The 57,671-nt window shown below is 45.6% G+C and carries 32 protein-coding genes (2 of these 32 only partly in view); 3 read left to right on the forward strand and 29 right to left on the reverse strand.

Annotated features, from left to right (window positions below; all coding sequences use genetic code 11):
- The 4 genes from ACOJUN_RS24100 to ACOJUN_RS24115 all read right to left on the reverse strand — a co-directional run.
- Positions 1-835, reverse strand: the start of a protein-coding gene (locus ACOJUN_RS24100; protein ID WP_422134380.1) for an F-box-like domain-containing protein. The gene continues 1,004 nt to the left of window position 1, outside the view; 835 of the gene's 1,839 nt are visible here — the first part of the coding sequence; it begins with the start codon at positions 833-835; its stop codon lies beyond the left edge, outside the window.
- Between the two features lie 178 nt (positions 836-1,013).
- Entirely contained in the window at positions 1,014-2,819 is a 1,806-nt protein-coding gene (locus ACOJUN_RS24105) for an F-box protein (protein ID WP_422134381.1), read from the reverse strand.
- Complete coding sequence (locus tag ACOJUN_RS24110) at positions 2,809-4,653, reverse strand: F-box/WD repeat-containing protein (RefSeq protein WP_422134382.1); 1,845 nt, start codon at positions 4,651-4,653, stop codon at positions 2,809-2,811. Before ACOJUN_RS24110 ends, ACOJUN_RS24105 begins: the two co-directional genes overlap by 11 nt.
- Positions 4,654-4,833: 180 nt before the next feature.
- Complete coding sequence (locus ACOJUN_RS24115) at positions 4,834-6,642, reverse strand: F-box/WD repeat-containing protein (RefSeq protein ID WP_422134383.1); 1,809 nt, start codon at positions 6,640-6,642, stop codon at positions 4,834-4,836.
- 140 nt (positions 6,643-6,782) lie between these two features.
- Between ACOJUN_RS24115 and ACOJUN_RS24120 the strand changes: the two genes are divergently transcribed.
- The gene (locus ACOJUN_RS24120; RefSeq protein WP_422134384.1) at positions 6,783-7,100 is read left to right on the forward strand and encodes a hypothetical protein; all 318 of its coding nucleotides are present in this window, start codon (positions 6,783-6,785) and stop codon (positions 7,098-7,100) included.
- Positions 7,101-7,279: 179 nt separating this feature from the next.
- On the opposite strand, the gene ACOJUN_RS24125 is transcribed toward ACOJUN_RS24120, so the two are convergent.
- From ACOJUN_RS24125 to ACOJUN_RS24190, 14 genes are all read right to left on the reverse strand, one after another.
- Positions 7,280-9,079 (reverse strand): F-box/WD repeat-containing protein, encoded by a 1,800-nt coding sequence (locus tag ACOJUN_RS24125; RefSeq protein ID WP_422134385.1) that lies wholly within the window; start codon positions 9,077-9,079, stop codon positions 7,280-7,282.
- Between the two features lie 176 nt (positions 9,080-9,255).
- Positions 9,256-11,055: an F-box/WD repeat-containing protein gene (locus ACOJUN_RS24130; RefSeq protein ID WP_422134386.1), complete on the reverse strand. Its 1,800-nt coding sequence runs from the start codon at positions 11,053-11,055 to the stop codon at positions 9,256-9,258.
- Between the two features lie 384 nt (positions 11,056-11,439).
- Positions 11,440-13,113: an F-box/WD repeat-containing protein gene (locus tag ACOJUN_RS24135; protein WP_422134387.1), complete on the reverse strand. Its 1,674-nt coding sequence runs from the start codon at positions 13,111-13,113 to the stop codon at positions 11,440-11,442.
- A 382-nt stretch (positions 13,114-13,495) separates the two neighbouring features.
- Entirely contained in the window at positions 13,496-15,298 is a 1,803-nt protein-coding gene (locus ACOJUN_RS24140) for an F-box/WD repeat-containing protein (protein ID WP_422134388.1), read from the reverse strand.
- A gap of 473 nt (positions 15,299-15,771) precedes the next feature.
- A complete protein-coding gene (locus tag ACOJUN_RS24145) occupies positions 15,772-17,574 on the reverse strand; it encodes an F-box/WD repeat-containing protein (RefSeq protein WP_422134389.1) in 1,803 nt (600 codons plus the stop codon).
- A gap of 178 nt (positions 17,575-17,752) precedes the next feature.
- Positions 17,753-19,555: an F-box/WD repeat-containing protein gene (locus ACOJUN_RS24150; RefSeq protein WP_422134390.1), complete on the reverse strand. Its 1,803-nt coding sequence runs from the start codon at positions 19,553-19,555 to the stop codon at positions 17,753-17,755.
- A 178-nt stretch (positions 19,556-19,733) separates the two neighbouring features.
- Complete coding sequence (locus ACOJUN_RS24155) at positions 19,734-21,539, reverse strand: F-box/WD repeat-containing protein (RefSeq protein WP_422134391.1); 1,806 nt, start codon at positions 21,537-21,539, stop codon at positions 19,734-19,736.
- A gap of 177 nt (positions 21,540-21,716) precedes the next feature.
- Positions 21,717-23,519, reverse strand: a complete 1,803-nt coding sequence (locus tag ACOJUN_RS24160; RefSeq protein ID WP_422134392.1) for an F-box/WD repeat-containing protein — start codon at positions 23,517-23,519, stop codon at positions 21,717-21,719.
- Between the two features lie 340 nt (positions 23,520-23,859).
- Positions 23,860-25,659, reverse strand: coding sequence for an F-box/WD repeat-containing protein (locus tag ACOJUN_RS24165; RefSeq protein WP_422134393.1), 1,800 nt, complete (start codon positions 25,657-25,659; stop codon positions 23,860-23,862).
- Between the two features lie 340 nt (positions 25,660-25,999).
- Positions 26,000-27,799 (reverse strand): F-box/WD repeat-containing protein, encoded by a 1,800-nt coding sequence (locus tag ACOJUN_RS24170; protein ID WP_422134394.1) that lies wholly within the window; start codon positions 27,797-27,799, stop codon positions 26,000-26,002.
- Positions 27,789-29,621, reverse strand: coding sequence for an F-box/WD repeat-containing protein (locus ACOJUN_RS24175; RefSeq protein ID WP_422134395.1), 1,833 nt, complete (start codon positions 29,619-29,621; stop codon positions 27,789-27,791). The genes ACOJUN_RS24170 and ACOJUN_RS24175 overlap by 11 nt, the downstream gene beginning before the upstream one ends.
- Positions 29,622-29,935: 314 nt before the next feature.
- The gene (locus ACOJUN_RS24180) at positions 29,936-31,744 is read right to left on the reverse strand and encodes an F-box/WD repeat-containing protein (protein ID WP_422134396.1); all 1,809 of its coding nucleotides are present in this window, start codon (positions 31,742-31,744) and stop codon (positions 29,936-29,938) included.
- Positions 31,745-31,876: 132 nt separating this feature from the next.
- Positions 31,877-33,721 (reverse strand): F-box/WD repeat-containing protein, encoded by a 1,845-nt coding sequence (locus tag ACOJUN_RS24185; RefSeq protein ID WP_422134397.1) that lies wholly within the window; start codon positions 33,719-33,721, stop codon positions 31,877-31,879.
- Positions 33,722-33,887: 166 nt separating this feature from the next.
- Positions 33,888-35,681 carry an F-box/WD repeat-containing protein gene (locus tag ACOJUN_RS24190; RefSeq protein WP_422134398.1) on the reverse strand — a complete coding sequence of 598 codons (1,794 nt, stop codon included), beginning with the start codon at positions 35,679-35,681 and terminating at the stop codon, positions 33,888-33,890.
- 321 nt (positions 35,682-36,002) lie between these two features.
- Here ACOJUN_RS24190 and ACOJUN_RS24195 point away from each other — a divergent pair, with 321 nt between their 5' ends.
- Complete coding sequence (locus ACOJUN_RS24195; protein WP_422134399.1) at positions 36,003-36,614, forward strand: hypothetical protein; 612 nt, start codon at positions 36,003-36,005, stop codon at positions 36,612-36,614.
- Positions 36,615-36,747: 133 nt separating this feature from the next.
- On the opposite strand, the gene ACOJUN_RS24200 is transcribed toward ACOJUN_RS24195, so the two are convergent.
- The 10 genes from ACOJUN_RS24200 to ACOJUN_RS24245 form a co-directional block, all read right to left on the reverse strand.
- Positions 36,748-38,592: an F-box/WD repeat-containing protein gene (locus ACOJUN_RS24200; RefSeq protein WP_422134400.1), complete on the reverse strand. Its 1,845-nt coding sequence runs from the start codon at positions 38,590-38,592 to the stop codon at positions 36,748-36,750.
- 167 nt (positions 38,593-38,759) lie between these two features.
- Positions 38,760-40,556, reverse strand: a complete 1,797-nt coding sequence (locus ACOJUN_RS24205) for a WD40 repeat domain-containing protein (protein ID WP_422134401.1) — start codon at positions 40,554-40,556, stop codon at positions 38,760-38,762.
- A gap of 103 nt (positions 40,557-40,659) precedes the next feature.
- Positions 40,660-42,480 carry an F-box/WD repeat-containing protein gene (locus ACOJUN_RS24210; RefSeq protein WP_422134402.1) on the reverse strand — a complete coding sequence of 607 codons (1,821 nt, stop codon included), beginning with the start codon at positions 42,478-42,480 and terminating at the stop codon, positions 40,660-40,662.
- 262 nt (positions 42,481-42,742) lie between these two features.
- Positions 42,743-44,557, reverse strand: coding sequence for an F-box/WD repeat-containing protein (locus tag ACOJUN_RS24215; protein ID WP_422134403.1), 1,815 nt, complete (start codon positions 44,555-44,557; stop codon positions 42,743-42,745).
- Between the two features lie 178 nt (positions 44,558-44,735).
- The gene (locus tag ACOJUN_RS24220; protein ID WP_422134404.1) at positions 44,736-46,556 is read right to left on the reverse strand and encodes an F-box/WD repeat-containing protein; all 1,821 of its coding nucleotides are present in this window, start codon (positions 46,554-46,556) and stop codon (positions 44,736-44,738) included.
- A gap of 188 nt (positions 46,557-46,744) precedes the next feature.
- A complete protein-coding gene (locus ACOJUN_RS24225; RefSeq protein ID WP_422134405.1) occupies positions 46,745-47,044 on the reverse strand; it encodes a hypothetical protein in 300 nt (99 codons plus the stop codon).
- 56 nt (positions 47,045-47,100) lie between these two features.
- On the reverse strand, positions 47,101-48,909 hold the full coding sequence (locus ACOJUN_RS24230) for an F-box/WD repeat-containing protein (protein WP_422134406.1): 1,809 nt from the start codon (positions 48,907-48,909) through the stop codon (positions 47,101-47,103).
- 166 nt (positions 48,910-49,075) lie between these two features.
- Positions 49,076-50,878: an F-box/WD repeat-containing protein gene (locus tag ACOJUN_RS24235; protein WP_422134407.1), complete on the reverse strand. Its 1,803-nt coding sequence runs from the start codon at positions 50,876-50,878 to the stop codon at positions 49,076-49,078.
- Between the two features lie 146 nt (positions 50,879-51,024).
- A complete protein-coding gene (locus ACOJUN_RS24240; protein ID WP_422134408.1) occupies positions 51,025-52,836 on the reverse strand; it encodes an F-box/WD repeat-containing protein in 1,812 nt (603 codons plus the stop codon).
- A 165-nt stretch (positions 52,837-53,001) separates the two neighbouring features.
- On the reverse strand, positions 53,002-54,801 hold the full coding sequence (locus ACOJUN_RS24245; protein WP_422137125.1) for an F-box/WD repeat-containing protein: 1,800 nt from the start codon (positions 54,799-54,801) through the stop codon (positions 53,002-53,004).
- Positions 54,802-55,890: 1,089 nt separating this feature from the next.
- Here ACOJUN_RS24245 and ACOJUN_RS24250 point away from each other — a divergent pair.
- Positions 55,891-56,454 carry a hypothetical protein gene (locus ACOJUN_RS24250; protein WP_422134409.1) on the forward strand — a complete coding sequence of 188 codons (564 nt, stop codon included), beginning with the start codon at positions 55,891-55,893 and terminating at the stop codon, positions 56,452-56,454.
- Positions 56,455-56,578: 124 nt separating this feature from the next.
- Here the strand turns inward: ACOJUN_RS24250 and ACOJUN_RS24255 are convergent, their stop codons facing one another.
- A protein-coding gene (locus tag ACOJUN_RS24255; RefSeq protein ID WP_422134410.1) for an F-box/WD repeat-containing protein crosses the window boundary here: on the reverse strand, positions 56,579-57,671 show its 3' portion. 719 nt of this gene lie beyond the right edge of the window; only the last 1,093 of its 1,812 coding nucleotides appear in the window; the start codon falls outside the window, past its right edge; its stop codon occupies positions 56,579-56,581.

Raw genomic sequence — 57,671 nt, forward strand, 5'->3', positions numbered from 1 at the left:
CACCGAATGTCAACACATGGCACCCATCGGGACTAAATATGGCTGAGTCAACCTGATCATCATGGGTTATGGTGATCGTTTCTTCCCATAATCCATTGTCCTTCTGGACATAGATTTTCGCTGTGCCATCATTGCTGGCGGTCACTACATGGCTACCCTCAGGGCTGAATCTCGCTGACTCGACTGAACCTTCATGTTCAATGATGGCTTTCCGATCCCATGATCCATCATCCTTCTGGCCAAAGATTTTTGCCGTGTGATCAGAACTGCTGGTCACCATATAGCGTCCATCGGTGCTGAATCTGGCTGAACTGAGAAAGTAATCATGATCAATAACGAGTTCTGTATCTACGTTAAATATTTTGCATTGAGACATCAGTCGAGCTTTGGTGAAATAGAATAGAGCAGCAAAGTAATGCCTATCCCGGCGCTCTATGATTGCTTCGACTAACGCTTTATCCTTCGTAAACGGTCGCAGCCAATGACGAAGTTGTTCTTTATCTTCAGCAGGAAGAATTTTCTCTAGTTGATTTTGATGTGATAAAGAAAAGCGTTGATACCAGGCCTTCGCCAGAGCATGATCGCTTTTGATAACCCCGTGTAAATGAGTAGATACCTGCTGTAAACGGACAATATCCCGAAACGCCAACAAGCGAATAATTTTGATGGTTATTTCCTCGGGCAAATCCTGCAATAAAGCTGTCTTCCCGGCTTCTTTGTCAGGTATGGTGATGGACCTGCCGGCACTGGCACCCGATGGTTCTCTCTCCAATGGAGTGCTCACAGGTGGCCGTAAGGGTGAATCAATTACTCCGAGGTTATTACTGGAATGCACGTCTGGCTGCTCCTGAGTTAGTCCATTTTAATTAACAGAGAAGTTGGAAAATTGATGTGACCAGTTAGAGTCGGTTTGGAAATAAAAGTTCATTACAGGGTGTTAATTGCAGTTATCGAAACTTCTGTCTTTCAGACCATGCAGAATGGTCTCTCTTTTATTTGTCACAACAAGGCAGTCAATGATGCATCTGAAGTTTATTAACAATCACGTGTTTGCTAAAGCTCGTCACCACATAGAGGCCATTAGTACTAAAGGTGGCTGATATGATCGGATCATCATGGCAAATGAAGACTTTTTCGACCCATGATCCATCAAGCTCCAGACCATGGATTTTTGCCGTTCCATCTTTACAGGTGGTCAGCAGATAGCGACCATCGGCACTGAAAGTGGCTGGCATGAGCCAATCTTTATGGGAAATGATGGCTTTTTCAGTCCATGATCCATCAGCCTTCCTGCTACAGATTTTCTCCGTGCCATCTTTACTGGAGGTTAACACGTGGCAGCCATCGGGGCTGAAGCTGGCTGAGATGACATCGCCATCATGGAAAATAATGAGTTTTTCTTCCCATACCCCACCGCCCTTCTGGCCATAAATTTTTGCCGTGTTATCGTCACTGGCCGTCAGCACATGGTAGCCGTTGGCGCTGAAGGTGGCTGAGGTGACCCAGTGATCGTGGTAAATGGTGGCTTCTTCTTCCCATGAGCCATTAGTCTTCTGACCATAAATTTTCGCTGTACCATCTTTACTGGCGGTCACCACATGGCGACCATCGGAGACGCTGAAGGTGGCTGAGTTGACTCCCCCCTTATGGCAAATAGTGGCTTTTTGCTGCCATGATCCATCGTCCTCCTGGCCGTGGATTTTTGCCTTGTAATCATCATCGACGGTCAACACATGGCGATCATCGGGGCTAAAGATGGCTGACTTGACAAAGCGATTATGGAAAATGGTGGTTTCTTCTTGCCATGATCCATCGGTCTTCTGCCCATAGATTATTGCCGTGCTATCGTAACTGGTGGTCACTACATGGCGGCTATCGGCGCTGAAGGCGGCTGAGATGACCGAGTTATTATGGGAAATGCTGAGTTTTTCTTTCCATGACCCATCGACACCCTGACCATAGACTTTTGCCTTGTTATCCCTGGTAGCGGTCACCAGATAGCAGCTATCCAGGCTGAAGGTGGCTAAGTTGATCCAGGGATCATGGGGAATGGTGGCTTTTTCTTGCCATGATCCATCATCGTCCTGACTATGAATTTTCAACGTATAATCCCAACTGACGGTCACCAGATGACGGCCATCGGCACTGAAGTTCGCCGAGTCGACAAAAAAATCATGAGAAATTTTGGCTTGTTCTACCCAGGTTCCATTGGCCTTCTGACAACAGACTTTTGCCGTTTGATCGACACTGGCGGTCACCAAATGACTGCTATCGGGGCTAAAGGCAGCTGAGTTGACAAAATCACCATGGTAAACAATAACTTCTGTATCAACATTAAACGTTTTACATTGAGACATCAGTCGAGCTTTGGTGAAATAAAACAGAGCAGGAAAATAATCATAACTTCGGTGTTCTATTGTTGATTCGACTAACGCTTCATCCTTCGTAAAAGGTAGCAGCCAATTACGGAGCTGTTCTTTATCCTCTATAGGTAGAATTTTCTTTAGTTGATATTGATGCAGTGAAGAAAACCGGCGATACCATGCCTTTTCCAGTACAGGATCGTTTTTAATGGCAGTGTATGTGTGAGTAGATACCTGTTGTAAACTGACGATATCCCGAAACTCCAGCAAACGCGCAATTTTGACGATTATTTCCTCGGGCAAATCGTGCAATGAAATTGTTTTCTTTATTTCTTTGTCAGGTACAGTGACGGACCTGCCTGCACTGACACCCGATGGTTCTTCTCCCAATGAAGTGCTCACAGTTGGTAGCGAAGGTGAACCGGCTATGTCGGAATGATTAACGTCAGAATACATATCTGGTTTCTCTTAAGTTTTTAACCCCGATTAAATCATTCCCCCGTAGCCTGTCAATTCGCACCTTGTTATCACTACAGAGGGTCATCACGTGGTGGCCATCGTCGCTAAAGGTGGCCGATCTAATCGAATGATTATGGGAAATGATGACTTTTTCGACCCAGGACATATCAGTCTCCTGACCATAAATTTTTGCCGTTCCATCTTCACCGGTGGTCAACACATGGCGGCCGTCAGCGCTGAAGGTGGCCGAGGTGACCGAAGCTTTATGGAAAATGATGGCTTTCTCAACCCATGAACCGTCAGACTTCCTGCCAGAGATTTTCGCTGTGCCATCTTCACTGGCGGTCACAACATGACGACCATCGGCACTGAAGAGGGCTGAGACGACATCGCTACCATGGGAAAGGGTGGTTTTATGTTCCAATGATTCATCGGCCTCCAGACAATAGATTTTCACCTTGCCATCTCTACTGACCGTCAGCAGATGATCGCCAGCGGGGCTGAAGGTGGCTGAGTTGACTTCGTCATCGTGGGAAATGATGGTTTCTTTCCAAGAGCCGTCGGCCTTTTCATCACAGATTTTCGCTGTATTATCTTCACTGGCCGTCAACAAATGGCGGCCATCGGCGCTGAAGGTGGCTGAGTTGATAAAGTAATTATGGAAAAAAGTAACTTTTTCTTGCCATGATCCATCGGCCATCTGGTCATAGATTTTCACCTTGCTGTCGCAACTGACGATCACCAGACGGCCTTCATCGGCGCTAAAAGTGGCTAAACGGATCCAGTAATCATGAAAAATAGTCATTTTTTCTTTCCATGCTCCATTGTCTCCCTGGCAAAAAATTTTCGCCGTGTGATCGTAACTGACGGTCATCATAAAACGGCTACCGGGGCTAAAAATGGCAAACCTGACGAAATCATCATGGGAAATGGTGAGTTTTTCTTCCCAGGATCCATCAGCCATCTGGCTAATAATTTTTGCCTTAAAGTCGTCACTGGCGGTTACCACATGGAGACCATCAAAGCTAAAGGTGGCTGATGCGATCAAACCATCATGGGTAATGGTGAGTTTATGTTTCCATAACCCATCGACTCCCTGACCATAGATTTTTGACGTGTTATCCCAACTGAAAGTCAAGGCGTGGCGGCTATCGGGGCTGAAAGTGGCCGCTTCAACCCAATGATTATGAGGAATGGTCACTTTTTCTTCCCATAATCCATTGGCCTTCTGGCTAAAGATTTTTGCCGTTTTGTCATAACTGGCGGTCACGACATGACGACTATCGGCGCTGAAATTAGCTGATTTCACAAAGTCATCATGGTCTATGATGACTTCAGTATCTACATCAAACGTTTTGCATTGAGACATCAGTCGAGCTTTGGTGAAATAAAACAGAGCAGGAAAATAATCATAACTTCGGTGTTCTAATATTGATTCGACTAACGTTTCATCCTTCGTAAACGGTCGCAACCAATTTCGGAGCTGTTCTTTATCCTCTATAGGTAGAATTTTCTTTAGTTGATATTGGTGCAGTGAAGAAAACCGGCGATACCATGCCTTTTCCAGTACAGGATCGTTTTTAATGGCAGTGTGTGTGTGAGTAGATACCTGTTGTAAACTGACGATATCCTGAAATTCCAGCAAGCGCGCAATTTTGATGATTATTTCTTCGGGCAAATCGTGCAGTGAAGTTGTTCTCTTTATTTCTTTGTCAGGCACAGTGACGGACCTGCCTACACTGACACCCGATGGTTCTTTTCCCAATGAAGTGCTCACAGTTGCTAGCGAAGGTGAACCGGCCATGTCGGAATGATTAACGTCAGAATACATATCTGGTTTCTCTTAAGTCTTCACCCTGCCCCTGATGAGCAAAGATATTCAAAATTGATGAAGTCAATTAGAGTCGGCTTTGAAATAAAAGTTCATAATAGGTTGTTAAGTGCTACTAAAAAAAACTTCTGCCTTTCAGTATATTCAGAATGGTGTCCCTTTATTGATCTCAGCAAACAATCAGTTCTTCATCGATAGTTTATAAATTCTCAAATTGTCAAAGAGAAAAGGTGAAACCAAATGGTAGCCATCGGCACTGAGGACAGTTTCGGCCATACCTCTATGGGTAACAACGGCTTTTTCTATCCATGACCCATTAGCCCACTGACCATAAATTTTTGCCGTTCCATCCATACTGGTGGTAATCACAAGGCAGCCATCGACACTAAAGGTGGCTGTTTTGAGTGAAGCTTCATGGGAAATGATGGCCTTTTCGACCCAGGATCCGTCAGTCTTCAGACCATAGATTTTCGCTGTGCCATCTTTACTGGCCGTCACCAGATGGCAGCCATCGGGGCTGAAGTTGGCTGAGAGGACACGGCGACCATGGTTAATAGTGCACTTTTCTTCCCATGAACCATCACTCTTCTGGCCATAGATTTTTGCCGTATGATCTTTGCTTGCGGTCAAAACATGGCGGCCATCGGGGCTAAAGTTGGCTGAGAGGATATGGCGACCATGGTTAATAGTGCACTTTTCTTCCCATGAGCCGTCGCTCTTCTGTCCATAGATTTTTGCCGTATGATCCTTACTTGCGGTCACCACATGGTGGCCATCGTCACTGAATATGGCTGACTTGACCCTGTGATCATGGGAAATGATGGTTTCTTCTTCCCATGAGCCATCAGCCTTTTGACCATAAATTATCGCTGTGCCATCGTCACTGGCAGTCACCAGATGACGGCCATCGGCACTGAAGTTGACTGTGTTGATCCACAGGCTATGGAAAATGGTGAATTTTTCTTCCCATGATCCATCGACTCCCCGACCATAAATTTTTGCTGTGTAATCGTCGTAACTGGTGGTCACCAGATGGCTACTATCGGCACTGAAGATGGCTAAGTCAAAGCAATTATCATGGGAAATAGTGAGTTTTTCTTCCCATGATCCATCATCTCCCTGAACACAGATTTTCACCGTTTGGTCCTTACTGGCAGTCACAAAATGGCGACTATCGGCGCTGAAGTTGGCTGAGTTGAGCCAATCACCATGGGAAATAGTGAGTTTCTTTTCCCATGACCCATCGTCGACCTGACCATAGATTTTTGCCGTTTTATCGAAACTGACGGTCATTGCGTAGCGATCATCAGCGCTGAAGATGGCTGACACGATCTCATCTCTATGGGGAATAATGGCTTTTCTATCCCATGATCCATTGTTATGGTAAATTCTGGCCTTTCCGTCTGCGCACCTCGTTATCAGGTGGCTGCCATCGGCGCTGAAGGTGGCTGAGAACACACCACCCCAAAAACCAGAATGGTTAAGGATCACTTTTGTATCTACATTAAACATCTTGCATTGAGACATCAGTCGAGCTTTGGTGAAATAAAACAGAGCAGGAAAATAATCATAACTTCGGTGTTCTAATATTGATTCGACTAACGTTTCATCCTTCGTAAACGGTCGCAGCCAACTACGGAGCTGTTCTTTATCCTCTACAGGTAGAATTTTCTTTAGTTGATATTGGTGCAGTGAAGAAAACCGGCGAAACCATGCCTTTTCCAGTACAGGATCGTTTTTAATGGCAGTGTATGTGTGAGTAGATACCTGTTGTAAACAGACGATATCCCGAAATTTCAGCAAACGCGCAATTTTGATAATTATTTCTTCGGGCAAATCGGGCAATGAAGTTGTTTTTTTTATTTCTTTGTCAGGCACAGTGACGGACCTGCCTGCACTGACACCTGATGATTTTTCCCCCAATGAAGTGCTCACAGGTGGAAGTGAAGGCGAACCGGCTATGTCGGAATTATTAAGGTCAGAATACATATCTGGTTTCTCCTAAGTTTTCACCCTCCCCCTGATGAGGCTGTCGCAAAACTCTGGTTCCCATGCTTTTAGGCCCTGTGGGTCCCTGCGTGGGAACCCATACTTATCTCGAGCTGCAGAGTCCGCTTTTCAGGGGAGGTATGCATTCCCGCGCAGAGAGGGTGTCGCAAAACTCTCTCCGGCGCGGGAACGCGCTGACTCCCGTTATTGCCGGCTTCATTCTCGTCATTCCCGGCTTCATTCTCGTCATTCCCGGCTTCATTCTCGTCATTCCCGGCTTCATTCTCGTCATTCCCGGCTTCATTCTCGTCATTCCCGCGAAGGCGGGAATCCACACTGACTCTCCACCAGAACCATACTGCCCGGTGTCCCCCTGGCCTTGTCATCCCCGAGAAAGCAGAGATCCACCGTTGGCGCTGGATTCCCGCCTTCGCGGGAATGACGACTTCAGAGCGTGAGAACGAGCTGTTGAAGTTTTGCGACACCCTCTGATGAGCAAAGATATTCAATATTGATAAAGTGAGTTTGACTCGGATTTGAAATAAAAGTTCATACTATGTTATTGAATGCCAGCAAAGAAATTTCTGCCTTTCAGCACATGCGCAATGGTGTTCCTTTTATTGACCACAGCAAACAATCAATGATTCATCGATAGCTTATAAATTCTATATTTGTCATGGCGAAAGCGCGAAACCAAATGATGGCCATTGGCACTGAGGGCAGTTGATGTGGGAAAACATGTCTGCTCAACAAAGGCTTTTTTTACCCATAATCCGTTAATATCCTGACCATAAATGTTTGCCGTTCTATCTGTACTGCTGGTCACCACAAGGCGACCATCGGCGCTAAAGGTGGCCGACAAGACAATATCCAGATGGGAAATGATGGTTTTTTCAACCCAGGATCCGTCAGTCTTCAGACCATAGATTTTCGCCGTGCGATCGTCACTGGCCGTCACCAAGTGGCGGCTATCGGGGCTGAAGGTGGCTACGTGGATAGAGTCACGATGGGAAATAGTGCGTTTTTCCTCCCATGATCCGTCGTCCGTCTTACTATAGATTTTCGCTCTGGTGAAACTTGCCGTCACTACATGGCGGTCATTGGGGCTGAAAGCGGCTAAGTTGACACAGCAATTAAGAGATATGATGGCTTCTTCTCCCCATAACCCATCGTCCTTCAGACCACAGATTTTCGCAGTGTTATCTTTACTGGCCGTCACCACACGGCGGCCATCGGCACTAAAGGTGGCTGAGTTGACACAGTCATCATGGGAAATGATGGTTTCTTCTTCCCATGAGCCATCGGTCTTTTGACCATAGATTTTCGCTGTGCCATCGTCACTGGCAGTCACCAGATGACGGCCATCGGCACTGAAGTTGACTGTGTTGATCCACAGGCCATGGAAAATGGTGAATTTTTCTTCCCATGATCCATCGACTCCCCGACCATAAATTTTTGCCGTGTAATCGTAACTGGTGGTCGCCAGATGGCTACTATCGGGGCTGAAGTTGGCTAAGTTGACCCAATCATCATGGTAAGTGGTAAGTTTTTCTTCCCATGACCCATTGTCTCCCTGAACACAGATTTTCGCCGTTGCATCGTCACTGGCCGTCACCAGGTAGCTGCTATCGGCGCTGAAGGTGGCTGAGTTGATCCAATCATCATGGGAAATAGTGAGTTTCTCCACCCAAGTCCCATCAACTTGACCATAGATTTTTGCCGTAAAATCCCAACTGAAGGTCATCACATGGCGACCATCGGGGCTGAAGATGGCAGATCTGACGCCCTCTTGATCGGAAATGATGCCTTTTTTTTCCCATGATCCATTGGCACTCTGGCCATAGATAAGCGCAGTTGCGTCCTCACTGGCCGTCACCAGGTGGCTGCCATCGGGGCTGAAGGTGGCTGGTTTCACCTGGCCACTATGAGCAATAACGGCCTCTGTATCGACATTATACTTTTCGTATTGAGACATCAGTCGGGCTTTGGCGAAATGGAAAAGGGCAGGAAAATAAACGGCCTTTCGGTGCTTTATGAGTGATTCAACTAACGCTTGATCTCTCGTAAACGGTCGCAGCCAATTTCGAAGATGTTCTTTATCCTCTACAAGAAGGCTTTTTTTCAATTGATACTGGTGTGGTAAAGAAAACCGGCGATACCATGTCCTTTCCAGAACATGTTCGTTTTTAATAAACCTGTTTAAGTAAGTAGATACCCGCTGCAAACTGACAATATCCCGAAGCTCCAGAAAACGAAAAATTTTGAGGGTTATTTCCTCAGGCAAATCGTGTAATAAAGCTGTTTTCTCTATTTCTTTTTCAGGCACAGCAACGGACCTGCCCGCACTGACTCCCGACGGTTCTTTCGCCAATGAAGTGCTTACAGCTGGTATCGAAGGGGAACCTGCTATGTCGGAATAATTAACATCAGAATACATCTGGTTTCTCTTGGTTGATTATTCCCACCGATTAGCAAGGAATTTCAATATTGATGAAGTCAGTTAGAGTCGGCTTTGAAATAAAAGTTCATAATAGGTTGTTAAGAACCACTAAAGAAATTTCTGCCTTTCAGCACATACGCAATGGTGTCCCTTTTATTGATCACAGCAAACAATCAATGCTTCATCGATAGCTTATAAATCGTCAAAACGTTATGGGAAAAGGGCGAAACCAGATGGTGACCATTGGCGCTGAGGGCAGTTAAATTGGGCAACCCTATTTGGTCAACAACGGCTTTTTCTACCCATAATCCATTAATATCCTGACCATAAATTTTTACCGTTCTGTCTGTACTGGTAGTCACCACAAGGCGGCCATCGGCACTAAAGGTGGCTGATATGACAATACCCAGATGGGAAATGATGGTCTTTTCTACCCAGGTTCCGTCAGTCTTCAGACCATAGATTTTTGCCATGCGATCGTCACTGGCCGTCACCAAATGGCGGCTATCGGGGCTGAAGGTGGCTGAGCGTATAGAGTCACGATGGGAAATAGTGCGTTTTTCTTCCCATGACCCGTCGTCCTTCTTAATACAGATTTTCGCTCTAGTGTAACTTGCCGTCACTACATAGCGGTCATTGGGGCTGAAGGCGGCTAAGTTGACATAGGAATTGTGAGATATGATCGCTTCTTCTCCCCATGACCCATCGTCCTTCAGACCACAGATTTTCGCTGTGTCATCTTTACTGGCCGTCACCACATGGCGGCCATCGGTACTAAAGGTGGCTGAATTGACACAGTCATCATGGGAAATGATGGTTTCTTCTTCCCATGAGCCATCGGTCTTTTGACCATAGATTTTCACTGTGCCATCCTCAGAGGCTGTCACCACACGGCGACTTTCAGCACTGAAGGTGATTGAGTTGATCCGTTGGTCATGAAAAATGGTGATTTTTTTTACCCATGATCCATCGACTTCCTTACCATAGATTCTTGCCGTGTTATCGTGACTGGTGGTCACCAAATGACGGCCATCGGCGCTGAAGGCAGCCAATTTGACCCTATCATCATGGGAAATGGTGAGCTTTTCTTCCCATGTGCCATCGTCTCCCTGAACGCAGATTTTCGCCGATTCATCATTACTGGCGGTCACCAGATGGCTGCTATCGGCGCTGAAGGTGGCTGAGTTGAGCCAATGATCATGGGAAATAGTGAGTTTCTCCACCCAGGTCCCATCGACTTGACCATAGATTTTTGCCGTAAAATCCCAACTGCAGGTCATCACATGGCGACCATCGGGGCTGAAGATGGCAGATCTGACGCCCTCTTGATGGAAAATGATGCCTTTTTTTTCCCATGATCCATTGGCACTCTGGCCATAGATAAGCGCAGTTGCATCGCTACTGGCCGTCACCAGGTGGCTACCATCTGTGCTGAAGGTGGCTGATTTCACCCAGTTATTATGAGCAATAACGGCTTCTGTATCGACATTATACTTTTCGTATTGAGACATCAGTCGGGCTTTGGCGAAATGGAAAAGGGCAGGAAAATAAACGGCCTCTCGGTGTGTTATGAGTGATTCAACTAACGCTTGATCTCTCGTAAACGGTTGCAGCCAATTTCGAAGGTGTTCTTTATCCTCTACAGGAAGGCTTTTTTGCAATTGATATTGGTGTGGTAAAGAAAACCGGCGATACCATGTCCTTTCCAGAACATGTTCGTTTTTAATAAACCTGTTTAAGTGAGTAGATACCTGTTGCAAACTGACAATATCCCGAAGTTCCAAAAAGCGAAAAATTTTGAGGGTTAATTCCTCGGGCAAATCGTGTAATAAAACTGTTTTCTCTATTTCTTTGTCAACAACAGCGACGGACCTGCCTGCACCGACAGCCGATGGTTCTTGCGCCAATGAAGTGCTTACAGCTGGTAGCGAAGGTGAACCGGCTATGTCGGAATGATTAACGTCAGAATACATATCTGGTTTCTCTTAAGTCTTCCCCCCCCCGATGAGCAAAGACATTCAAAATGAATGAAGTCTGTTAAGTACTCAACCATACGGAATCGAATATTTCTGGCTTATTGGGCAGGTGCTCTGCAAGGCGCAACGACGGGAACATAGCAAGCTATGTGACCAGAGTTGCAACGCATCACGACTGCATGGATGCAGGAGCTCGAGCAACGCAGGAGCAGTTGCCGCGAGTGCCTGAACAATAAGTCAGAAAATATGATTTCGTATGGTTGAGTACTTAGAGTCGGCTTTGAAATAAAAGTTCATAATAGGTTGTAAAGTGCCACTAAAGAAATTTCTGCCTTTCAGCACATGCGCAATGGCGTTCCTTTTATTGATCACAGCAAACAATCAATGCTTCATCGATAGCTTATAAATCATCAAAATGTTATGGAGAGAGGGCAAAACCAAATGGTGGCCATTGCCACTGAGGGCGGTTGATTTGGCCAAACTTCTATGGGCAACAACGGCTTTTTCTACCCATAATCCATTAATATACTGACCATAAATTTTTGCCGTACGATCCCAACTGGCGGTCATCAAAAGCTGGCCATCGGCGCTAAAAATGGCTGATGTGACAACACCCAGATGGGAAATGATGGTCTTTTCGACCCAGGATCCGTCAGTCTTCAGACCATAGATTTTCGCCATGCCATCGTCACTGGCCGTCACCAAATGGCGGCTATCGGGGCTGAAGGTGGCTGAGCTGACGTAGTCATCATGGGAAATAGTGCGTTTTTCTTCCCATGATCCGTCGTCTTTCTTACTGTTGATTTTCGCCGTGTAATCGTAACTTGTCGTCACCACATGGCTGCCATTGGGGCTTAAGGCAGCTGAGCTGATATAGCTCCTATGGGAAATGACAGCTTCTTCTCCCCATGATCCATCGTCCTTCAGACCGTAGATTTTCGCTGTGTTATCTTCACTGGCCGTTACCAAATGGCGGCCATCGGCACTAAAGGCAGCTGAGTTGACCTTATGATCATGAGAAATGACGGTTTCCTCTTCCCATGAACCATCGGTCTTTTGACCATAGATTTTCACTGTGCCATCGTTGGAGGCTGTCACCACACGGCGACTATTGGCACTGAAGGTGACTGAGTTGATCCGTTGGTGATGAAAAATGGTGATTTTTTTTACCCATGATCCATCGACTTCCTGACCATAGATTCTTGCTGTGTTATTGACACTGGCGGTCACCAAATGGCTGGCATCGGCGCTGAAGGCGGCAAAGTGGACCCGGGCATCATGGACAATGGTGAGTTTTTCTTCCCATGACCCATCGTCTCCCTGAACACAGATTTTCGCCGTGTTATCCTTACTGGCGGTCACCAGTTGGCGGCCATCAACACTAAAGAGGGCTGATTTGACAACATCGTCATGGGAAATGACGCCTTTTTTTTCCCATGTTCCATCAGTCCTCTGGCCATAGATTATCGCCGTTGCGTCGTCACTGGCCGTCACCAGGTGCCTACCATCGGCGCTGAAGGTGGCTGAGTTCACCTTATCGTCATGAGCAATAACGGCCTCTATATCGACATTATACGTTTCGTATTGAGACATCAGTCGGGCTTTGGCGAAATGGAAAAGGGCAGGAAAATAAACGGCCTCTCGGTGTGTTATGAGTGATTCAACTAACGCCTGATCTCTCGTAAACGGTCGCAGCCAATTTCGAAGATGTTCTTTATCCTCTACAGGAAGGCTTTTTTGCAATTGATATTGATGTGATAAAGAAAACCGGCCATACCATGTCCTTTCCAGAACATGTTCGTTTTTAATAAACCTGTTTAAGTGAGTAGATACCTGTTGCAAACTGACAATATCCCGAAGTTCCAAAAAGCGAAAAATTTTGAGGGTTAATTCCTCGGGCAAATCGTGTAATAAAACTGTTTTCTCTATTTCTTTGTCAACAACAGCGACGGACCTGCCTGCACCGACAGCCGATGGTTCTTGCGCCAATGAAGTGCTTACAGCTGGTAGCGAAGGTGAACCGGCTATGTCGGAATGATTAATGTCAGAATACATATCTGGTTTCTCTTAAGCCTTCACCCCCCGATGAGTAAAGGCATTCAAAATTGATGAAGTCTGTTAAGTACTCAGCCATACGGAATCGAATATTTCTGGCTTATTGGGCAGGTGCTCTGCAAGGCGCAACGACGGGAACATAGCAAGCTATGTGACCAGAGTTGCAACGCAGCACGACTGCATGGATGCAGGAGCTAGAGCAACGCAGGAGCAGTTGCCGCGAGTGCCTGAACAATGAGTCAGAAAATATGATTTCGTATGGTTGAGTACTTAGAGTCAGCTTTGAAATAAGAGTTCATAATAGGTTGTAAAGTGCCACTAAAGAAATTTCTGCTTTTCAGCACACCCGCAATGGCGTCCCTTTATTGATCACAGCAAACAATCAATCCTTCATCGATAGCTTATAAATCGTCAAAATATTATCGGGAAAAGGCGAAACCAGATGGTGGCCATTGGCGCTGAGGGCAGTTGATTCAGCCGTACCTTCATGGGTAACAACGGCTTTTTCTACCCATAATCCATTGGTCATCTGGCCATAAATTTTTGCCGTTCCATCTTTACTGGTGGTCACCACCAGGCGACCATCGGCGCTGAAGATGGCTGTTTTGAGTGAAGCCTCATGGGAAATGATGGCATTCTCTACCCAGGATCCGTCAGCCTTCAGACCATAGATTTTCGCTTTGCCATCAAAACCGGCGGTCACCAGGTGACGGTCATCGGGGCTGAAGGTGGCTGAGATGACACGGTGACCGTGGTAAATGGTGCGTTTTTCTTCCCATGATCCGTCGTCCTTCTTACCATAGATTTTCGCCGTGTCATCATAACTTGTCGTCACCACATGGCTGCCATTGGGGCTGAATACGGCTGAATCGACATTGCGATTATGGGAAATGATGGCTTCTTCTCCCCATGATCCATCGTCCTTCAGACTACAGATTTTCGCCGTTTTATCGATACTGGCCGTAACCAAATGGCGGCTATCGGCACTGAAGTTAGCTGAGTTGACATGGTAATCATGGGAAATAATGGTTTCTTCTTCCCATGAGCCATCGTTCTTTTGACCATAGATTTTCGCTGTGCCATCGGAAGAGGTCGACGCCACACGGCGGCCATCAGCGCTGAAGGTGACTGATTGGATCAGTCGGTCATGGGAAATGGTGATTTTTTTTACCCATGATCCATCAACTTCCTGACCATAGATTCTTGCTGTGTGATCGTAGCTGGCGGTCACCAAATGACGACTATCGGCACTGAAGACGGCAAATTCGACCCAGCCATCATGGAAAATGGTGAGTTTTTCTTCCCATGACCCATCGTCTCCCTGAGCACAGATTTTCGCCGTGTTATCCGTACTGGCGGTCACCAGATAGCGGCTATCGGCACTGAAGGTGACTGAGAAGAAACTGCCATCATGGAAAATGCTCAGTTTCTCTGCCCATGATCCATCGACCTGACCATAGATTTTTGCCGTTCCAACGACACTTTCAGTCACCACATGGCGGCCATCGGCACTAAAGAGGGCTGATACGATATCGCGGTTATGGGAAATGATGGTTTCTTCTTCCCATGATCCATTGGCCTTCTGGCCGTAGATTATCGCCGTTGCATCGTCACTGGCCGTCACCAGGTGGCTACCATCAGCGCTGAAGGTGGCTGAGTTCACCTTGTCTTGATGAACAATAACGGCTTCTGCATCGACATTATACTTTTCACATTGAGACATAAGTCGGGCTTTGGCGAAATGAAAGAGAGCAGGAAAATAAACGGCCTTTCGGTGTTTTATGAGTGATTCGACTAACGCTTGATCCTTCGTAAACGGTCGCAGCCAATTTTGGAGCTGTTCTTTATCCTCTACAGGAAGGCTTTTCTTCAATTGATATTGGTGAGGTAAAGAAAACCGGCGATACCATGTCTTTTCCAGAACATATTCGTTTTTAATAAACCTGTTTAAGTGTGCAGAGACCTGTTGCAAACTGATGATATCGCGAAGCTCCAAAAAGCGAAAAATTTTTAGGGTTAATTCCTCGGGCAAATCGTGTAATAAAGGGGTTTTCTCTATTTCTTTTTCAGTCACAGCGACGGATCTGCCCGCACTGACACCCGATGGTTCTTCCTCCGATGAAATGCTCACAGGTGGTAGCGAAGGTGAACCGGCTATGTCGGAATGATTAACGTCAGAATACATATCTGTTTTCTCTTAAGTCTTCACCTCTCCGATGAGCAAAGACATTCAAAATTGATGAAGTCAGTTAATACCAATCGAACTTTCTAACTCCCTATTGCGCTGAAGATTTGAGCCTTAATCCTGCGTTGCCGATCGTCGCCTTGTCTTAGTGCTCAAATCTCCATGCTCATCACGGGAGTTAGAAAGCACGATTGGTATAAGTACCTGGCCAGTTGGTTTCGCATATTCTGGCGAGTGGATTTTTTCATCCTTCAAGGCGCAACGACGGGCGCGTAGCGATAGCTACGCAACCAGAATTGGAACGCAGAAGGATGGAAAAAGCCGCCGTCCAGAATATGCGAAACCAACTCGTTAGGTACTTAGAGTCGGCTTTGAAATAAAAGTTCACAGTATGTTGTTAGATGCCACTAAAAGAAATTTCTGCCTTTCAGCACATGCGCAATGGCATCCCTTTTATAGATCACAGCAAACAATCAATGATTCATCGATAGCTTATAAATTCTCAATTTATTATGGCGAAAGGGCGAAACCAGATGGTGGCCATTGGCGCTGAGGGCAGTTGATTCAGCCGTACCTTCATGGGTAACAACGGCTTTTTCTACCCATAATCCATTGGTCATCTGGCCATAAATTTTTGCCGTCCCATCTTTACTGGTGGTCACCACCAGGCGACCATCGGCACTGAAGATGGCTGTTTTGAGTGAAGCCTCATGGGAAATGATGGCATTCTCTACCCAGGATCCGTCAGCCTTCAGACCATAGATTTTCGCTTTGCCATCAAAACCGGCGGTCACCAGGTGACGGTCATCGGGGCTGAAGGTGGCTGAGATGACACCGTGACCGTGGTAAATGGTGCGCTTTTCTTCCCATGATCCGTCGTCCTTCTTACCATAGATTTTCGCCGTGTCATCATAACTTGTTGTCACCACATGGCTGCCATTGGGGCTGAATACGGCTGAATCGACATTGCGATTATGGGAAATGCTGGCTTCTTCTCCCCATGATCCATCGTCCTTCAGACCATAGATTTTCGCCGTGTTATCCTCACTGGCCGTTACCAAATGGCGACTATCAGCACCAAAGGTAGCTGAGTTGACCCTGTCATCATGGGAAATGATGATTTCTTCTTCCCATGAGCCATCGTTCTTTTGACCATAGATTTTCGCTGTGCCATCGGTAGAGGTCGTCACCACACGGCGACCATCAGCGCTGAAGGTGACTGATTGGATCAGTCGGTCATGGGAAATGGTGATTTTTTTTACCCATGATCCATCAACTTCCTGACCATAGATTCTTGCTGTGTGATCGTAGCTGGCGGTCAACAAATGACGACTATCGGCACTGAAGATGGCAAATTCGACCCAGCCATCATGGAAAATGGTGAGTTTTTCTTCCCATGACCCATCGTCTCCCTGAGCACAGATTTTCGCCGTGTTATCCGAACTGGCGGTCACCAGATGGCGGTTATCGGCACTGAAGGTGACTGAGGAGAAACTGCCATCATGGAAAATGCTCAGTTTCTCTGCCCATGATCCCTCGACCTGACCATGGATTTTTGCCGTTCCAACGACACTTTCGGTCACCACATGGCGGCCATCGGCACTAAAGAGGGCTGATACGATATCGCGGTTATGGGAAATGATGGTTTCTTCTTCCCATGAACCATTGGCCCTCTGGCCGTAGATTATCGCCGTTGCATCGTCACTGGCCGTCACCAGGTGGCTACCATCAGCGCTGAAGGTCGCTGTGTTCACATTGTCTTGATGAACAATAACGGCTTCTGCATCGACATTATACTTTTCGCATTGAGACATAAGTCGGGCTTTGGCGAAATGAAAGAGAGCAGGAAAATAAACGGCCTTTCGCTGTTTTATGAGTGATTCGACTAACGCTTGATCCTTCGTAAACGGTAGCAGCCAATTTCGGAGCTGTTCTTTATCCTCTAAAGGAAGGCTTTTCTTCAATTGATATTGGTGAGGTAAAGAAAACCGGCGATACCATGTCTTTTCCAGAACATGTTCGTTTTTAATAAACCTGTTTAAGTGTATAGATACCTGTTGCAAACTGACAATATCCCGAAGCTTCAAAAAGCGAAAAATTTTGAGGGTTAATTCCTCGGGCAAATCGTGCAATAAAGCGGTTTTCTCTATTTCTTTTTCAGGCACAGCGACGGATATGCCCGCACTGACACCCGATGGTTCTTCCTCCAATGAAATGCTCACAGGTGGTAGCGAAGGTGAACCGGCTATGTCGGAATGATTAACGTCAGAATACATATCTGTTTTCTCTTAAGTCTTCACCTCTCCGATGAGCAAAGACATTCAAAATTGATGAAGTCAGTTAGAGTCGGCTTTGAAATAAAAATTCACAGTATGTTGTTAGATGCCACTAAAAGAAATTTCTGCCTTTCAGCACATGCGCAATGGCATCCCTTTTATAGATCACAGCAAACAATCAATGATTCATCGATAGCTTATAAATTCTCAATTTATTATGGCGAAAGGGCGAAACCATATGATGGCCATTGGCACTGAGGGCAGTTGATTTGGCCAAACCTCTATGGGCAACAACGGCTTTTTCTACCCATAATCCATCGGTCATCTGGCCATAAATTTTTGCCGTTTCATCTGTACTGGTGGTCACCACATGGCGGCCATCGGCGCCAAAGGTGGCTGAAATGACAACATCCAGATGAAAAATAATGGCCTTTTCAACCCAGGATCCGTCAGTCTTCAGACCATAGATTCTCGCCATGCCATCGTGACTGGCGGTCACCAAATGGCGGCTATCGGGGCTGAAGGTGGCTGAGCGGACATAGTGATCATGGGAAATAGTGCGTTTTTCTTCCCATGATTCGTCATCCTTCTTACTAAAGATTTTCGCCGTTTTATCGAAACTTGTCGTCACCACATGGCTGCCATTGGGGCTGAAAGCGGCTGAGTTGACATAGCTATTATGGGAAATGATGGCTTCCTCTCCCCATGATCCATCGTCCTTCAGACCAAAGATTTTCGCCGTGTTATCCACACAGGCCATAACCAAATGGCGTTCATCGGCACTGAAGTTAGCTGAGTTGACAAGGCAATCATGGGAAATGATGGTTTCTTCTTCCCATAAGCCATCGTCCTTTTGACCATGGATTTTCGCTTTGCCATCGTCAGAGGCTGTCACCAAACGGTGACTATCGACGCTGAAGGTGGCTGATTGGATCAGTCGGTCATGGGAAATGGTGATTTTTTTTACCCACGATCCATCAGCTTCCTGACCATAGATTCCTGCTGTGTTATCGTGACTGGCGATCACCAAATGACGACTATCGGCGCTGAAGGTGACAAAGTGGACCCGGGTATCATGGGAAATGGTGAGTCTTTCTTCCCATGCCCAATCGTCTCCCTGAACACAGATTTTCGCCGTGTTATCCTCACTGACGGTCACCAAATGACGGCCATCGGCACTGAAGGTGACTGAGGAGAAACTGCCATCATGGAAAATGCCAAGTTTCTCTGTCCATGTCCCATCGATTTGACTATGGATTTTTGCCGCACAATCCCAACTGACGGTTATCACATGGCGGCCATCGGCACTGAAGATGGCAAATCCGACACCGTCTTGATGATAAATGACGCCTTTTTTTGCCCATGATCCATTGGCCCTCTGACCATAGATTTTCGCCGTTGCATCGTTACTGGCCGTCACCAGTTGGCTACCATCGGCGCTGAAGGTGGCTGAATTCACCCTGTCTTTATGAGCAATGACGGCCTCTGTATCGACATTATACTTTTCGCATTGAGACATCAGTCGGGCTTTGGTGAAATGGAAAAGGGCAGGAAAGTAAACAGCCTCTCGGTGTGTTATAAGTGATTCGACTAACGCTTGATCTCTCGTAAACGGTCGCAGCCAATTTCGGAGCAGTTCTTTATTCTCTAAAGGAAGGCTTTTTTTCAATTGATATTGGTGTGATAAAGAAAACCGGCGATACCATGTCTTTTCCAGAACATGTTCGTTTTTAATAAACCTGTTTAAGTGTGTAGATACCTGTTGCAAACTGACAATATCCCGAAGTTCCAAAAAGCGAAAAATTTTGAGGGTTAATTCCTCGGGCAAATCGTGTAATAAAGCTGTTTTCTCTGTTTCTTTTTCAGGCACAGTGACGGACCTGCCCGCATTGACACCCGGTGGTTCTTTCCCTGGTGAAGTGCTTACAGGTGATAGCGAAGGTGTACCGGCCATGTCGGAATGATTAACGTCAGAATACATATCTGTTTTCTCTTAAGTTTTCACACTTCCCGGTTAGTAAAGACATTCAAAATTGATGAAAACGATTAGAGTCGGCTTTGAAATAAAAGTTCATAATAGGTTGTTAATTACCACCAAAGAAATTTCTGCCTTTCAGCACATGCGCAATGGTGTCCCTTTTATTGATCACAGCAAACAATCAATGATTCATCGATAGCTTATAAATTCTCAATTCGCCAAGGTGAAAGGGCGAAGCCAAATGGTGGCCATTGGTACTGAGGGCAGTTGATTTGACAGAACCTAAATAGGTAACAACGGCTTTTTCTACCCATGAACCATTAGCCCAATGACCATAAATTTTTGCCGTTCCATCCAGACTGGTGGTCAAAACAAGGCCGCCATCAGCACTGAAAGTAGCTGTTTTGAGTGAACCTACATGGGAAATAACGGCCTTTTTGACCCAGGATCCGTCAGTCTTCAGACCATAGATTTTCGCCATGCCATCGCTACAGGCGGTCACCACATGACGGTTATCGGGGCTGAAGGTGGCTGACCTGATACCGTATTCATGGGAAATGGTGCGTTTTTCTTCCCATAATCCGTCGTCCTTCATACTAAAGATTTTCGCCGTTTCATCGCTACTTGCTGTCACCACATGACGGCCATCGGAGCTGAAGGTGGCTGAGCCAACATTGCCCTTATGGGAAATGACAGCTTCTTCTCCCCAGGATCCATCGTCCTTCAGACCAAAGATTTTCGCCGTGTTATCCTCACTGGCCGTTACCAAATGGCGGCTATCAGCACTAAAGGTAGCTGAGTTGACCCATTGATCATGGGAAATGATGGATTCTTCTTCCCAAGAGCCATCGATCTTTTGACCAAAGATTTTCGCTGTGTGATCGTTAGAGGCCGTCACCACACAGCTACTATCAGCGCTAAAGGCGGCTGATCTGATCAAACAATTATGGGAGATGGTGACTTTTTCTTCCCATGATCCATCGTCCCGCAGGCAGAAGATTTTTGCTGTGTTGTCGTAACTGGCAGTCACCAAATAACGACTATCGTCGCTGAAGGTGGCCAGGTGGACCCAAGCACCATGGCAAATGGTGAGTTTTTCTTCCCATGACCCATCGTCTTCCAGCGCAAAGATTTTCGCCGTTTTATCCTTACTGGCGGTCACCAAATTGCAGCCATCAACACTGAAGATAATTGAAGTAACATCGTTATCATGGGAAATGGTGAGCATCTCTTCCCACGTCCCGTCGACTTGACCATAAATTTTTGCTGTGTGATCCCAACTGGCGGTCACCACATGGCGGCCATCGGCACTGAAGATGGCAGATCTGACACCACCCTGATGAGAAATGACGCCTTTTTTTGCCCATGTTCCATCAGTCCCCTGGCCATAGATTATCGCCGTTGCATCCTCACTGGCCGTCACCAGGTGGCTACCATCGGGGCTGAAGGTGGCTGAGTTCACCCTGCCTTCATGAGCAATAACGGCCTCTGTATCGACATTATATTTTTCGTATTGAGACATCAGTCGGGCTTTTGCGAAATGAAACAGGGCAGGAAAATAAACGGCCTTTCGGTGTTTTATGAGTGATTCAATTAACGCTTGATCCTTCGTAAACGGTCGCAGCCAATTTCGGAGCTGTTCTTTATCCTTTACAGGAAGGCTTTTTTTCAATTGATATTGATGTGATAAAGAAAACCGGCGATACCATGTCTTTTCCAGAACATGTTCGCTTTTAATAAACCTGTTTAAGTGTTTAGATACCCGCTGCAAACTGACAATATCCCGAAGTTCCAAAAAGCGAAAAATTTTGAGGGTTAATTCCTCGGGCAAATCGTGCAATAAAGCGGTTTTCTCCATTTCTTTTTCAGGCACAGCAACGGACCTGCCACCCGCACTGACACCCGTTAGTTCTTTCGCCAATGAAGTGCTTACATCTGGTAGCAAAGGTGAACCGGCTATGTCGGAATGATTAACCTCAGAATACATATCTGGTTTCTCCTGATTGACTATCCCCCCCCGATTAACAAAGAATTTCAAAATTGATGAAGTCAATTAGAGTCGGCTTTGAAATAAAAGTTCATAACAGGTTGTAAGTGTCACCAAAAAATTTTTGCTTTTCAGCACACGCGCAATGGCGTCCCTTTTATTGATCACAGCCAATAATCAAGTATTCATAGATAGCTTATAAATTCTCAATTTGTTATGGCGAAAGGGCGAAACCAAATGGTGGCCATTGGCACTGAGGGCAGTTGATTTGGGCGAACCTTTATGGTCAACAACGGCTTTTTCTACCCATAATCCACTACTATCCTGACCATAAATTTTTACCGTTCTGTCTGTACTGGTAGTCACCACAAGGCGGCCATCGGCGCTAAAGGTGGCTGATGTGACAACACTCAGATGGGAAATGATGGCCTTTTTGACCCAGGATCCATCAGTCTTCAGACCATAGATTCTCGCCATGCCATCGTTACTGGCCGTCACCAAATGGCGGCTATCGGGGCTGAAGGTGGCAGAGCTGACATAGTTATCATGGGAAATAGTGCGTTTTTCTTCCCATGATCCGTCGCCCTTCTTACTACAGATTTTCGCTATGTTATCGTGACTTGTCGTCACCACATGATTGCCATTGGGGCTTAAGGCGGCTGAATTGACATAGCTCCTATGGGAAATGAAAGCTTCTTCTCCCCATGATCCATCGTCCTTCAGACCACAGATTTTCGCTGTGCTGTCTTCACTGGCCGTTACCAAATGGCGGCTATCGGTACTAAAGGTAGCTGAGTTGACCTTCTCATCATGGGAAATGATGATTTCTTCTTCCCATGAGCCATCGTCCTTTTGACCATAGACTTTCACTGTGCCATCTGTGGAAGCTGTCACCACACGGTGACTATCGGCACTGAAAGTGACTGAGTTGATCCGTAGGTCATGAAAAATAGTGATTTTTTTTGCCCATGATCCATCGACTTCCTGATCGTGGATTCTCGCCGTGTTATTGTGATCAGCGGTCAACAAATGACTACCATTGGCGCTGAAGGCGGCACAGCGGACCCAATCGTCCTGGAAAATGGTGAGTTTTTCTTCCCATGACCCATCGTCTCCCTGAAAACAGATTTTCGTCGTATTATCCTTACTGGCGGTCACCAAATGGCGGCCAAGGGCACTGAAGTTGACTGAGGTGATAGCGTCATCATGGGAAATGGTGAGCTTCTCTTCCCATGTCCCATCGATTTGACTATAGATTTTTGCCGTACAATCCCAACTGACAGTCACCAGATGGCAGCCATCGGCGCTGAAGATGGCAGATTTGACAATGTTTTGATGGCAAATGATGCCTTTTTTTACCCATGAGCCATTGGCCCTCTGACCATAGATTATCGCCGTTGCATCGTCACTGGCCGTCACCAGATGGCTACCATCGGCGCTGAAGGTGGCTGAGTTCACGATGTCTTTATGAGTAATAACGGCCTCTGTATCGACATTATACTTTTCGCATTGCGACATCAGTCGGGCTTTGACGAAATGGAAAAGGACAGGAAAATAAACGGCCTTTCGGTGTTTTATGAGTGATTCGATTAACGCTTGATCCTTCGTAAACGGTCTCAGCCAATTTCGGAGCTGTTCTTTATCCTTTACAGGAAGGCTTTTTTTCAATTGATATTGATGTGGTAAAGAAAACCGGCGATACCACGTCTTTTCCAGAACATATTCGTTTTTAATAAACCTGTTTAAGTGTGTTGATACCTGTTGCAAACTGATGATATCCCGAAGTTCCAAAAAGCGAAAAATTTTGAGGGTTAATTCCTCGGGCAAATCGTGCAATAAAGCGGTTTTCTCTATTTCTTTTTCAGGCACAGTGACGAACCTGCCCGCATTGACACCCGATGGTTCTTCCTCCAATGAAATGCTCACAGGTGGTAGCGAAGGTGAACCGACTATGTCGGAATGATTAACGTCAGAATACATATCTGGTTTCTCTTAAGTCTTCACCTCTCCGATAAGCAAAGACATTCAAAATTGATGAAGTCAGTTAAGTACCTGGCCAGTTGGTTTCGCATATTCTGGCGAGTGGATTTTTTCATCCTTCAAGGCGCAACGACGGGCTCGTAGCCATAGCTACGCAACCAGAGTTGGAACGCAGAAGGATGGAAAAAGCCGCCGTCCAGAATAGGCGAAACCAACTGGTTAGGTACTTAGAGTCGGCTTTGAAATAAAAGTTCACAGAGTGTTGTTAGATACCACTAAAAGAAATTTCTGCCTTTCAGCACATACGCAATGGCGTTCGTTTATTGATCACAGCAAACAATCAGTTCTTCATCGATAGTTTATAAATTCTCAAATTGTCAAAGAGAAAAGGTGAAACCAAATGGTAGCCATCGGCACTGAGGACAGTTTTGGCCATACCTCTATGGGTAACAACGGCTTTTTCTATCCATGACCCATTAGCCCACTGACCATAAATTTTTGCCGTTCCATCCATACTGGTGGTAATCACAAGGCAGCCATCGACACTAAAGGTGGCTGTTTTGAGTGAAGCTTCATGGGAAATGATGGCCTTTTCGACCCAGCATCCGTCAGTCTTCAGACCATAGATTTTCGCCTTGCCATCGTTACCGGCAGTCACCACATGACAGTCATCGGGGCTGAAGGTGGCTGACCTGATACCGTAACCATGGGAAATGGTGCGTTTTTCTTCCCATAATCCGTCGTCCTTCTTACTTAAGATTTTCGCCGTTTTATCGCTACTTGTTGTCACCACATGACGGCCATCGGGGCTGAAGGCGGCTGAGTCAACATTGCCCTTATGGGAAATGGCAGCTACTTCTCCCCAGGATCCATCGTCCCTGTGAACACAGATTTTTCCCGTTTTATCGTTACTGGCCGTAACCAAATGGCGGCTATCAGCACTGAAGGTAGCTGAGTTGACCCAGTGGTCATGGGAAATGATGGATTCTTCTTCCCAAGAGCCATCGATCTTTTGACCATAGATTTTCACTGTTTCATCGATAGAGGCCGTCACCACACAGCTACTATCCGCGCTAAAGGCGGCTGATCTGATCAAATAATTATGAGAGATGGTGACTTTTTCTTCCCATGATCCATCGTCCCGCAGGCAGAAGATTTTTGCCGTGTTATCGTAACTGACAGTCACCAAATGACGACTATCGTCGCTGAAGCTGGCTAAGTGGACCCAACCACTATGGCAAATGGTGAGTTTTTCTTCCCATGACCCATCGTCTTCCAGGACAATGATTTTCGCCGTTTTATCCTTACTGGCGGTCACCAAATGGCAGCCATCAGCACTGAAGATAATTGAAGTAACATCGTTATCATGGGAAATAATGAGCATCTCTTCCCACGCCCCATCGACTTGACCATAAATTTTTGCTGTGTGATCCCAACTGGCGGTCACCACATGGCGGCCATCAGCACTGAAGATGGCAGATCTGACACCACCTTGATGAGAAATGACGCCTTTTTTTGCCCATGTTCCATCAGTCCTCTGGCCATAGATTATCGCCGTTGCATCGTCACTGGCCGTCACCAGGTGGCTGCCATCGGGGCTGAAGTTGGCTGAGTTCAACCTGTCTTCATGAGCAATAACGGCCTCTGTATCGACATTATACTTTTCGTATTGAGACATCAGTCGGGCTTTTGCAAAATGAAACAGGGCAGGAAAATAAACGGCCTTTCGGTGTTTTATGAGTGATTCGACTAATCCCTGATCCTTCGTAAACGGTCGCAGCCAATTTCGGAGCTGTTCTTTATCCTTTACAGGAAGGCTTTTTTTCAATTGATATTGATGTGGTAAAGAAAACCGGCGATACCACGTCTTTTCCAGAACATATTCGTTTTTAATAAACCTGTTTAAGTGTGTAGATACCTGTTGCAAACTGATGATATCCCGAAGTTCCAAAAAGCGAAAAATTTTGAGGGTTAATTCCTCGGGCAAATCGTGCAATAAAGCGGTTTTCTCTATTTCTTTTTCAGGCACAGTGACGGACCTGCCCGCATTGACACCCGATGGTTCTTCCTCCAATGAAATGCTCACAGGTGGTAGCGAAGGTGAACCGACTATGTCGGAATGATTAACGTCAGAATACATATCTGGTTTCTCTTAAGTCTTCACCTCTCCGATAAGCAAAGACATTCAAAATTGATGAAGTCAGTTAAGTACCTGGCCAGTTGGTTTCGCATATTCTGGCGAGTGGATTTTTTCATCCTTCAAGGCGCAACGACGGGCGCGTAGCCATAGCTACGCAACCAGAGTTGGAACGCAGAAGGATGGAAAAAGCCGCCGTCCAGAATAGGCGAAACCAACTGGTTAGGTACTTAGAGTCGGCTTTGAAATAAAAGTTCATAAGTAGGTTGCTAAGTGCCACTAAAGAAATTTCTGCCTTTCAGCACATGCGCAATGGCGTTCCTTTTGTTATCACAGCCAATAATCAAGTATTCATAGATAGCTTATAAATTCTCAAATAGTTATGTGGAAAGGGTGAGACCAAATGGTGGCCATTGGCACTGAGGACAGTTGATTGGGCCAAACCTCTATGGGCAACAACGGCTTTTTCTACCCATAATCCATTAATATCCTGACCATAAATTTTTGCCTTTCCATCTGTACTGGTGGTCACCAGAAGGCGGCCATCGGCGCTAAAGGTGGCTGATTTGACGGCACTCAAATGAGAAATGACGGCCTTTTCGACCCAGGATCCGTCAGTCTTCAGACCATAGATTCTCGCCATGCCATCGTTACTGGCCGTCACCAAATGGCGACTATCGGGGCTGAAGGTGGCAGAGCTGACATAGTTATCATGGGAAATAGTGCGTTTTTCTTCCCATGATTCGTCGTCTTTCTTACTAAAGATTTTCGCCGTGTTATCGTGACTGGTCGTCAACACATGGCAGCTGTTGGGGCTGAAGGCGGCTGAGTTGACATAGCGATTATGGGAAATGACAGTTTCTTCTCCCCATGATCCATCGTCCTTCAGACCACAGATTTTCGCCGTGTTATCTTCACTGGCCGTAACCACATGGCGGTCATCGGCACTAAAGGTAGCTGAGTTGACATGGTGATCATGGGAAATGATGGTTTCTTCTTCCCATGAGCCATCGTCCTTTTGACCATAGATTTTCACTGTGCCATCGTTAGAGGCTGTCACCACACGGTGACTATCGGCACTGAAGGTAACTGTGTTGATCCGTTGGTCATGGAAAATGATGATTTTTTTTACCCATGACCCATCAGCTTCCTGACTATAGATTCTTGCTGTGTTATCAAAACTGGCGGTCAGCAAATGACGACTATCGGCGCTGAAGGCAGCAAAGCTGACCCAATCATCATGGGAAATGGTGAGTTTTTCTTCCCATGTACCATCGTCTCCCAAAACACAGAGTTTCGCCGTGTTATCCTCACTGGTGGTCACCAAATGGCGGCCACCGGCACTGAAGGTGACTGAGAAGAAATCATCATGGGAAATGGTGAGCTTCTCTTCCCATGTCCCATCGATTTGACTATAGATTTTTGCCCTACAATCCCAACTGACAGTCACCAGATGGCAGCCATCGGCGCTGAAGATGGCAGATTTGACAATGTTTTGATGGCAAATGATGCCTTTTTTTACCCATGATCCATTGGCCCTCTGACCATAGATTATCGCCGTTGCATCGTCACTGGCCGTCACCAGGTGGCTACCATCGGCGCTGAAGGTGGCTGAGTTCACCCTGTCTTCATGAGCAATAACGTCCTCTGTATCGACATTATACTTTTCGCATTGAGACATCAGTCGGGCTTTGGCGAAATGGAAAAGGGCAGGAAAATAAACGGCCTCTCGGTGTTCTATGAGTGATTCGACTAACGTTTGATCCTTCGTAAACGGTCTCAGCCAATTTCGGAGCTGTTCTTTATCCTTTACGGGAAGGCTTTTCTTCAATTGATATTGATGAGGTAAAGAAAACCGGCGATACCATGTCTTTTCCAGAACATGTTCGTTTTTAATAAACCTGTTTAAGTGTGTAGATACCTGTTGCAAACTGATGATATCCCGAAGTTCCAAAAAGCGAAAAATTTTGAGGGTTAATTCCTCGGGCAAATCGTGCAATAAAGCGGTTTTCTCTATTTCTTTTTCAGGCACAGTGACGGACCTGCCCGCATTGACACCCGACGGTTCTTCCCCCAATGAAGTGCTCACAGGTGGTAGCGAGGTTGAATCGACTACGCCAAAGTTGTCAGCATTAGGATGCATGTCTGGTTTCTCCTGAATCAGACGCCCCTAGCCTATAAATTTGCACCCGGCCATCGGTACAGGTGGTCACCACATGATGGCCATCAGAGCTAAAGCTGGCTGAGTCAATCGAACCGTCATGGAAAATGATGGCTTTTTCGACCCATGATCCATCCATCTCCTGACCATAGATTTTTACCGAACCATCGCGAGTGGCAGTCAACACATGGCGACCATCGGGACTAAAGGAGGCTGTATTGATCCGGGAATCATGGGAGAGGGTGACTTCTTCCTGCCATGATCCATCGGGCTTCAGGCCATAGATTTTTGCCGTTCCATCTTTGCTGGCGGTCACCACACTGCGTCCATCGGCACTGAAGGTGGCTGAGATGATTGAGTTAGGATGGGAAATGGTGACTTTTTCTTCCCATGATCCATCATCCTTTGGACCACAGATTTTCGCCGTTTTATCCGCACTGACGGTTACTGTGTAGCTGCCATCGGGACTAAAGGCGGCTGAATGGACACCGAGACTGTGGGAAATGGTGGTTTCTTCTCTCCATGACCCATCGGCCTTCAGACCAAAGATTTTCGCCGTCTTATCCCAACTGGCGGTCAACAGACGGCTGGCATCAGGACTGAATATGACTGAGCTGACCCAGCGAGCGTGGGAAATAGTGAGTTTTTCTTGCCATAATCCATCGTTCTCCTGGCTGTGGATTTTCACCTCGAAAGCGCGACTCATGGTCGCCAAATGACGGTCATCGGCGCTAAAAGTGGCTGATTCGATCCAGCTATCATGGGAAATGATGGCTTTTTCTTGCCATGACCCATCAGTCTGTCGGCTAAGGATTTTTGACGTCATATCGTAGCTGGCGGTTACTACATGAAAGCTATCAGCGCTGAAGGTGGCTGAGTTGATCTGGTGATTATGGGAAATGGTGAGTTTTTGCTCCCATGACCCATCAACGCCCAGACCATAGATTTTTGCCGTGTTATCGTTGCTGGCGGTCACTACATAGCAGCCATCCGGGCTGAAGGTAGCTGACACGACGAAGTCTTCATGGGAAATGGTGGTTTTTTCTTCCCAGGACCCATCGGCTTTCTTACCATGGATTTTCACCTTGTTATCCCAACCGCAGACGGTCAACACGTGGCGGTCATCTGCACTAAAAGTGGCAGAACCGACAAAATGATTATGAAAAATGGTGATTCTTTCTACCCATTTACCATCGTCCTCCTGGTCATATATTTTCGCCGTGTCGTCGTAACTGGCCGTCACCAGATGGCGGCCATCGGTGCTAAAGACGGCTGATGAGACCCCAATATTATGTGCAATGGTAGCTTTTGTATCCAAATGGAATGTTTTACATCGAGACATCAATCCAGTTCTGGTGAAATGGAACAAAGCAGGAAAACAAACTGTCTTTCGATATTTTATGAGTGATTTTACTAAGGCTTCGTCCTTCGTAAACGGCCGCAGCCAATTACGAAGTTGTTCTTTATCCTGTGCAGGAAGGATTTTCTTTAGTTGATATTGATGTGGTGAAGAAAACCGTTGATACCATGCCTTTGCCAGAGCATGATCGTTTTTAATAACCCTGTACAAGTGACTCGACACCTGTTGCAGTCGGGCAATATCCCGAAGTTCCAACAAGCGAATAATTTTGACGGTTATTTCCTCGGGCAAACCTTGCAATGAAGCGGTTTTCTTTATTTCTGTGTCAGGTAAAGTGACAGACCTGCAGGCCATGACAGCAGATTCTTCACCCTCCGGTCTTGCCAGATTGGCCGGTAGCGAGTACGAGCCGGATATGCCGGAGTGACTAAACTCAGAATGCATATCTGATTTCCCCTGAGCTATTATCTCCCCTCGATTAAGAGGGTGTAGCAAAACTCTGGTTCCCATGCTCCAGCGTGGGAACCCATACCCATCTCGCGCTGCAGAGTCCGCTTTTCAGGGGAGGTATGCATTCCCAAGCAGAGCGTGGGAACGAGTTGTTAGAGTTTTGCGACACCCTCTTAACAAAGAGGTTCTAAATTGATAAAAACAATTAGAGGCGGCTTTGAAATAAAAGTTCCTGACAGGGTCTTAAGTTTCTATCTTTCAGCGAATGCAGAATGGCATACCCTTTATTTGTCACAGCAAACAAACAATCATTTATCCCTCTTTAATTTATTAATTCGCACTTTGTTATCGTCAGATACGGTTACAAAGTGGCATCCATCGGCACTGAAAGTAACTGAGTTGATCCGGCTTTTGCGGGAAATAATGACTTTTTCGACCCATGATCCATCGGTCTTGTGGCCATAGATTTTTGCTGTTCCATCCCGACTGACGGTCAGTACATGACAGCCATCGTCACTAAAGGTAGCTGATTTGACCCCATCTCTATGGGAAATGATGGCTTTTTCGACCCATGATCCGTCAGTCTTCTGACCGCAGATTTTCGCCTTGCCATCCATACTGGCAGTCACCACATGGCGGCTATTGGGGCTGAAGGTGGCAGAGATGACATCGTCATTATGGGAAATGCTGAGCTTTTTTTCCCAGACTCCATCGTCCTTCTGACTACAGATTTTCGCCTTGCGATCCTTACTGGCAGTCACCACATGGCGGTCATCGGGACTAAAGCAGGCTGAGTTGACCCAATTATCATGCAAAATGGTGACTTCTTTTTCCCATGAGCCGTTGAATCTCTGACCACAGATTTTTGCCTTGCCATCTCTGCTGGCGGTCACCACACGGCAACCATCGGAGCTGAAATTGGCTGAAGTGACCCAGCGATCATGCAAAATATTGACTTCTTTTTCCCATGAACCATCAGCCCCCAGGCTATGGATTTGTACCTTGTTGCCTGTACCGGCGGTCACCACTAGACGGCTATCAGCACTAAAGCTGGCTAAGTAGACATTGTGATCAAGGGAAAGGGTGGTTTCTTCTACCCATGATCCATCGGTCTTCTGACCATAGATTTTCGCCTTTTTATCTCTACTCATAGTCACCAGATGACGGCCATCGGGGCTGAAGGTGGGCGGGTTGAGCCAGTTATCATGCAAAATGGTGATTTTTTCTTCCCATGATCCATCGTCCTTTTGCCCACAGATTTTCGCCGTATTATCCTGACTGCTGGTCACCAGATGGCAACTATCGGGGCTGAAGGTCACTGAGTTGATATAGTCACCATGAGAAATGGTGGCTTTTTCTTCCCATGACCCATTGGCCTTCTGGCTATGGATTTTCAACTTATTATCCCAACCACTGACGGTCACCAGATGACTGCTATCTGCACTGAAGGTGGCTGAGTCGACAAAGTGATCATGCATAATAGTCCTTTCTTTTACCCATTTCCCGTCGTCCTTCTGGCCATATATTTTCGCCGTGTTATCAAGACTGGCCGTGACAATATGGCGGCCATTAGAGCTGAAAGTGGCTGAGTTGACCCAGATATCGTGGGTAATGGTAACTTTTTTAACTACTCTGAAGGTTTCGCATTCAGACATCAGTCGGGCTTTGGTGAAATAGAACAGCGCAGGAAAATAAGTTTTCTTCCGTTTTTTTATGAGTGATTTGACTAACGCTTTATCCTCAGTAAATGGTCGCAGCCAGTGACGGAGTCGTTTTTTATCCTTTACAGGCAGGATTGTCTTTAATTGAAATTGATCTGGTGAAGAAAACCGTTGATACCAGACCTTTGCCAGAACATGATTGCGTTTAATAACCCCATAAAAGTGAGTCGAGACCTGTTGTAAACGGGCAATATCCCGAAACTCCAACAAGCGAAAAATTTTGATGGTTAATTCCTCGGGCAAATCCTGTAATGAAGCTGTTTTCTTTATTGCTTCGTCAGCTACAGTAACAGACCTGCCCGCACTGACAACAGAGGGTTCTCGCTCCGATCGCAGGAGCTTGGTTGGAGGCGAGCATGGACCAACCATGCCGGATTTATTATTTACACTATCCATACCTGATTTACCCTGAGTTAGTATTACCCTCGATTGAAAAGGACGTTCGAATTTGACGCAGGAACTTTGAGTCAATTTTGAAATAAAAGTTCGATTGCTATAAAACCCTGTTCGAAGTTTCAAGAAAAGTGATCAAGGTGGCGGCGGGCTTATGGATCGTGGAAAAGCACTGAACGTATACTTCTTCAGCAGCTGGTCGATGGGTGCAAAAGTACTGGTGGTCAGCACATGGTGACTGTCAGCGCTAAAAGTAGCTGAGTGAATCTTAGTGTTCTGTATCATGATGGCTTTTTCGACCCATGATCCATCAACCTGCTGACTATGGATTATGGCTGTTCCATTAATACTGGCGGTCACCACATGGCGGCCATCGGAGCTGAAGGAGGCTGAGTTGATCCAGTTATCCTGGGAAATGATGGCTTCTTCTCTCCATGATCCATCGATCTTGAGACCATAGATTTTTGCCGTTCCATCTCTGCTGGCAGTCACCACACGGCGTCCATCGGCACTGAAGGTGGCTGATTCGATAATGTCATTATGGGAAATGGTGATTTTTTCTTCCCATGATCCATCAGCCTTCGGACCACAGATTTTCGCCACGTCATCGTCACCGACAGTCATTACATAGCAGCCATCGAGGCTGAAGGTGGCCGATTCGACCCTGAGATGGTGAGAAATGGTGGCTTCTTCTTCCCATGAACCACCCGTCTTGAGACCAAAGATTTTTGCTGTGTAATCGTTACTGTTGGTCACCACTCTGCGACTATCAGCACTGAAAGTGACCGAGCTGATCCAGCGATCGTGGGAAATGGTGACTTTCTCTTCCCATGATCCATCGACCTCGAAGCTGAGGATTTTGGCCCTACTATCATTGCTGACGGTCACCAAATGGCGGTCATCGGGACTAAAGGTGGCTGAGGTGACCCAATTATTATGGAAAACAGTGGTTTCTTCTCTCCAGGTTCCATCGGTCTTCTGACCATAAATTTTTGCCATGTTGTCGCAACCAACAGTCACAAGATGCTGGCTATCGGCACTGAAACAGGCTGAGTTGATCCAACCACTATGGGAAAGAGTGAGTTTATGGTCCCATGAGCCATCGACGCTCTGACCGTAGATTTTTGCCGTGTTATCGTTACTGGCGGTTACCACATAGCATCCGTCTGGGCTGAAGGAGGCTGAGTTGAGACATTCATCATGGGAAAAGGTAGCTTTTTCTTCCCATGAGCCATCGGCTATCTGTCCATGGATTTTCACCATGTTTTCAAAACCACTGAAGGTCACCAGATGACTACCATCTCCGCTAAAGGTGGCTGACATGATCCAGTAATCTTGGGGAAAGATCGCTTTTTCTGTCCATGAACCGTCGACCTCCTGCCCATACAATTTCGCCTTCTTATTATCACAATTGGTCGCCAAAACATGGCGGCCATCGTCGCTGAAGGCTTTTGAAAAAACCCAATATTTTGAAATGGTCGCTTTTGTATCTAAATTGAATGTCTTACATTGAGACATCAGTACAGTTTTGGTGAAATGGAACAAAGCAGAAAAATGAACGTTCTCTCGCTTTTCTATGATTGATTCAATTAACGCTTCATCCTTCGTAAACGGTCGCAGCCAGTTACGAAGTTGTTCTTTATCTGTGTTTAGAAGGATTTTCTTAAGTTGATATTGATGTGCTGAAGGAAACCGTTGATACCATTCCTTTGCCAGAGCATGATCGTTTTTAATAACCCTGTTTAAGTGAGTCGACACCTGTTGTAAACGGGCAATATCCCGAAATTCCAACAAGCGGATAATTTTGATGGTTAATTCTTCGGGCAAATCGTGCAATAAAACGGTTTTCTTAAGGTTTGTATCTGCTACAGCCACGGTTCTACCCACACTGACACCCGATGACTCTCCCTCTGATTGTGCGAGATTGTTTGGGGTCGAGAATGAATCGACTGAGCCTGAGTTATTAGCATCAGAAAGCATCTCTGAATTTTCCTGAGTTAGTACCGCCCCGATAAACAAAGACGTTCAAAATTGATAAAGAAAATTAGAATCTAATTTGAAATAAAAGTTCAAAACAGGGTCTTAAAAAGTTTCTGTATTTCAGCACATGCAAAATGGCGTTCCTTTTATTTCTAAAAGCAAACAGTCAATCATTCATCGAAAGCTTATAAATCATCACGCTGTTATCGTCAAAGGGCGCCACCAGATGGTGGCCATTGGTGCTAAGGCGATTTAATTTGGTCGAATCTCTATGTCTATGGGTAACGATGGCTTTTTCTACCCAGGATCCAAAAGTATTCTGACCATAGATTTTTGCCTTCCCATCTGAGCTGGTGGTCACCACAAGGCAGCCATCAGCACTGAAAGTGGCTGATTCGACAAAACTTAGATGGGGAATGATGGCCTTTTCGACCCAAGATCCGTCAGTCTTCAGACCATAGATTTTCGCCGTGTAATCGAGACTGGCCGTCACCACATGGCGGCCATCGGGGCTGAAAATGGCCGAGAGGACACGGTCATCATGATAAATAATGCGCTTTTCTTCCCATGATCCGTCGCCCTTCTGACCATGAATTTTCGCTGTTTTGTCGTCACTTGCCGTGACTACATAGCGGCCTTTAGGACTGAACGCGGCTGAGTTAACACGGTCATCATGGAAAATAACGGTTTCTTCTTCCCATGAGCCATCGATCTTCTGACCAAAGATTTTCGCCGTCTTATCGTAACTGGCCGTTACCAGATGGCGGCTATCAGCACTAAAAGTGGCTGATGTGACCGTATCATCATGATCAATGGAGACTTCTGACGCCCATGATCCATAGACGATTTTCACCTTGTGATCGTAACCAACAGTCACCACATGGCGGCTATCGGGGCTGAAGGTGGCTGAGAGGACAAACTTATCATGAAAAATGTTGGCTCTTTCTACCCATGATCCATCAGTCCTCTGACAATAGATTTTGGCCGTGTTATCGTCACTGGCCGTCACCACATAGCAGCCATCCGGACTGAAGCTGGCTGTGTTGACAGAACCATCATGGGAGATGGTGAGTTTTTCTTCCCATGATCCATCGGCTCCCTGAACGCAGATTTTCGCCGTTGTATCCATACTGGCGGTCACCAAATGGCGACTATCGGCGCTGAAGGTGGCTGAGTTAACCCAATCATCATGGGAAATGGTAAGTTTCGCTTCCCATGACCCATCGACCTGACCATAGATTTTTGCCGTTCGATCTTTGCTGGCGGTCGCCACATGGCGACCATCTGCACTGAAGGTGGCTGATCTGACATTGGTGACATGGGAAATAAAGATTTCTTCTTCCCAAAACCCATTGGCCTTCTGACCACAGATTTTCGCCCCATGGCTACCGCCAGTCACCAAGCGGGTTCCATTGGCGCTAAAGATGGCTGAGAATACATCTTCATAATGGCTAATGAAGATTTCTCTATCTACTTTAAACCTTGTGCATTCAGACACCAGTCGAGCTTTGGTGAAATAGAATAGATCAGGAAAATAAACTTGCTCTCGTTGTGTTATGACTGATTCGATTAACGCTTCATCCTTCGTAAACGGTCTCAGCCAATTACGAAGTTGTTCTTTATCCTTTGCAGGAAGAATTTTGTTTAATTGATATCGGTGTGGTGAGGAAAACTGTCGATACCAGGCCCTTTCCAGTTCATGATCGTTTTTAATAATACCGTTAAAGTAATGACAAACCTGCTGTAAGCAGGCAACATCCCGAACCTCCAACGAGCGAATAATTCGTGTTGTTACTTCTAAAGGCAAATTAAAAAATAAATTTTTTTCCGTTTCTTTCTTTACAGGTATGGCGATGGACCTACCCGCACTGACACCCGATAATTCTCCCTTCGATTGAGCGCGACTGGTTGACGGCCAAAGTGAACCGACCATTGTGGATTTATTATCCGTAGCTTCCAAACCTTATTCCTCCTGGTAAGCATTCTCCCCGGATTAAAAAGGGCGTTAAAAATTAAGACAGTAAATCAGACTCGGTTTTGAAATAAAAGTTCCTGACATTACCTTAAGTGCCATTCAAGAAGCTTCAGTCATTCAGCGCATGCCCAATGGTGTCTCCATCGGTGCTGAAGCTGGCTGAGTTGACCCTGAGAGCCAGGCAATGGTGGACTTTTCGTATGGCTGAGTACTTAGTGCTGACTTCAGCGCTATTGTCTTCCTGCAGAATAATAAAAAAGTGCTACCTTTCAGGGTTAGTTTTCAAAGTAAAGAAACCTGAAGCACATGAAAAATCACAGAGCCATTGCAATCACTCGAATTATTTTTATTATTTCTGTTTTTTACACATATAATGCCAATGCATCACCGCTCTATAATGCGTTCAACAGTCTGACCACCCTCATTGATGAGTTACATTTAAAAGAGTTTCGACTAACTGGACAGGTCTTATACACTTTTTCTCATTCCGTGTTGAATAGAAATCTCGAGATGCTAGATCTATACCGCGCTTCATTACTTGCCAGAGAGCAGCCAAGAGCAGTTTCTTCAAAAAAGTTCTATGCAAGAAAAATGAAAGAACGACTGCTTCGCCGTGTGCCTGAATGTTCTTTGCAACATGAGGAGCAGAATTTAGATCAGTTAATATCTCTTTGTGAAGGAGTGGGTTACTTTCCATTTCATGAAACAGGAGAAGTATATGATGACTGCCAAACTGTAACTTTTTCTGACATAGACAAGCTGGAAGATAAAGAAATCAGCGAAAAGGCAAAAGATTTTTTATCAAAATTCTACAATTTGTTGAAAAATGATGAGCTTTTTTTAACAAAGTGTACTAGTTCTGGCTTGGAAAGTGAGCACAAAATAACGTTGGATTTAATGAGCGCAGCGTTACATTAACAGCCTGAACAAAATTGCCAGTAAATGGGTGTATTGCACGAAAGGTGACTGCTTTAGGTACCGGGCTTGCATAGTACCTGCTATCGGCCACCTATTCAGCCTTTCATATCAAGCTTTGTCCCGAAATTGTCCCCTACAAAGGTGGCGGGCTTATGGATCCCGGAAAAGCACTGAACGTATACTTCTTCAGCAGCTGGTCAACAGGTGCAAAAGAACGGGTAGTCACTACATGGTGACCGTCAGCGCTAAAAGCAGCTGAGTCAATTGAACCATTCTGTACAATGATGGCTTTTTTGACCCATGATCCATCAATCTGCTGACCATAGATTATTGCTGCCCGATCTTTACTGGCGGTCACCACGTGGCGACTATCGGGGCTAAAGGAGGCTGAGTTGACCGAGGAAGCATGGAAAATGGTGACTTCTTCCCTCCATGACCCATCGGCCTTCAGACCATAGATTTTTGCCGTTCCATCTTTACTGGCGGTCACCACACTGCGTCCATCGGCGCTGAAGGTGGCTGAGTTGATTAAGTCATCATGAGAAATGATGGCTTTTTCTTCCCATAATCCATCAACCTTCAGACCACAGATTTTCACCTTGTTATCGTTACTGACGGTGATTACATGGCAGCCATTGGGGCTGAAGCTGGCTGAGTTAACCCTGTGATCGTGGTTGATGGTAACTTCTTCTTCCCATGTCTCACCCGTCTTGAGACCAAAGATTTTCGCTGTGCAATCGTTACTGGTGGTCACCATTCTGCGACTATCAGCACTGAATGTGACCGAGCTGATCCAGAGATCGTGGGAAACTGCGACCTTTTCTTCCCATGATCCATCGAGCTGAAAGCTGAAGATTTTCGCAATGTTATCATCGCCGACGGTCACCACATGGCGGTCATCGGGGCTAAAGCAGGCAGAGGTGACCCATTTACCATGGGAAATGGTGGCTTCTTTTCCCCATGATCCATCTGTCTTCTGACCATAAATTTTTGCTGTGTTATCGCAACTGACAGTCGCCAAATGGTGACTATCGGCACTGAAACAGACTGAGTAGATCCAATCATTATGGGAAATGGTGAGTTTTTGTTCCCACGAGCCATCGCCGCTCTGACCATAGACTTTTGCCGTGTTATCGTTACTGGCGGTTACCAGATAGCAGCCATCCGGGCTGAAAGAGGCTGAGTTGGTGTAGTCATCATGGGAAATGGTAGTTTTTTCTTCCCATGAGCCATCGGCTTTATGACCATGTATTTTCACCTTGCCATCCGAACTGCTGAGGGTCATCACATGGCTGCCATCTGCACTGAAGGAGACTGAGTCGATCAAGTCATCATGGGAAATGGTTACTTTTCTTACCCAAGACCCATCGACCTCCCGGCTATAGACTCTCATCTTTTTATGATCACAGCCGTACGCCACCAGATGACAGCCACTGGCGCTAAAGGCTTCTGAAATGACCCAACTATTTGAAGTGGTGTTTTTTGTAACTAAATTAAATGTTCTACAGCGAGACATGAGTCCAGTTCTGGTGAAATGGAACAAAGCAGAAAAATAAACGCTCTTCCGGCTTTTTATGAGTGATTCAATTAACGTTTCATCCTTCGTAAATGGTCGCAGCCAACTGCGAAGTTGTTCTTTATCATTGGCGGGAAGGATTTTCTTAAGTTGATCTTGATGTAATGAAGGAAACCTTTCATACCATGCCTTAGCCAGAGCATGATCGTTTTTAATAACCCTGTTTATGTGAGTCGATACCTGTTGTAAACGGGCAATATCCCGAAGTTCCAACAAGCGAATAATTTTAATGGTTAATTCCTCGGGCAAATCGTGCAATAAAACTGTTTGCTTGATTTCTCTGTCAGGTATAGTGACGGATCTACCCACACTGACACCAGGCGACTCTGCCTTTAATCGTGCGAGCTTGGTTGGGGTCGAGGATGAACCGACTATGCCTGATTCTTTAGCAGCATAAAGCATATCTGGTTTTTCCAAAGTAAGTAATGCCCCAAAATACAGGGACGCTCAAAATTGATGAAGTAGATTAGAATCAATTTTGAAATAAAAGTTCAAAACAAGGTCTTAAAAATTTTTCTGCATTTCAGCACAGGCACAATGGCGTCCCTTTTACTTCTGAAAGCAAACAGTCAATCATTCATCGACAGTTTATAAATGATCACACAGTTATCGTTAAGGGGTGCCACCAGATGGTGGCCACTGGCGCTAAGGCGATTTACTTCGGTCGATTCTTTATGTCTATGGGTAACGATGGCTTTTTCTACCCAGGATTCAAAAGTATTCTGACCATAGATTTTTGCCTTACCATCCGAACTGGTGGTCACCACAAGGCGTCCATCGGCGCTGAAGATGGCTGATTTGACAGCACCCAGATGGGAAATAGTGGCCTTTTCGATCCAGGATCCGTCAGTCTTCAGACCGTAGATTTTCGCCGTGTGATCGAGACTGGCCGTCACCACATGGCGACCATCGGGGCTGAAGATGGCTGTGAGGACACGGTCACCATGGCGGATAGTGCACTTTTCTTCCCATGATCCGTCGTCGTTCTGACCGTAGATTTTTGCAGTCTTGTCCCAACTGGCGGTTACCACATGGCGGCCATTGGGGCTAAAGACAGCTGACTTGACATAGTCCTTATGGGTAATGATGACTTCTTCCTGCCATGACCCATCGTCCTTTTGACCGCAGATTTTCGCCGTTTTAAACATATCGGTCGTTGCCAAATGGCGGCTATCGGGACTAAAGGTGGCTGAGCGCACCCTGTCATCATGGTCAATGGAGGCTTCTGTTCCCCATGATCCGTAAACGATTTTCACCTTGTAATCGACACCGACAGCCACAACATGGCAGTTATCGGGGCTGAAGTCGGCTGATATGATACTAGCGTCATGGAAAATGGTGACTTCTTCTTCCCAGGATCCATCGTCCTTCTGACCATAGATTTTTGCAGTCTTGTCGCAACTGGCGGTCACCAAATGGCGACTATCGGCGCTGAAGGTGGCTGAGACAACCCATTCATCATGGGAAATAGTGAGTTTTTCTTCCCATGTCCCATCGTCTCCCTGAACACAAATTTTCGCCGTCTTATCATGGCCGGAGGTCACTAAATGGCGGCCATCGGCACTGAAAGCAACTGAGGAGCAATCGTCATCATGGGAAATGGCGAGTTTCTGTGCCCATACCCCATCGACTTGACCATAGATTTTTACCCTATAATCAAAAGTGGCGATCGCCAGGTGGCTGCCATCGTCGCATAAGATGGCCAATTCAACATTGTCTTCGTGGGGAATGAAGATTTCTCTTTCCCATGATCCATTGGCCTTTTGGCCGTAGATTTTCACGCCATCGCCTCCCTCGGTCATCAGGCGGCTGCCATCGGCACTGAAGGTGACTGAATACACACCGATTTCATGGGTAATCTCGACTTCTCCGACTGCATTATAGGTTTTGTATTCAGACATCAGCCGGGCTTTGGTGAAATAAAAGAGAGCGGGAAAATAAACTTTCTCTCGATCATTTACGAGTGATTTAACGAACGCTTCATCCCTGGTAAACGGTCGCAGCCAATGACGGAGTTGTTCTTTATTCTTTGTAGCAAGGATTTTCTTTAATTGATCCTGGTGTGGTATAGGAAACCGGCGGTACCAGGCCCTTTCCAGTGCATGATCGTTTTTAACAGCCCAGTTAAAGTAATTACAAACCTGCTGTAAGCGGGTAACATCTCGAAACTCCAACAAACCAATAATTTTATTGGTTGTTTCAATAGGTAAATCGAAAAATAAAGATTTTTTCGTTTTTCTCTTATCAGGTATAGCGACGGACCGGCCTGCGCTGACACCGGATAATCCCTCCCCCTCCGGTTGATCACGATTAGTTGACGGCGAGAGTGAACCAAACCTGGTGGATTTATTATCGGTAGCTTCCAAACCTTGTGACTCCTGGTAAGCATTTTCCCCGGATTAAAAAGGGCGTTAAAAATTAAGTCAGCAAATCAGACTCGGTTTTTAAATAAAAGTTCATGACATTGTCTTAAGTGCCATTAAAGTTCAGCGCATGCACAATGGCGTCCCTTTTATTTGTAACGTCCCGAAATTGTCCCCTACAGGGCGGGCTTATGGATCCTGGAAAAGCAGTGAACGTATACTTCTTCAACAGCTGGTCAACGGGTGCAAAAGAACGGGTAGTCATTACATGGTGACTGTCAGCGCTAAAAGTGGCTGAGTCAATCGAACCATTCTCTGTAATGATGGCTTTTTTGACCCATGATCCATCAATTTCCTGACCATAGATTTTTGCTGTTCGATCTTTACTGGCGGTCACCACATGACGGCCATCAGGGCTAAAGGCGACTGAGTTGACCGAAGAGGTATGGAAAATGGTGACTTCTTCCCACCATGATCCATCGGCCTTCAAACCATAGATTTTTGCCGTTCCATCTATACTGGCGGTCACCACACTGCGTCCATCGGCGCTGAAGATCGCTGACTTGATAAAGTCATCATGGGAAATGGTGGCTTTTTCTTCCCATACAGCATCAACCTTCAGACCACAGATTTTCACCATGTGATCGTTACTGATGGTAATTACATAGCAGCCATTGGGGCTGAAGGTGGCTGAGGTGACCTCGTGATCGTGGTTAACGGTAACTTCTTCTTCCCATGACCCGCCCGTCTTGAGACCAAAGATTTTCGCTGTGTAATCGTTACTGGTGGTCACCACTTTGCAACCATCAGCACTGAAAGTGACCGAGTTGACCCAGGTATCGTGGGAAATGATAGCTTTTTCTTCCCATGATCCATCGTCCTTCAAACAGTGAATTTTGGCCATAAAATCATCGCCGACGGTCACCAGATGGCGGTTATCGGGGCTAAAGGTGGCTAAAGAGACCCAACCAGTATGGGAAATGATGGCTACTTCTCCCCATGACCCATCGACCTTCAGACCATAAATTTTTGCCGTGTTATCGCAACTAACGGTCACCAGATGGTGGCTATCTGCACTGAAACAGACTGAGTTGATCCAATCGTTGTGGGAAATGGTGAGTTTTTGTTGCCATGAGCCATCGCCGCTCTGACCATAGACTTTTGCCGTGTTATCGTTACTGGCGGTTACCAGATAGCAGACATCCGGGCTGAAAGAGGCTGAGTTGATGTATTCATCATGAGCAATGGTGGCTTTTTCTTCCCATGAACCACCGGCTTTCTGACCGTGGATTTTCACCTTTTTAGCCAAACTGCTGAGGGTCACCACATGGCTACCGTCTTCACTGAAGGTGACTGAGTCGATCCAGTCATCATGGGAAATGGTCACTTTTCCTAGCCATGACCCATCGACCTCCTGACCATATACTTGTACCTTTTTATGATCACAGTCGAAGAACGCTACCAAATGGCGGCCATCCGCGCTGATGGTTTCTGAAATGACCCAATTATTTGAAATGGTGTCTTTTGTACCTAAATTAAATGTTTTACATCGAGACATAAGTCCAGTTCTGGTGAAATGGAACAAAGCAGAAAAATAAACGCTCTTACGGCTTTTTATGAGTGATTCAATTAACGTTTCATCCTTCGTAAATGGTCGCAGCCAGCTACGAAGTTGTTCTTTATCATTGGCAGGAAGGATTTTCTTAAGTTGATATTGATGTAAAGAAGGAAACCTTTCATACCATGCCTTTGCCAGAGAATGATCGCTTTTAATAACCCTGTTTATTTGAGTCGATACCTGTTGTAAACGGGCAACATCCCGAAGTTCCAACAAGCGAATAATTTTGATAGTTAATTCCTCGGGCAAATCGTGCAATAAAACTGTTTTCTTAATTTCTCTGTCAGGTATAGTGACGGATCTAGCCACACTGACACCAGGTGACTCTCCCTCTAATCGCGCGAGCTTGGTTGGAGTCGAGGAGGAACCGACTATGCCTGATTTATTAACATCATAAAGCATATCTGGTTTTTCCAAAGTTAGTAACGCCGCAAAAACAAGGACGCTCAAAGTTGATGAAGTAGCTTAGAATCGATTTTGAAATAAAAGTTCAAAAAATGCTCTTAAAAAGTTTCTGTATTTCAATACATGCAGAATGACGCCGCTTTTATTTGTCACAGCACACAGACAATCATTTATTCTTCTGTAGTTTAATAATTCGCACCTTATTATCGTACGAATTGGTCACAAGGTGATGTCCATCGGCGCTGAATTTGGCTGATTTGATCGGACGTTTGCCAGAGATGATGACTTTTTCGACCCATGATCCATTCTTCCTGAGACCATAGACTTTTGCCGTTCCATCTTTACTGGTAGTCAGCACTTGGCAGCCATCGGCGCTGAAGCTGACTGAATCGACCACACATTCATGGGAAATGGTGGTTTTTTCGACCCATGATCCGTCAGCCTTCTGACCACAGATTTTCGCCTTGCCGTCTTTACTGGCGGTCACCACATGACGGCTATCGGGGCTGAAGATGGCTGAGGTAACAGCTTTATCATGGCAAATGATGAGCTTTTTTTCCCATGATTCATCATCGTCCTTCAGACTAAAGATTTTTGCGGTGTTATCGTCACTGGCGGTCACTACATGGTGGTCATCAGGGCTAAAGATGGCCGACTCGATACAACGATCGTGGAAAATGGTGGCTTCTTGTTCCCACGAGCCATTGTCCTTCCGACGAAAAATTTTTGCTGTGCCGTCTCTGCTGCCGGTCACCACGCGGCGAGAATCGCCGCTGAAGTTGGCTGAGTAGACCCATTCGTCATGCAAAATGATGACTTCTTTTTCCCATTGACCATCAGCCTTCTGGCTATGGATTTTTACCTCCTTGCCACTGCCTGCGGTCACCACAAGACGGCTATCGTTGCTAAAGCTGGCCTGGTAGATAATATCTTTATGAGAAATGGTAGCTTCTTCCTCCCATGACCCATCGGTCTTCTGACCATAGATTTTCGCCTTTTTATCCATACTGACGGTCACTAGATGACGGCAATCGGCACTGAAGGTGACCAGGAAGAGCCTATGATCATGCAAAATGGTCAGTTTTTCTTCCCAGGATCCATCGTCATTCTGACTGCAAATTTTCGCAGTATGATCCCAACTGCCGACCACCAGGTGACGACTATCGGGACTGATGTCAACTGTGCTGATCGTAGCATTATGGAAAATAGTGAGTTTATGTACACATGACCCATCAGCCTTCAGATCATGGATTTTTACCTGACCATCGCGTCCGGCGGTCACCACCTTGCAGCTATCGGGGCTGAAGATGGCAAAGTAGACAAAGCCATCATGGGAAATAATGGCTTTTTCTACCCATGATCCATTGGTCTTCTGACTATAAATTTTCGCTGTATTATCGAAGCTGGCTGTCACAATGTGGGAACCATCAGGGCTGACGCGGGTTGACGTGACCGAGTAATCATGGTCAATAATCGCTTTTGTAACTGCTTTAAATGTTTTGCATTCAGACATCAGTCGAGCTTTGGTGAAATAAAACAGAGCAGGAAAATAAGAAATCTTTCGTTTCTTTATAAGTGAGTTGACTAATGCTTGATTACTTGTAAAGGGCTGCAGCGGTAGCCAAAGACAAAGTTGTTTTTTATCCTCTACAGAAAGGATTGTCTTTAATTGATCTTGGTCTTGAGCAGTAAACCGCTGATACCATGCTTTCTCCAGAGCATAATCATTTTTAATAACCCTGTTAAAGTAAGTACTGACCTTCCGTAAACGTACAATATCCCGAAACTCCAACAAGCGAATAATTTTGATGGTTAACTCCTCGGGCAAATCGAGTAATGAAGCTGTTTCCTTTAATTCTTTGTCAGCTGCAACGATGGAGCTGCCAGCACCAAAATCAGATCGTTCTCCGCCGAACCGTGCCACCTTGGTTGAGGGCAATGGCGAACCGGTCATGCCTGAGTTGCTAGTCTTGATATCCATATCTGGCTTCTCCTTAATGAGTCCTCCCCTCGATTAACAAGGACTTTTTAAATTGATGGAGTAAATTAGAGTCGGTTGCGAAATAAAAGTTCAAAACAGGGTCTTACGTACAATTAACGAAGTTTCTGTCTTTCGCCGCATGCAGAATGGCGTCCCTTTTATTTGCCACAGTCAACGATCAATTATTGCTTGAATCCAACTTCATTCTTAACTTATTAATTCGCACTATGTGATCGCTAGTGATCGTCACCACGTAGTCGCCACCAGCCATAAAGCCGACTCTTGTGATCCAATCATTATGGGAAATAATAACTTTTTCGCTCCATGATCCATCAATTTCCTGACCATAGATCCTTGCTGTTCCATCTTTGCGGGTGGTCAGCACTAAGCGGCCATCGGGGCTGAAGATAGCTGGGTTAAACGGATTATCACGGGAAATGATGGCTTTTTCGACCCATGATCCATCAACCTTCTTGCCAGATATTTTCTTGGTACCATCTCTGCATCTGGTTAACACATGGCAACCATCCGGGCTGAAGATGGCTGAGATAATATTGCCATCATGGGAAATGGTGAGTTTTTCTTCCCAAGATCCACCGTCCTTCTGGCCGCAGATTTTCGCCTTGTTAAGACTGATGGTCACCACATGGCGGCCATTGTGGCTAAAAGTGGCTGATCTGACGCCGTAATCATGGGAAATTGAGGCTTCCTCTTGCCATGAGCCATCGGTCTTCTGACCGAAGATTTTCGCAGTTTCATCGTCACTGGCCGTCACCACTCGACAACCATCGGCGCTAAAGGTGGCTGAGTTGACCAATCGTTTATGGGAAATGGTGACTTTTTCTACCCATGATCCATCGACCTTCTGGCCATGGATTTTCGCCTTGTAATGACCACCGAGGGTCAACACGTGGCGGTCATCAGCACTAAAAATGGCCGACTTGAGAAAGTCATGATGGCGAATGGTGGTTTGTTCTTCCCATGAGCCATCGGTCTTCTGACAATAGATTTTCGCGGTTTTATCACAGTTGGCCGTCAACAGTAAGCGACCATCGGCGCTGAAGGTGGCTGCTTTGACCAATGAGACATTGCAGATAGTGACTTTTTCTGCCCATGATCCATCGTCTTCCTGACTATAGATTTTTACCCCCTTTCCGAAAACATCAGTCACCAAATGACTACCATCGGCACTTAAGACGGCAAATTCGAACCAATCATCATGGAAAATGGTGAGCTTTTCTTTCCATGATCCATCGTCTCCCTGACCAAAGATTTTCAACCTATCATCTCTGTAATTGCCAAACACCAAATGGCTGCCATCGGCACTAAAGCTGGCTAATCTGATATCGTCTCCATGGAAACAGGAGAGCGTACACTGCCATGACCCATTAACCTTCTGACTAATGATCTTCACCTCACCATCTCTACTGGCGGTCAACAAATGGCGACCATCGATGCTGTAGGTGTCAAAGTACACCTGGCTATGATGAGCAAAGACAGCCTCTGTAACTAAATAATACTTTTTGTATTGAGACATCAGTCGAGCTTTGGTGAAATGGCAGAGAGCAGGAAAATAAGCTCTCTCTCGCTGTTCTACAAGTGAATTGACTAACGCTTGATCCTTCGTAAACGGTCGCAACCAATTACAGAGTTGCTCTTTATCCTTTATAGGAAGAATCTTCTTTAATTGATATTGATGTGGTGAAGAAAGCCGACGATACCATGCCTTTTCCAGAGCATAATCGTTTTTAATGACATTGTTAAAGTGAGTACAAACTTGCTGTAAGCGGGTAACATCTCGAAACTCCAGCAAACGAATAATTTTGATTGTTATTTCGAAAGGAAAATAGAGCAATAAAGATTTTTTGTTTTTTTCCTTTTCAGGTATAGTGACGGATCTATCCGCACTAATACCAGATAGTTCTTCCCCCAACTGAGTGCGATTGATTAACAGCGAGAGCGAACCAGCCATACTGGATTTATTATTCGTAGGATCCAAATCTGATTTCTCCTTTGTTAATATTCTTCCTGTAAAAAGATCATTAAAGATTGATACGATTGATCAGACTCGGTTTTGAAGTAAAAGTTCATTAGAGGGTCTTAAATGCAACTAATAAACTTTCAGTCTTTCAGCACAGGCAGGATTGAGTCCCTTTAATTTCTCACAGCAAACAATCAATTATTGTTTTAATCCAGCTTCATCAATAATTTATTAAAATGCACGTTGTTATTTTTCGTGATCGTAATGACGTATTGGCTACCAGCGCTAAAGCCGACTGATATGATCGATTCATCATGGGAAATAATGACTTTTTCGCTCCAGGATCCATCAATCTCCTGACCATGGATTTTTGCCGTTCCGTTTATATGAGTGCTCAGCAGGTAGCGGCCATCGGCACTGAAGATGGCTGAGATGTCACGGCCATCATGGGAAATGGTGAGCTTTTCTTCCCATAGTCCATCGTCTTTCCGGCCAAAGATTTTCACGGTGTTACGTGGAGTAAATTAGAGTCGGTTGCGAAATAAATTGCCACAGTCAACCATCATTCACTCGTCCGCAGTTTATTAATTCGCACTTCATTATCGCTGCTGATGGTCAATACATGGTTACCATCGGCGCTGAAAGTGGCTGATTTGATCGAGCGTTTGTGGGAAAGTATGGCTTTTACGACCCATGATCCATCAGTGTGCTGGCCAATAATTCTCGCCGTGCAGTCATCACTGGCGGTTACCACATAGCGACCATCAGGGCTAAAGGTGGCAGAGTTGATCAGACCATCATGGGAAATGGTGCGCTTTTCTTTCCACAATCCATTGAGCTCAAGGCCGAAGATTATCAATGTGCCATCGTTACTGGCGGTCAGCAAATGACGATCATCAGGGCTGAAGGCGGCGGAGTTGACGGTGCCATCATGGGAAATGGTGGCATTTTCTTGCCATGATCCATTGACCTGCCGACTATGAATTTTGACCTTGCCATTTCTGGCTACGGTCACCACATGGTGGCCTTTGGCCGTTAACCTGGCTGATTCGACCCAGTGATTATAGGTAATGGTGGCTTCATGTTCCCATGATCCATCAGTCTTCTCGCCATAGATTTTCGCCGTCCTATCGAAACTGGCCGTCACCATACGGTGGCCATCAGCGCTGAAGGTAGCTGATTGCAAACGGTAATCATGGAAGATGGTCACTTTTTCTAACCATGATCCGTTCTCTTCCAGATGGTGGATTTTCGCCTTGTAATCACCACCGACGGTCACCGCATGGCGGCCATTGGCAGAGAAGGTGGCTGATAAGACCCAGTGATCATGGGTAATGGAGGCTTCTTCTTGCCATGAACCATCAGTCTTCTCACCATAGATTTTTGCCGTGTTATCAAAACTGGCAGTGATCAAATGACGACTATCCGAGCTGAATGCGACAGATGTGACCCAATTATTATGGGAAAGGATGAGTTTTTCTTCCCATGATCCATCATCCTCCTGGCTAATAATTTTTGCCGTGAAGTCGTCGCTGCAAGTTACCAAATGGCGACCATCAGGACTGAAGGAGGCTAAGCCGATAAAACCATTATGGGAAAGGGTGAGTTTATGCAACCATACCCCACCGACTTCCTGACCATAGATTTTCGACGTGTTATCCACACTGACGGTCACCACATGGTAGCCATCGGCACTGAATGTGGCTGAGGTGACGTGACCATGGTGGGAAATGACGGCTTCTTTTACCCATAATCGCTTATTATCATTCTGACCATAGATTTTCGCCTTTCTGTCGTTACTGGCGGTCACCAGATGACGGCTATCGGCGCTGAAGTTGGCTGATCTGATACGGTTACGGTTGGCAATGGTTGCTTTATTCTCTAAATCAAATGTTTTACATCGAGACATCAGTCCAGCTCTGGTGAAATAGAACAAAGCAGGAAAATAAACTTTCTTTCGGTATTTTATGAGTGATTCGACTAACGCTTCATCCTCCGTAAACGGCCTCAGCCAAAGACGAAGTTGTTTTTTATCTTCTGAAGGAAGGCTCGTCTTTAATTGATATTGGTGTGGCAAAGAAAACCTCTGATACCATGCCTTTGCAAGAGCATGGTTGTCTTTAATAACCCTGTGTAAATGGGTAGATACCTGTTGCAAACGGGCAATATCCCTGAGCTCCAACAAGCGAATAATTTTGAGGGTTAATTCCTCGGGCAAATCGTGCAATGAGGGTGTTTTCTTTATTTCTTTTTCAGCGACAGCGACAGACCTGCCCACACTGTAACCCGATAGTTCTAATGCCGATCGCGCAAACTTGATTGTGGGCGAGGAATAACCGACCATGCTGGATTTATTATTTGCAGCATCCATCACTGATTTTCCCTGAATTAGAGTAACCGACGATTGATAAGGAGGCTCAAAATTGATGAAGCAAATTAGAGTCGGTTTTGAAATAAAAGTTCAAAAAGTGGTGTCCTGAGTTTCTGTCTTTGAGCACATGCAGAATGGCGCCCCGTTTATTTATCACAGCAAAGAATCATTCACTCATCCATAGTTTAATAATTCGCACTTTATTATACCTACTGATAGTCAATACATGGTTACCATCGGCGCTGAAAGTGGCTGATATGATCGGACATTTATGGGAAAGGATGGCTTTTACGACCCATGATCCATCAGTGTGCTGGCCAATGATTCTCGCAGTGCAATCGTCACTGGCAGTTACCACATGGCGGCCATCAGGGCTAAAGGTGGCTGAGTTGACAGAATCATTGTGGTAAAAGGTACGTTTTTCTTCCCAAGATCCGTCCTTCAGGCCGAAGATTCTCACCGCGCCATCGTTGCTGGCGGTTAGCAGATGGCGGTCATCAGGGCTGAAGGTGACTGAGTTGACAGTGCCATCATGGGAAATGGTGACATTTTCTTTCCATGATCCATTGTCCTGCTGGCTATGGATTTTGACCTTCTTATCTTCACTGGCGGTCACCACATGGCAGACATCAGAACTGAAGGCGGCTGAAGTGACCCAGTAAACATGGGAAATAGTAGCTTCTCGTTCCCATGAGCCATCAGTCTTCTCACCATAGATTTTCGCCGTGTTATCCAAACTGGCCGTCACCAAATGATGGCCATCGTCGCTGAAGGTAGCTGACTGCACAAAGTCATCATGGGAAATGGTCACTTTTTCTAACCATGATCCATTCTCTTCCAGGTGGTGGATTTTCGCCTTGCGATCATCACCGACGGTCACCGCATAGCTACCATCAGCACTAAAGGTGGCTGATCTGATCCAATGATCATGGGAGATGGTGACTTTTTCTTCCCATGATCCATCGTCCCGCAGGTGGAGGATTTTCGCAGTGTGATCGGCACTGACGGTCAACACATGACGGCTATCGGCGCTGAAGGTGGCATAGTTGACCCAATCATTATGGGATAGGGTGAGCTTTTCTTCCCAGGATCTATCATCCTTCTGACTGATAATTTTCGCTGTGTGGTCGTCACTGGCGGTTACCACATGACGACCATCAGGGCTGAAGAAAGCTGAGTTGATGAAATTATTATGGGAAATGGTGAGTTTATGTACCCATGACCCATCGACTCCCTGACCATAGATTTTCGACGTATGATCGAAACTGAGAGTCACCACATGACGGCTATCGACACTGAAGGTGGCTGAGTTGACATCAAAATTGTGAGCAATAGTTGCTTTTTCTACCCATTTTCCCTTGTCATTCTGGCTATAGATTTTCGCCTTTCTGTCGTCACTGGCAGTCACCACATGACGACTATCGGCGCTGAAGTTGGCTGATCTGACAATATCACGATGGGCAATGGTCGTTTTTTTCTCTGAATCAAATATTTTACATTGAGACATTAGCCCAGTTTTGGCGAAATAAAACAAAGCAGGAAAATAAACTTTCTTTCGGCATTTTATGAGTGATTCGACTAACGCTTCATCCTTCGTAAACGGCCTCAACCAAAGACGGAGTTGTTTTTTATCTTCTGCAGGAAGGCTTGTCTTTAATTGATATTGGTGAGGTGAAGAAAACCGCTGAAACCATGCCTTTGCCAGAGCATGATTGTCGTTAATTACCCTGTGTAAGTGAGTCGATACCTGTTGCAAGCGGACAATATCCCGAAGTTCCAACAAACGAATAATTTTGACGGTTAATTCCTCGGGCAAATCGTGCAATGAGGCTGTTTTCTTTATTTCTTTTTCAACGACAGCGATAGACCTGCCCGCTCCGTCACCAGAAGGTTCTCCGCCCGATCGTGTGAGCTTGGTTGGAGGCAAGGAAAATCCAACGACGCCGGAGTTGTTATTTGCGCTATGCATACCTGATTTTCCCTGGACTAGTCTTGCCGTCGATAAACAAGGAGGTTCAAAATTGATGGAGAAAATTAGAGTTGGATTTGAAATAAAAGTTCAAAACATGGACTTAAAAGTTTCTGTCTTTAAGCACATGCAGAATGGCGCCCCTTTTATTTGTCACAATCATCAATCATCCGTAGTGTAATAATTCGCACTTTATTATCGCTACTGATAGTTAATACATGGTAACCATCGGCGCTGAAAGTGGCTGATTTGATTGAACGTTTATGGGAAAACATGGCTTTTACGACCCATAACCCATCAGTGTGCTGGCCAATGATTCTCGCCGTGCAGTCATCGCTGGCAGTTAGTACATGGCGACCATCGGAGCTGAAGGTGGCAGAGTTGACAGAATCATTGTGGTAAAAGGTACGTTTTTCTTCCCATGATCCATCGACCTTCAGGCCATAAATTCTCACCGTGCGATCATTACTGGCGGTCACCAGATGCTGACCATCAGGGCTGAAAGCGGCTGAGTTGATAGAGTCATCATGGAAAATGGTGACATTTTCTTTCCATGATCCATCAACCTGTCGGCTATGAATTTTGACCTTGTTATCTCCACCCAAGGTCAGCACATGGCGGCCATTAGCAGTTAAGTTGGCTGTTAAGACCCAGTCATCGTGGGAAATAGTGGCTTCTCGCTCCCATGAGCCATCAGTCTTCTCACCATAGATTTTCGCCGTGTTATCCAAACTGGCCGTCACCAGATGTTGCCCATCGGCGCTGAAGTCAACTGAGTTCACACGCTGATCATGGGAAATGGTCACTTTTTCTAACCATGATCCATTCTCTTCCAAATGGTGGATTTTCGCCTTGTGATCACCACTGACGGTCACCACATGGTGACCATCCGCGCTAAAGGTAGCTGACTGGATCAAGCCATTATGATGAATGATGATTTTTTCTTCCCAGGATCCATCGTCTCTCTGTGCGAAGATTTTCGCAGTGTGATCGAAACTGATGGTCATCACATGACGGCTATCGGTGCTGAAGACAGAGTTGACCCAGTGATTATGGGAAAGGGTGAGCCTTTCTTCCCATGATCCGTCATCCTTCTGGCTAATGATTTTCGCCGTGTGGTCGCAACTGCCAGTTACCACATGGCGACCATCAGGGCTGAAGGAGGCAGAGCAGATCAAACCATTATGGGAAATGGTGAGTTTATGTACCCATGACCCACCAACTCCCTGACCATAGATGTTCGAAGTGTTAACACTGGCGGTCAACACATGGCGGCTATCGGCAGTGAATTTGGCTGAGGTGACTTGAAAGGCGTGAGCTATGGTGGCTTTTTTTATCCATGATTCATCGTCCTTTTGGCCATAGATTTTCGCCTTTTTGTCGTTACTGGCGGTCAACGCATGAAGGCCATCGGCGCTGAAGCTTGCTGAACTGACAAAGTCATCGTGGGTAATGGTAGCTTTTTTCTCTAAATTAAATGTTTTACATCGAGACATCAGTCCGGTTCTGGTGAAATGAAACAAAGCAGGAAAATAACTTTTCTTTCGGTATTTTATGAGTGATTCGACTAACGCTTCATCCTTCGTAAACGGCCTCAGCCAACAACGGAGTTGTTTTTTATCTGCTGCAGGAAGGCTGGTCTTTAATTGATATTGATGCGGTGTAGAAAACCGCTGATACCATGCCTTTGCCAGAACATGATTATCTTTAATAACCCTGTGTAAGTGAGTCGATACCTGTTGCAAACGGGCAATATCCCGAAGTTCCAACAAGCGAATAATTTTGATGGTTAATTCCTCGGGCAAATCGTTCAATGAGGGTGTTTTCTTTATTTCTTTTTCAGCTGCAGCGACAGACCTGCCCGCAGTGTAACCCGATGGTTCGGGTGCCGAACGCGCGAACTTGGTTAGGGCCGAGGAATAACCGACCATGCTGGATTTATTATTTGCAGCTTCCATCACTGATTTTTCCTGGTTAGTGTTACCGAAGATTGATAAGGAGGTTCAAAATTGATGAAGCAAATTAGAGTCGATTTTGAAATAAAAGTTCATAAAATGCTGTCCTGAGTTTCTGTCTTTCAGCACATGCAGAATGGCGCCCCTTTTATTTGTCACAGGAAACCATCACTCACTCATCCGTAGTTTAATAATTCGCACTTTATTATCCCTACTGATAGTTAATACATGGTTACCATCGGCGCTGAAAGTGGCTGATTTGATTGAACGTTTATGAGAAAGGATGGCTTTTACGACCCATGATCCATCAGTTTGCTGGCCAATGATTCTCACCGTGCAGTCATCACTGGCGGTTACCACATGGCAACCATCGGGGCTAAAGGTGGCAGAGTTGACCCAATCATTACAGAAAAAGGTGCGTTTCTCTTCCCATGATCCATTGATCTTAAGGCCACAGATTTTCACCGTGCCATCCATACTGGCGGACACCACATGGCGGTCATCAGGGCTGAAGGTGGCTGAGTTGATCCAATCATTATGGGACAGGGTGAGCTTTTCTACCCATGATCCATTGACCTGCCGGCTATGGATTTTGACCTTGTAATCTCTACCGACGGTCACCACATGGCGGCCATTGGCAGTTAAGTTGGCTGATGCAACCCAGTGATTATGGGAAATAATGGCTTCTTGTTCCCATGAGCCATCAGTCTTCTCACCATAGATTTTCGCCGTGTTATCCAAACTGCCCGTCACCAGATGATGGCCATCGACGCTGAAGGTAGCTGACTCCACGTAGTTATCATGGGAAATGGTCACTTTTTCTAACCATGATCCATTCTCTTCCAGGTGGTGGATTTTCACCTTGTGATCATCACCGGCGGTTAGCGCATGGCTACCATCAGCGCTAAAAGCGACTAACTGGATCCAGTGATCATGGATAATGAAGGCTTCTTCCTCCCATGATCCATCAGTCCTCTTACCATAAATTTTCGCCGTGTTATCGAAACTGCCGGTCATCACACGACGGCTGTCAGAGCTGAATGTGACAGAGTCGACCCGGTAATTATGGGAAATGATGAGCTTTTCTTCCCATGATCCATCATCCTTCTGGCTAATAATTTTTGCCGTGCGGTCGATACTGCCGGTTATCAAGTGCAGACCATCCGGGCTGAAAGAGGCTGAGATGACGAAACCATTATGGGAAATGGTGAGTTTATGTACCCATGACCCACCGACTCCCTGCCCATAGATTTTCGCCGTGCGATCCTTACTGATCGTCAACACGTGGCGGCCATCGGCACTGAATATGGCTGAGTTGACGTCACCATCGTGGGAAATGGTGGCTTCTTTTACCCATAATCGCTTATTGTCATTCTGGCCATAGATTATCGCCTTTTTGTCGTTACTGGCGGTCACCACATGACGGCTATCCGCGCTGAAGTTGGCCGATCTGACACGGTCATAGTGGGCAATGGTAGCTTTTTTCTCTAAATCAAATATTTTACATTGAGACATTAGCCCAGTTTTGGCGAAATAAAACAAAGCAGGAAAATAAACTTTCTTTCGGCATTTTATGAGTGATTCGACTAACGCTTCATCCTTCGTAAACGGCCTCAACCAAAGACGGAGTTGTTTTTTATCTTCTGCAGGAAGGCTTGTCTTTAATTGATATTGGTGCGGTAAAGAAAACCGCTGAAACCATGCCTTTGCCAGAGCATGATTGTCGTTAATTACCCTGTGTAAGTGAGTCGATACCTGTTGCAAGCGGACAATATCCCGAAGTTCCAACAAACGAATAATTTTGACGGTTAATTCCTCGGGCAAATCGTGCAATGAAGCAGTTTTCTGTATTTCTTTGTCGGGTACAGCGATGGATCTAACTTTACTGACACCTGATGATTTTCCCTCCAATCGAGCGTAACCATCTGACAGCAAGACTGAACCGGCTACGCCAGATTCACTATTCATAGAATCCAAACCTGGTTTCTCCTATGTTAGAACTTTCAATCAATTAAAAAAGAGCTTTCAAAACTGATGCAATTAATAAGTACTCAGCCATACGGAATCGAATATTTCTGGCTTATTGGGCAGGTGCTCTGCAAGGCGCAACGACGGGAACATAGCAAACTATGTGACCAGAGTTGCAACGCAGCACGACTGCATGGATGCAGGAGCTAGAGCAACGCAGGAGCAGTTGCCGCGAGTGCCTGAACAATAAGTCAGAAAATATGATTTCGTATGGTTGAGTACTTAAGAGTAGATTTCGAAATAAAAGTTCATTAATTGGAGTTAAGTGCTGATTGCCATTCTCCCCCACCTGAATCGAGGCTGTCGCAAAATTCTGGCTCCCATGTTTCAGCGTGGGAACCGGGTTTTGGAACACCGTATTCAGATGGAGAAGGATGTTAAATTCTTCATGATTACCCGGAAACGGTCGACTGGAGTGGAAGAGCGGTAAGAAAAGACGGAAAAGGCTCTATATCAGAATGCATACTCCTGTTCTGAAAAGGCTTGCAATCGATGCAGACGAATGACTAAGAATCATGAGTTGCAATAATCGATTCTATCGTGCTGTTGGGCGAATCAAGGCTTTGAAGGCTCATAAGTACAGTTCAATTATGGTTTTGTGAGTTAAATTATTGTAGTCGTTTATTTTGACTGTTTGATTCATTTTTTTGGTCTTATACTTCATCATTTTTACTGAATAACTTTGGTGAGATGACATTGTGTGTCTTTTAAAACCTATGCAGTCGTTTTTCAACGCTTTATTGAGTTTGCCGCTATTACCAAAGTAAAAGTTTGAGCCGTTGCAGTGAATCTTAAGCAAGATGAATTATAAATTAGTTTCTAATTTATAAAATTTTTGCGTGACCAGACTTTTTCTATTTTTGATTTATCTCCTTATTTATTCTTCGCTTCGACAGGCTGGGGATAAGGCCCAATAACTACTAAAAATCGAGATAAGGACGCAAACGGTGAATTTGATTCAGGTGCTTTGCTTTTCCACGTATCCAATGCTACTTTTTCATCGTAATGTAAATTTGAGACTAATTTAGTATGAGACTCACAAATACGATTTTAGTGTTATTAATATGTTTACTTTCTTGTTATTCAAGGGCAACAGTCCTCTCAACTGCTACTCGCCTCATCTCATTGAATGACAAAGCTTTAACGATATCATTTAAAAAAAGCGAAGCTAGTCATACAATGCTTTTGGATGCTTGTGAATCATCCAGGCTTTCAACAATGATTGCGTCAGTTAGAATGATGAGAGCAGTGCTTTTAAGTGAAGGTCAACCTAACCCGATAGATCCGAAAGATATATATTTAGGGCAATTATGGAACTTGGTAGAAGCCGGCGTTGGCAATACTCCGTCTAATCTTTTAAGTACTTTTGCTAGCGATTCCCCATTTACCGGGCCAGGTGGTGTACTTGATAGAACTCTTGAGGGTTTGCAAAGAAACAAAGGTTTGAATGAAGACTTAAAGAAGGTCTTGCTCATGGTGTTGAAAATACTTAATGAGAATACTGAGGTTATAAACTCATTTACTGAATTAGGACTAACAGATAAGCTTCAAGAAATAAAAGAAGAGATTGAGGAGTTAGGTCAAAGTGGGTAAAAAACACAGACTTCGTACGCGGTTGCAGCCAATTACGGAGTTGTTCTTTATCCTCTGTGGGAAGGCTTGTCTTTTTGTCTTTCACAACCAGAATGGCGCCCCTTTTATTTGTCACAGTAATCAATCATTCACTCATCCGTAGTTTATTAATTCGCACTCTATTATCACTACTGAAAGTCAATACATGGTTACCATCGGTGCTGAAAGTGGCTAATTCGATCGAACAATCATGGGAAAGGATGGCTTTTACGACCCATGATCCATCAATCTCCTGACCATGAATCTTTGCCGTTCCATCTAAATGGGTAGTAAGCAAATGGCGGCCATCGGTACTGAAAACGGCTGGGCGAAATGAATCTCCATAGCAAATGATGGCTTTTTCGACCCATGATCCATCAGCCTTCCTGCCAGAGATTTTCCTGGTACCATACTTACAGCTGCTTAGGACATGGCAACCATCGGGGCTGAAGATGACTGAGATAATATTTTCATCATGGAAAATAGTGAGCTTTTCTTCCCATGATCCATCGTCCTTATGACCGTAGATTTTCACCGTGTTATTACGATCGGCGGTCACCACATGGCGGCCGTTAGGGCTAAAGCTGGCTGATTTGACCCAGTGATCATGGGAAATATTAGCTTCTTCTTCCCATGCCCCATCGGTCTTCAGACCATAGATTTTCACCGTATTATCCTCACTGGCCGTTACCACTCGGTAACCATCGGTGCTGAAAGTGGCCGAGTTGATCAGTCGGTCATGGGAAATGGTGACTTTATCTACCCATGATCCATTGAGCTTCTGGCTGAGGATTTTTGCCTTGTAATCTTGACCGACAGTCAACACATGCTGGTCATCCGCACTAAAGATGGCGGATTGGACAGTTTCATCATGGTGAATAGTCGTTTCTTCTTCCCATGAACCATCACTCTTCTGAACGTAGATTTTCGCAGTTTTATCAACACTGGCCGTCACTACTCGGCGACTATCGGCGCTAAAGGTGATTGAGGCGATTGTCAGATTATGGGCAAGAGTCAATTTTTCTACCCATGATCCATCGACTTCCTGACCATAGATTTTCGCCGCAGTGAAGTCACTGGCAACCACCAAATGACGACCATCGGCACTGAAGGTGGCTGAGTAGGACCAACTGTAATGTGAATGGGAAATGGTGAGTTTTTCTTCCCATCGCCCATCATCACCCTGACTACAGATTTTC

It is taken from the genome of Endozoicomonas sp. ALD040 (assembly GCF_049275945.1).
In the GTDB taxonomy this organism is placed as follows: domain Bacteria; phylum Pseudomonadota; class Gammaproteobacteria; order Pseudomonadales; family Endozoicomonadaceae; genus Endozoicomonas_A.

Coding starts and splice junctions, on each gene's coding strand:
- ACOJUN_RS24150 (WP_422134390.1), bottom strand. CDS start 19,555: ATGTATTCTGACGTTAATCATTCCGACATGGCCGGTACACCTTCGCTA.
- ACOJUN_RS24215 (WP_422134403.1), bottom strand. CDS start 44,557: ATGGATATCAAGACTAGCAACTCAGGCATGACCGGTTCGCCATTGCCC.
- ACOJUN_RS24165 (WP_422134393.1), bottom strand. CDS start 25,659: ATGTATTCTGACGTTAATCATTCCGACATAGTCGGTTCACCTTCGCTA.
- ACOJUN_RS24200 (WP_422134400.1), bottom strand. CDS start 38,592: ATGCTTTATGCTGCTAAAGAATCAGGCATAGTCGGTTCATCCTCGACC.
- ACOJUN_RS24230 (WP_422134406.1), bottom strand. CDS start 48,909: ATGGATGCTGCAAATAATAAATCCAGCATGGTCGGTTATTCCTCGCCC.
- ACOJUN_RS24130 (WP_422134386.1), bottom strand. CDS start 11,055: ATGTATTCTGACGTTAATCATTCCGACATAGCCGGTTCACCTTCGCTA.
- ACOJUN_RS24175 (WP_422134395.1), bottom strand. CDS start 29,621: ATGCATTCTGAGTTTAGTCACTCCGGCATATCCGGCTCGTACTCGCTA.
- ACOJUN_RS24120 (WP_422134384.1), top strand. CDS start 6,783: ATGCATTCCCGCGCAGAGAGGGTGTCGCAAAACTCTCTCCGGCGCGGG.
- ACOJUN_RS24235 (WP_422134407.1), bottom strand. CDS start 50,878: ATGCATAGCGCAAATAACAACTCCGGCGTCGTTGGATTTTCCTTGCCT.
- ACOJUN_RS24155 (WP_422134391.1), bottom strand. CDS start 21,539: ATGTATTCTGAGGTTAATCATTCCGACATAGCCGGTTCACCTTTGCTA.
- ACOJUN_RS24105 (WP_422134381.1), bottom strand. CDS start 2,819: ATGTATTCTGACGTTAATCATTCCGACATAGCCGGTTCACCTTCGCTA.
- ACOJUN_RS24180 (WP_422134396.1), bottom strand. CDS start 31,744: ATGGATAGTGTAAATAATAAATCCGGCATGGTTGGTCCATGCTCGCCT.
- ACOJUN_RS24115 (WP_422134383.1), bottom strand. CDS start 6,642: ATGTATTCTGACCTTAATAATTCCGACATAGCCGGTTCGCCTTCACTT.
- ACOJUN_RS24125 (WP_422134385.1), bottom strand. CDS start 9,079: ATGTATTCTGATGTTAATTATTCCGACATAGCAGGTTCCCCTTCGATA.
- ACOJUN_RS24160 (WP_422134392.1), bottom strand. CDS start 23,519: ATGTATTCTGACGTTAATCATTCCGACATAGTCGGTTCACCTTCGCTA.
- ACOJUN_RS24195 (WP_422134399.1), top strand. CDS start 36,003: ATGAAAAATCACAGAGCCATTGCAATCACTCGAATTATTTTTATTATT.
- ACOJUN_RS24145 (WP_422134389.1), bottom strand. CDS start 17,574: ATGTATTCTGACGTTAATCATTCCGACATAGCCGGTTCACCTTCGCTA.
- ACOJUN_RS24170 (WP_422134394.1), bottom strand. CDS start 27,799: ATGCATCCTAATGCTGACAACTTTGGCGTAGTCGATTCAACCTCGCTA.
- ACOJUN_RS24185 (WP_422134397.1), bottom strand. CDS start 33,721: ATGCTTTCTGATGCTAATAACTCAGGCTCAGTCGATTCATTCTCGACC.
- ACOJUN_RS24110 (WP_422134382.1), bottom strand. CDS start 4,653: ATGTATTCTGACGTTAATCATTCCGACATGGCCGGTTCACCTTCGCTA.
- ACOJUN_RS24135 (WP_422134387.1), bottom strand. CDS start 13,113: ATGTATTCTGACATTAATCATTCCGACATAGCCGGTTCACCTTCGCTA.
- ACOJUN_RS24140 (WP_422134388.1), bottom strand. CDS start 15,298: ATGTATTCTGACGTTAATCATTCCGACATAGCCGGTTCACCTTCGCTA.
- ACOJUN_RS24250 (WP_422134409.1), top strand. CDS start 55,891: ATGAGACTCACAAATACGATTTTAGTGTTATTAATATGTTTACTTTCT.
- ACOJUN_RS24240 (WP_422134408.1), bottom strand. CDS start 52,836: ATGGAAGCTGCAAATAATAAATCCAGCATGGTCGGTTATTCCTCGGCC.
- ACOJUN_RS24245 (WP_422137125.1), bottom strand. CDS start 54,801: ATGAATAGTGAATCTGGCGTAGCCGGTTCAGTCTTGCTGTCAGATGGT.